Source organism: Pseudomonas sp. RIT-PI-r (assembly GCF_001297015.1).
In the GTDB taxonomy this organism is placed as follows: Bacteria; Pseudomonadota; Gammaproteobacteria; order Pseudomonadales; family Pseudomonadaceae; genus Aquipseudomonas.
The window spans coordinates 115,343-171,295 of the sequence record NZ_LIGE01000018.1 but is presented as its reverse complement, the minus strand read 5'-3'; the positions used below and the strand labels follow the sequence as shown (position 1 = coordinate 171,295).

Sequence of the window (55,953 nt, the reverse complement as noted above, 5' to 3'; positions counted from 1 at the left end):
CGTCAGCGGATCATTCTCCTGACCGCAATGCGCACCGACCACCTGCACCTGCACATCCGGCAAGACAATGCTCGGCAAACCCGGACGCTGCGGACCGATCAGCACCGCGAGGTCAAAGTCTTCGTTCTTCAGCTTGCTGAGATTTTCCATCGACTCGGCGTAGCTGAATTCCATCTGATAATCGGGAAACACCTCGATCAGGCGTCCGATCATTCGCCGGTTGAAGTCAGTCGACAACGTGTTGTTCAACGCAACCTTCAACGTGCGCTGGCCCGGCACTTTCAGCGCCTCGACCTTTTCTTCCATCTGTCGCGTGGCAATCAGCACTTTGTCCATATACGGCGTCAACTCAGAGCCTTGCGGCGTCAGCGTCAGCCCTTTGTTGGAACGACGAAACAAGCGGAAACCGAACTGCTCTTCGACCTTGTTCAACTGCGCGGCCAACGCCTGCACAGTCAGGCACGAATGCTCGGCTGCGGCCGACAACGAGCCGGTCTGCACGATGCGCATGAGGTTGCGTAAGGTTCTGCTATCCATGGGTAATGCCCTCTAAAGTGGGCTGGGTATTGTTGGTTACGAGACTGCCGATCCGGCGGCCATATGCTGGGTATATTCCTGTACCTGAGCATAGTTGTCGCGGGTTTAGTAGCGAATCGATGTCCCCGCCGATGGCTGGAGGCTGACACAGGATCGGGGTTTTTGGTGACGTGGGGGTGATGAAGGTCAAAAAAAGTGCGTGGTTTTGGTGCGTGGGGGTGATTTTTCACGGGGAAATGGCTGACAACGTTAGTGGTTTTGGCCTGCGAAATACGTGGATGCGTCCTAGGCGAACTTGCGACCGAGCTGATAGCGGCGACTTGTTAAAGCAGATGAAGTGGCAGCGTCGAGACATCGAGTCTCTGTGGCTACAGTTCTGAGTGAGGTAAGCGAAGTGATTGCATCACAAGAAGCGGCCGATATGGAGTGCCAAGTTGGCAACAGGCTTCACGACGTTATTGAAATCCAAGAGCAGCCGTCCATTGCACGAATTCCTACGGACAAGACTGCCCAAGCCATGTTGGAAGCACGAACTATTCGGCAGCGGTTCGATTCGGTCGACGAAATGCTCAAATCCGGTCATATCCGAATCCCAATCAATGGGTAATGTGGTAACCAGTAATACGCTTACGGAGTTTTTTTATCGATTTATTCGTATATGTACTAGTATCAAAGCAAGACAAATCTGGAGAGGCTCAATGACTACCTCATCCCCAGCCCTCACCCCACGCGAACAACTAGACGCCCCCGAAGCCGGTCGCGTCGCGCTGAAGTTCTTCTTTAACCTCATGGAGCGCTGGGGCTGCAGCGCCGAGCAGCAACGCACACTACTCGGCGGCGTTGGCAACACCACGTTCTATAAATACAAACACCTGCCGAACATACGTCTGCCTAACGACACCCTTGAGCGCATCTCCTACCTGATGGGCATTCACAAGGCGTTGAGCATCATCTTCAGCAACAGCCGCGAGCGTGCTTACACGTGGGTCAGCAGCCCAAACACGGCGCCGCCGTTCAATGGGCGAACGGCGCTGGATTACATGCTCGCCGGACGCGTAGTCGATATCGCCGATGTACGCCGCTACCTCGATGGGGTGCGCGGTTGAAGGCGCTCGATTTGGTTGTTGTGGCCTGGCCGCGAGCCTATCGGATCGTCAACAGCAGCTTCCCGCCGATTGCGCTGTTCGAAGACGTGCTCGATCCCGAAGACCTGGAAGTTGCCTACGCGCTGGAAGCGCTGACCAACGATCGGCTGATCGAACAGGCCGGGATTCTCGCCCGAGTGCGACCCGAAGATCGACTCTCTGGCCCCGGCTCGACTCCGGTGATGGCTGCGTTCACCCACATCGGCAAACGCAGTCGTTTCTGCGACGGCACCTTCGGCGTTTACTACGCTGCGAGCAGTCAGGCTGCTGCCATCGCCGAGACCTGTTATCACCAGGAACGTTTTCTTGCGGCGACCCAAGAAGCGGACCTTGAATTGACCATGCGGACTTACGTTAATCGGGTGATGAAACCGTTACACGACATTCGCCACGATCACCCCGAACTGCATAATCCGAATCCTGAGGCTTACGGGCCGTCTCAGCTATTCGCCCGGCAACTGCGCGAAACCGAGGCGTGGGGACTGCTCTACAACAGCGTTCGCCTGCCGGGCCATGAATGTGTAGCCGCGTTTCGACCTCCAGCGGTATCGATTCCGAAGCAGGGCAAGCATTTGCGCTATGTGTGGAGTGCGAGTCAGCAGAAAATTTCGTTTGTGCTTGAGATCAGTCAGGTCTGAAACGCAAAAAACCTCGCATCAGCGAGGGCCTGACACCGGCGTTTACATCAACGGCTTGTCCGGCGGCGCATCCATCACTTTCACTACATCATCGATCAGCGCTTTGCTCAATTCCTGCAAATACTGCGAGGCATAAGCGTGAAGATCAGGATCGCGCGAGACAGAAGTGTCCGCAGTGAGTAGTCGAGAGATGTGAAGCAAGTGTGAGGCGTGGGAAAGGGCGGCGATTACCGGCACACCACGGTTGGTGCGGAACATCGCTTGATTGGAGTGGAAGGAAAAGTGGGTGAGGCCAAGGGTTTTCAGATCTTGAGAATGGGTCATTTCGCTTCACCTGCCGTTCGAGATGGGCGGTGTGAAGTGACCGATGTTGCTGACGGATCAATGGCTTTCATTTGTTAACTCCCTGTATCAAATGAGAGCTGCCAATTCGTTATCAGACGAATGGGTGGCAGCTATGCGCGGGCTGATAAACCGGAGATACAGGAACCCGGCAGACCCGAAGGTCTCCCACGCACAGCCGCCATTGCACAGTAATGCAGACGCAAAAAATGCGCCAGCAAACGTGAGTTGGGGCGCTGGTGCGCCTGTATCTTACCCGGGTTATCAGGCCCGGTCGCTGAATCGGCAGCGACGGGTTTGACGGTAGCTTGGGGAGTAGCAGGCGCGCAATCGTGGCCAGTAATGGCTTTGCCTGGCTTCTCGTTACAGCAGATTTCTCAGGATTTCGCGCCATGCGTTTTGTCGGTCACGACTTGTCCTTGGCATTTTCCAAGCAACAAAACGAGGACATCAGCGATGGTCGATGAACTGGAGCAATTCCAGCAGGACTTACTGGAGTCTGTACGTCAGATGAAGGCCGGTGAGGCCGCGCGCGTAACGCAGATGCCGCTCTCTGCGGCGGAGGAACAAAGCGTCGAGGCATCAAGCACTCTTGGACTGGGAAACCAGGTTGCCATTGACTCCGCCGGTTCAGTGAGCTGAGAAACACTGCTCATGCAATTACGCTTTTTTATGGGCACACCATAATTATTGCCAGTTCATAATTTGGCATAAAAGCGGAAATTCGGGCATTTTGGGCAAAAGCCGTGCTTTGGGGGAGAAGGGCGTCTGGCGATTAGATCGACGAGTGGGAGGAGGGGCGCTATTTCTACTGAAGCTGAAATGCAGCTAAAAATATAAACACCCAGAAACAACAAAGCCCCTGCATTTCTGCAGGGGCTTCGTTTTGTATGGTGCCGGCACCAGGAGTCGAACCCGGGACCTACTGATTACAAGTCAGTTGCTCTACCAACTGAGCTATACCGGCGTGTGGGCGACGATTATAGCGACTGGATAATTTCTGTAAACCCCTGAATTCAGACTATTTTTGCATGTCTGCAAATCAGGCCCTGCGCAGCACATTTCGCAGCGTTTGCACGGCCTTCACAGTGCGGCTGTTTTGCAGGGCAAACAACTGCGCTTCGGCCTGTTCGGCGCGGTGCAGGGCGTCGGCGAGTTGTTGCGCGGTGTCGAGTTCGCTGGGGCTCAGTGGGTGGGCGAGGGCGTGGCCCTTGCAGAGCTGGAAGTTGTCGAGGTTGCACGGCGGGATGTCGAACGCGGGTTTGAGGTTGTGGTGTTCGTCGGCGAGGAACCAGGTGTTGAGGCCGTCGAACAGGATCGACTGGTAGCCGGCGTCGGTGACCAGGTGTTCCCAGGTATGGTCGCGTTGCCATGGGGTTTCAATGACGATGATCCACGGGCGGAAGCGGCTGAGGTCCATGCCGCGCAGGACGGTTTCTTCGTGGCCTTCGACGTCGATTTTGAGGAAGTGGATCGGGCGGTCGGCGGCGTATTGTTCGCAGATCGAGGTCAGCGTGCGGGCTTTGACGGTGAGGCTGCGCACGTCCATGCCGAGGTCTTTGCGTTGTTGGGCGACGGCGGGGTCGGCGGTGGAGAGGCCGGTGCCGGGAATGCCATAGAAGGTCATTTCGCCGGGCTGGTCGCTGGCGACGCACTGTACGGTCGCGTCGCGTGGTCGCGCTTGGCACAGTGCGTCGTAGTAATTTTGCATCGGTTCGACGTTTACGCCGTGCCAGCCGTGATCGTAGAAGGCTCTGGTAACCGAGTCGTGGCTCGGGTCGTTGGCGCCGACATCGATGTAGAAGCCGTGCTCGAACTGTTTGAGTGCGCGCCACAGGCGGACGTCTTCAAAATTCTGTGCGTAAGAAATGAACGTCACGGTCGCTTCCTGTCGGTCAGATTTTTCTTGTTTGAATGTGCGCTGCCGGCACGCTGTGACCCTGTATAGCAAGGGTGGCAAGCCGCTGCAATTATTCGCTGGGTGCTGCTGATTTTCGGCGGTTATGTCGTTTTGATTGGCGGCTTATGCACAACTGAGTGGCCCGACTTCGCGCTTAGGCCGCTTTTTGTGGACGCGTTCTCATTTTGTTCGCAAATCCCTGTTTTATTGGTTTTTTCTTTATGTGAACAAAAAATGACCAGTGCTTTTTCAGCGCCGAAACAGGCGTGGATATTGGATCCGAGTAAAATCCATCAACAGAGTTATCCACAGGCTGACGGTGGTTTATTCGCGTTCGGCCAACAATAGGAAATTGCGTGGCGTCAGAGCTGATTCGCAAAAAGTGCCGAGACGTACGACGTATCCCTGTTCGGCGAGGAAAAGTGCCCGATCAAGGTTCAGCCAAAGCTCCAATGGTCGTCGGAATAATCCGCGCAGCAGTTCCAGGTTGCGCACTTCGGCCAATCGTTGCCATCCCGCCGCTTCCAGTGCCGCCCAATCCCGTGTGCCGACTGTGGATAACTCTTTGAGGTCGGCCAGATCGCGGCAGTAATCGGCGAACGGTTTATCCAGCCAGGCGCTGGGCAACGAAGGTGAGGGCAAGTACTCATCGACGCCGCGCACTTGTCGTTGCAGCAGGTCGAAGGCGAGGCGACGGGCCATCGATGTGTCACGCTGACGTCGGACGCGTGCACCGGCGGTAACGGTTTCGCTCATCGGCAGCGCCAGGTCTTCCAGCGAGAGCTGTAGGAGCGATAACAGTCCGGCGTGGGACAAGGCCTGATATTCGCTGCCACTTATGCGGTTGTAGCAGCAAGGCGCGACCGCCATTTGCTGGCAACCTGTGGCGCTGGCCAGTTGCATTAACCGCACATGCAGATCGCCACACGCGTGGAGGGCGACGGGCGTGTGGTTCGCGCTCAATACCGCAGAGGTGTTCGTCGCCAGTACGTCCTGCTCCACATGCAAAGCATGCAAGTGATGACGCTGACTCAACGCCTGTCCGCTGGCGACCAACAGAGGATCGTATTCAACGCAAGTCAGTTGCTGCCCCGATCCCAACAAGCGCCGCCCCAAATGCCCCTTGCCCGAACACCAATCCAGCCAATGCGTCGGCTGCGAGGCAAAGGACAAGCGACTGGCAAACGCCTCGATCTGCTGCCACTTGCGCCCCGGTACATCGACATTCAACCGATGCCCCGCAGCTTCCAGCGTCTGCCCCGGCAACTCACCCACCGCGCTCAACTCAGCCGACAACGCCGCCAATGAAGCAAACGGCTCCGGCGCATCAGCAAGGTCAGCAGGTTGGTTGTGAGCGTTTTCCGCGTCTTCCAGCGACCGCCCGCGTAGCCACAAGGCCAGCTCCGGGTAGGACGCTTCCCAGGCAAGCGAAAGATGTGTGAACGGTCGAGGTTTCCACAGTGCCTGATGCTCAATCAAGAAAGCATCCAACGCCGTGAAGCGGGCGAGTAAGTCCTCGCCCGTCAGCACGTAGGAAGTATCAACGCCCTTGACAGGCATCGACGCGCAGCCAGCGCTCCAGCAGCTTGAAGCCGCGGACCAGCACGTAAGCCATCAGCAGATAGAACACACCTGCCGCGAAGAAGATCTCCACCGGCAGATAGGTGCGGGCGATGATCGTACGGGCCATCCCGGTCAGTTCCAGCAACGTCACGGTGCTGGCCAGCGCACTGGCCTTGAGCATCAGGATCACTTCGTTGCTGTAGGCCGGCAGACCGATGCGCGCGGCACGCGGCAGGATGATGTAGAACATCGCTTTCGGCTTGGACATGCCCAACGCACGCGCCGCTTCGATTTCCCCCGGCGGAATCGCCTGGATTGCGCCGCGCAGGATCTCGGCGATGTACGCCGCCGTGTGCAGGGTCATGGTCACCGTCGCGCACCAGAACGGATCGCGCAGGTACGGCCACAATGCGCTTTGACGCACAGCGTCGAATTGCGCGAGGCCGTAGTAAACCAGGAACAACTGAACCAGCAACGGCGTGCCACGGAAAAAGAAGATGTAGGCGTAAGGCAGCGAACGCACGTACCAGAGCTTGGAGGAGCGGGCGATGCCCAGCGGAATCGCCAGCAGCAGACCGGCAATCACGGCGATGGCGACCAGTTCCAGGGTCAGGGTCGCGCCCTGCGCCAGTTTCGGCAGCCACTTGATGATGACTTCCCAGTTCATTAAGCGCTCCTCGCAAAGCCGCGAGCGGCGCGTTTTTCCAGGAAGTGCATGCCGGTCATCGCCAGCACGGTCAGGCCCAGGTACATGATCGCGGCGACCATATAGAAGGTGAACGGTTGTTTCGATACGGTCACGCCGATCTGTGCGTGGCGCATGATTTCTTCCAGGCCAATCACCGAGACCAGCGCGGTGTCTTTCATCAGGATCATGAACAGATTGCCCAAGCCTGGCAGGGCGATACGCCACATCTGCGGCATGATCAACCGGGTGAAGATCCGCCATTTCGACAGGCCCAGGGCCTGGCCGGCCTCACGGTGGCCTTTGGGAATGGCGAGGATCGCGCCGCGAAATACTTCCGTGGCGTAAGCGCCGAAACACAGGCCGAGGGCGATCACACCGGCGGCGAAGGCGTTGAGTTGCAGGTCGGGGTTGCCGAAGTACTCACCGAGGGCGCGCATCAGGTTGACCGTACCGAAGTAGATCAACAGCACCCAGAGCAATTCCGGAACGCCACGTACGAGGGTCGAATAAGTGCCGCCAAGCCATTGCAGCGGCTTGTACGGGGAAGTCTTGGCCAAGGCGCCGAGCAGACCGAGCACCAGTCCCAGGCACAGGGCCGTAAGGGCCAGTTGGACGGTCATCAGCGCGCCGGCAGCGAGCGCCGGGCCGAATCCGTAGAGGTCGATAATCATGGAATTCTGTTCAAATTGCGGCAGGCAAAGTCGGGAGCCGGCGCCGTTGCATCACGGCGCCAGTCCCACAGGTCAGGATCAGTAGATGCTGAACGGGAAGTACTTGTCGTTGATCTTCTTGTAGGTACCGTCAGCGACGATTTCCTTCAGGGCAGCGTTCAACTTCTCGCGCAGTGGGTCGCCTTTACGCACAGCGATGCCGATCTTGTCGCTTTCGACAACCGGGTCGCCTTTGAACTCGTAGTTCTTGCCGGCGTCGCTTTTCAGCCAGTCATAGTTGGCGTACTTGTCGGCGAGGATTGCGTCGACACGACCGGACGTCAGGTCGAGGTAGGCGTTTTCCTGGGTGTCGTAGAGGCTGACCTTGATGTCATCGGCGTAGGTGTCTTCCAGCCAGGTGCCGGCCAGGGTCGCACGCTGGGTACCGATGGTCTTGCCCTTGAGCGAGTCCTTGTCGGTTTTGAAGTCGACGTTTTTCGGGGCGATGAACTGCAGCTTGTTCGAGTAGTACGGGTCGGTGAAGTCGACCGCGCCTTTGCGCTCGTCGGTGATCGACAGCGAGGAGATCAGGAAGTCGAACTTCTTCGCGTTCAGGGCCGGAATGATGCCGTCCCAGTCGGAAGTGACCACGGTGCACTCGACCTTCATCTTCGCGCAGAGGGCGTCGCCGATGTCTTTGTCGAAGCCGACCACGTTGCCGCTGGCGTCTTTGTTGTTGAACGGCGGGTAGGCCGCTTCGATGCCCATCTTCAGGGTTTCAGCCATGGCACCGGCGCTGAACGCGAGGGTGACGGCGGCGGCCAGGAAGACCTTCTTGAAATTCTGCATGCATGTTGCTCCGTTAGCGGTTGCTGGACATGAATTGTTTGCAGCGCGCCGAAAGCGGGTTTTCGAACACCTGCTGAGGCGATCCTTGCTCTTCTATAAGGCCTTGGTGAAGGAACACCACTTCGCTGGAGACCTGACGGGCGAAGCCCATTTCGTGGGTCACGAGCAGCATGGTGCGGCCTTCTTCGGCCAATGCGCGGATGACACTAAGTACTTCCTGAACCATTTCCGGGTCAAGCGCCGAGGTGGGCTCGTCGAACAGGATCACCTTCGGTTGCATCGCCAGCGTGCGGGCGATTGCCGCGCGTTGTTGCTGGCCACCGGACAATTGCGCCGGGTAAGCGTGGCGCTTGTCGGCGATACCGACCTTGGCCAGCAGCGCTTCGGCGACTTCGATCGCTTCAGCCTTGCTCTGGCCGAGCACGCGGCGCGGTGCCTCGATGATGTTGTCGAGGATGCTCATGTGCGGCCACAGATTAAAGTTTTGAAATACAAAACCAATCTCGGAGCGCAGGCGGTTGATCTGTTTGCCGTCGGCGGCAACCAGTTCGCCATTCTTGGCAGCCTTGAGCTTGAGTTCTTCACCGGCCACCAGGATCTGGCCCTGATGCGGGTTTTCCAGCAGGTTGATGCAACGCAGGAACGTGGACTTGCCGGAACCGGAGGAACCGAGGATCGAGATCACATCGCCGTCGCGGGCGGTCAGCGAGATGCCTTTGAGCACCTCAAGCTGTCCGTAGCGTTTGTGCAAGTTGCGGATTTCAAGCGCGGGCGTGGCCTCAGCCATGTGCGTTCCTCATATATGTTGCGCTCCAGCTGTTGGATGGCCGTCCTGGCGAGGCGGCCAAGCTAGCATAGCGTTTCAATGGCAGCCAACAGCGCTACGAGCGGTAAACGGGTGGCATGTGGCAGGTTGTCGCATCGGCGCAGCAGACTGTCGCCCCATCAACAACCGAACGGGTGTTTGATCATGTAAACCCGCGGGTGTCGCGTAAAAAAAGGCGCGATGTTGCCAGCTTTGGCGGGGTGTTGGAAGCGCTATCCGGCCGAACGTACACGATTCGCCCTTTTATTGTGCGCCCCACACTTTTTCAGTGTGTTTCTGGTGCGCGCATTCGTCCTGAAAGTGAGTCGCAGGGTAACGCTCTGGCGAATAGCCATTAATCTCAAGGACTTGCGATGACCGTCCGGTCGCGTGCAAGACCCCAGCCCAGAACGTTTTGAAATATTTTGGCGCAATTATTGCGTGCAGAATAAGGAACGCCCCGTTGGATTCTTTTTACGAGAAGGAAATACCAGACGGGCCGGACGCAATCGCTTTCCTCGCAAAGGTAGTTTCGATGAGCAGTACCCCAAGCTCCAATGGCCTCGAACAGGGGCTCAAACCGCGTCATGTGACCATGTTGTCGATCGCCGGTGTCATCGGCGCCGGTCTGTTCGTTGGCTCCGGCCACGCCATCGCTGCCGCCGGCCCTGCCGTGCTGTTGGCTTATGCCGCCGCCGGTACCCTGGTGGTGTTGGTGATGCGCATGCTCGGCGAAATGGCTGTTGCCTCGCCGGACACCGGTTCGTTCTCGACTTACGCCGACCGTGCCATCGGACACTGGGCTGGCTTCACCATTGGCTGGCTGTACTGGTGGTTCTGGGTATTGGTGATTCCACTGGAAGCCAATGCCGCCGCCACCATCCTGCACGCGTGGTTCCCGGGTGTGGATATCTGGGCCTTTGCCTTGGTCATCACCATGCTGCTGACCATCACCAATCTGTTCAGCGTAAAGAATTACGGCGAATTCGAATTCTGGTTTGCCCTGATCAAAGTGTTGGCGATCATTGGCTTCATCGCCCTCGGTCTGGCCGCGATTTTCGGCTTCCTGCCGAACAGCCAGGTCAGCGGCGTGTCGCACCTGTTCGACAGCGGCGGCTTCCTGCCAAACGGCATGGGCGCGGTGCTGGGTGCAATCCTGACCACCATGTTCTCCTTCATGGGTACCGAAATCGTCACCATTGCGGCTGCGGAATCGAAGAACCCGGGCAAGCAAATCTCCAAGGCCACCAACTCGGTGATCTGGCGGATCGGTTTGTTCTACCTCGTCTCGATCTTCATCGTTGTCGCCTTGGTGCCATGGAACGATCCTACGCTGGCCAACCTCGGTTCCTACCAGACCGTGCTTGAGCGCATGGGCATCCCGAACGCGAAAATGATTGTCGACATCGTGGTTCTTGTCGCGGTGACCAGCTGCCTGAACTCGGCGCTGTACACCTCGTCGCGCATGCTCTTTTCCCTCGGCAAGCGTGGCGATGCTCCGGCCATGTCGACCCGCACCAACAAAAGCGGCACGCCTTACTGGGCGGTCATGCTGTCGACTGGCGCGGCGTTCCTGTGCACCTTCGCCAACTACGTGGCACCGGCTGCGGTGTTCGAATTCCTCCTGGCGAGCTCCGGCGCCATCGCCCTGCTGGTGTACCTGGTGATCGCCTTCTCGCAACTGCGCATGCGTAAACAGCGTATGGCCCGTGGTGAGAAGATCGTCTTCAGCATGTGGCTGTTCCCGGGCCTGACCTACGCGGTGATCATTTTCATCATCGCGGCCCTGACCATCATGCTGTTCCAGGAAGCGCATCGCGTTGAGATCCTCGCGACTGGCCTGCTGAGTCTGATGGTGGTGGCGACCGGTCTGCTGGTGGCACGCCGACGTCGTCAGGAAAAGCTCAGTGTTGCCTTGGCACGGTAATTCAATCCGCTTTTCTGGACGTGAGGCCAGGCGACCGCGATCAGAGATGATCGCGGTCGTTTTCATTGGGCATTCCTCAAATCGATCCAGGCATGCTTTGATGGACACAGTGATGGCGAGATAGTAGCCTTCTCCGGAAATGTGTATCCCGGTGTTACGGGTGCATTGGAGTTTCAGGACACGGATTGTTCGTCACGCCCCCGCCTTGCAGCCAAAGCCGTCGACCCTTTCCAGCCTGCTCCTCATCGTGCGCGTCAGCCTCGGTGCATTTTCTGTTGCCGACTTTTCAAGAGCGGCACGCAGTAGAAGCTGAGTCGAATTGGCCCGGCCATTCAGCGACCCCCATCAGGGCATCAAGGAGAGACATGCATGGCGTTTACATCGGTTGTATTCAAAAACCCTAATACCGGTGCGATGAAAGAAGCGCCGATCGGCTTTTCGTGGACTGTGTTTTTCTTCAGTTTCCTGCCGCCGCTGTTCCGTGGTGACATCAAATGGGCCGCGATCATGTTTGTCCTGGCCTGCATGACCTTCGGCTTCAGCAATATCGTATTCATGTTCATCTACAACAAACTGTACGTACGTGACTTGATCGGCGCCGGTTACAAGGCTCAATCCATTGCCAGTGGCGACCTGAATTACGTCAGCTCGAAAATCGGTATGGAGATCCCGCGGCTGGAAGCAGCGGCAATCTGATAGCGAAAATCCGGCTTAAAAAAACGGGCGCAATCATCACTGATTGCGCCCGTTTTTTTTGCGCCCGGAATTAACGCCAGGCGTTATTCGGCTTTCGCTTCGCTGTCGTCTACCGATTTACTGTAAGTATCCAGCGCTATCCCGAAATCGGTGATGAACTGTGGCTCGCTCAGCCAGGCCTGGGCCTCTTCGATCGTTACGCCTTCGGCCCACATGCGGTAGTCGATCAACATGTCGGCGGCCAGGTGGGTGGCGGCCATGCCTTCGTTTTCAGCGTTTTCCATATCGAGCAGGTCAGGATGATCGACGATGATGAATGCCAGTTCCCGCAGTAGCGTCAGCAGCATTTCGTTGCGGCTGATGGCTTCGGCGTCGCGCATTTTGCTGAACATCGCCAAGGTGTATTCCGGGATCGGCTCGGCGAGGTGATCGAGGTCTTCGTCCTGCTCCAGCGGCTTGCGGCCGACCATACGGATTTGCTTGGCTTTGGCCTTGGCGCGCTTGGCGCGTTTCTGTTGCTTGTTCAGGGATGCCATGGGAACTCAGTTCTTCTGTTGGGTTTGCGCGGCGATCGCGTCGGACGCCGCCACATAGTCGGCCTGGAAGGCCGGGGATTCGATCCACGCCAGCGCGCCGGCCTCGTCGGTTTCCTGTGACCACTGACGATACTCGATCAGCGCGGCGAGGATGAAGTCCATCGCGCCCTCTTCGCCTTCCTGTTCATAGACCAGTTCCAGCAGTGGATCTTCGAGGAACGCAGTGCACAGGGCCTGCTGGCTGATCTTCTCGGCGTCGATCATCTTTTTGAAAAGCTCGGTGAGGTCCACCGACTCGAAGTCGATACGATCATCGTTCGGGTCCGGCTCAACCGGGGCTTCGGCGCGTTTGGTGCGGTTCTGCTTGGCCTTGGCTTTGGCCCGGGTGGCGCGTTTTTGCTGCTTGTTGGCGGAGGCCATGATGTGTTCCGTCGTGCGTTGAGAGAGGCTCAGCTGCGCGGGACTTGCCGCCCGGGTGTGTCGGGGGCCAGTGTGCCGGTTTGCAGCCAGGTCAGAGCGATGGGCCATAGTGTGGCTTGGTATGCGCTGCGAAAAAAGGCGAAATGTCCGACTTGTTGTTCGCCGATGTCCTGTGGGGTGATGCGCAGGTGGGTTTTTCGCGCGATGCTGAAGTAGCCGAGCAGGCGTTCGATGGCGGCAATCGTGCCGTACGGATCATCACTGATGCTGATGGCCAGGGTCTGCGCGCTGACGTTGGCGAAGGGCAGGGCGCCGGCTCCTTTCAGCAATGCGCGACCGCTGGGGCGCCGTTCGTAACGCGCGGCAGGGGTGCTCCAGTCGCGCACGACGCCGATTGGCGTGTCCTCCAGCCAGCCGAAACGTTTGCCGGGAAAATAACCACAGAGCAGCGTCATCAATGGCATCAGCAGATGCCATTTGCCGAACATCCGCCAGCGATGTTCGGGGGCGTAATCGCGCCAGTAGGCGAATTGTGCGCCGACAGTGACCAGCCGTCGGATATCTCGCCCGGACTCTGCCAACCCCGCCGCACAACCACCGAAACTGTGACCGACCACATCAATCGGCTGGCCGGGAAACGCCCGTTGCGCGCGTTTGAGCATCGCTTCGAAATCCAGGGCGCCCCAGTCTGTCCACGAAGCGTCCAGCCCTCTGATTGAGCCGTGTCGTGATTCGCCAATGCCGCGATAGTCATAGGTGATCACGTCAAAGCCATTGGCGAACAGATATGCTGCGAATCGCGAGTAGTGACGGCAGCGCACAGATGTCGCCGCGTTGATGATGACCACCGGACGCTGGGTATCGTGCAGCGAATGGCACCAGGTGAAACCACCCAAGGCAAAACCGTCGGCGGCGGCTTCCTTGAACGGTTTTCCTTGCGCGGCCGTCAGAGTTGCTGATCTTGACGGCATATCCTGCATAGCGGGCGTGTCCTGACAACTCATTGCACTCGACCTTGACGGTTAAGCTGCCAACGATAGCCGCAGTGCCGCCCCGCAACAAACCGCAGAATTCATTCAGTGGATTCAGTCAGCAGGCGTTCCTCGATCAAGGCCTGTTCGCGATTGAGCTCTGCGCGTAATTCTTCCTCACTTGGCAAGATCGTTTTGTAGCTGCTGGCGAACAGTTGTTCGTTGCCCTTGAGCATCGAGTAGCGCGCCACCGACTCACTGCTCTCCGCGCAAAGAATGATCCCGACGGTCGGCTGATCGCCCTCGCTGCGCTTGAGTTCGTCGTACATGCGCACATACATGTCCATCTGCCCGACATCGCGGGCGCTGAGCTTGCCGCGTTTAAGGTCAATGATCACAAAGCATTTGAGCAGGTAGTTGTAGAACACCAGATCGATGTACAGATCGACGCCGTCGGTACTGATGCGTTGTTGCCGAGCGACGAAGGAAAAGCCTTTGCCCAGTTCAAGGAGAAAACCCTGCAGGTGGTCGATGAGGGCTTGTTCCAGACCACTTTCCCTGACCTTGCCCGCTGACGGCAGGCCGAGAAACTCGAGCATGACCGGGTCGCGAATGAACTCGCGCGGGCTGCATTTCAGCGCTTCGATATTGGTGGTGGCTTCTTCGATCACATCGGCTTTGTCTCGACTCATGAGCAGCCGCTCGTAGTAGAGCGTCAGGATCTGTCGATCGAGGGCGCGGCTTGACCAGTTCAGGTTGGCGCATTCATCCATATACCAATGGCGTGCTTTTTCGCTTTCGACCCGCAGTAGCCGGCGATAGTGGGTCCAGCTCAATTCAGGACGCAGTGCGTCTCGAATTGGAAATTTTTGATAAAACAGGCGCATCTTCCACAAATTGGTTTCATCAAAGCCTTTCCCGAACTGCCCAGTCAGATCCTTCGCCAGCAGGCCAATCAGCTGTTTGCCATAGCCAGCACGCTGGGCACCATTCTGCTCAAATTCGACGATATGCCTGCCGATCTGCCAGCAGGTCTGCACTTGAATCGTATCAACCGCTCGCAGCACTTTTTGCCGCGCCTGACGAATCAATTCGCCTAGCTCCCCCAGCAATGAATCAATTTTCGGGTCTTGCGTATCAGCAGGTTTCAGCTGGTTCATCGGGACTTCCGCGTCATTGGGAACAGACGTAAAAGCATGCCAACCGTCGCCGTTTGCGTATGTCGGGACAGACGGCAAAGTTCGCAGGAAGCAGCGATGGGTGTTGCAGGACGTTGCCGATGAAAGACGCAATTGACGGTATTGGTCTGTAGTCCATTTCGTACACCCGCCAACTTCCAATCAATCTAAAACCCCACCCGATATGCAAAATCTAACAGGCGTAACGGTTGGGCTCTGCCAGAGCCCGGGATGTTGGCAGCGGTGCGGCGCGCAATCTGGTGTTTCATTGGGATGGCGAGCAATAGCGATATTGCAGTCACAGCGGTTCTGGACAGGGTCTTGCTGCCAGTCGATTACGCCAACACTCTCTGAATGCGGCCTTTGCTTATCGCTTTGTGCGCTTGCCTTTGGAGGTGGCCAATGGCTCCTGCACCTTGCAATAAATCCAAAGCCCGAACAGCCCCATCAGCACCATGAACACGGTGCCGATGCTTTGCTTGAGGAACTCTGCCTTGAACTGTCGAGGTTGCAGGGCCAGGGTGTAGGTGCTGCGAGGGCCGCGATTATTGGTGGTGATGGAGCCGGTGATCCAGCTGTCGACCAGCATCCAGATCGATGCGCCGATGGCGAAGGCCATCAGTACGACAACGAGCAGGGTCAGCCAGTAAGTCACGCGGCTTGGCCGATACGGCGGCGGATGGGGCAGTGGCACGCGGGTTCGTTTCTGGTTCATTGCAGGATTAGCCCTCTTCCGCTAGGGAAGCACAGGTTCCTCGCGCGAGTCAGCCAGTTTCAACCGTACATTCGATGGTCCTGTGGCGAGGTGCGCGCATTCGGCAATCACTCGCAGTATCTGCATCACCGCCGGTGACAGGGTCGTACCCAAGCAGATGCGCAGGCCGGTGGATGGCTGCCCATCGGCGAAAAAGATCCCACTGCCGGCCACATGACAACCGCGCTCACCGGCCAGGCGTTCGAGTGCCGACATGTCCGTATGTGCGGGCAGCTTGATCCAGTGGATGAACCCTCCGCGCGGCGGCACGTAGACGGTTGCACAGGGGAAGTCGTTGCGTACCAGCGTTTCGACATGGTTCGTCAGCGACGACAATTGCGACCTCAGCCGTGCGCAATGCTCCTCCATGTAGCCGCGGCCTATGAATTCGTTCAGGACATTTTGCGCGAGGCTCGAAACTGCCAGATTGCGCGAGAACATTTGCGCAAGAATCGCCTCGCGGTATTTCCCGGCGACGCACCAGCCGACGCGGTAACCCGGCGCGACCGTTTTCGAAAATGATGAGCAGTAAATCGTCTGCCCGCTGCTGTCGTAGCTTTTGATCGCACGCGGACGTTCTCCTTCAGGCACCAGATCAAAGAAAATATCGTCTTCGATGATCGGCACATCCGCTTCGCGGGCAATCTGCGAAAGCCGTGCCCGGGTCTCATCGGGCATGATGAAGCCGCGGGGATTCTGCAGGGTGGGATTGAGAAAAATCACTGAGACTTTTTTCTGCTTCAGGGCTTCTTCGAGGTGATCGACGTCGATGCCCAGTGTGCCGTGGGTGCGAATCGGCAGGGCACGCATGCCCAGCCGTTCGATGGTCTGCAGGATGCCGTAGTAGGTCGGTGTTTCGATGGCCACTGTCGAGCCTTTCGTCGCGACGGCTTCGAGTGCCAGTTCAAGCGCGACGGTGTCGCCCGAGGTCACGAGGATATCGTCTGGCCCGCAAACGACACCGCGCGTCAGCATCAGCCCGGCAATGCGCCGACGTAAGGCTGGAAGGCCGGGCGGTGCCACCAGACCGGTCAGAGAGTTGTCGGCCTTGCCGGCCATCACCGAAAGGCATTTGTTCAATAGCACGTGCGGCGTCAGATCGCTGTGCAGCACCGCAGAACTCAATGACGCCGTGGTGCGCGAGGCTGCTTGGGAGAGCATCGCGACCACGGCATGGTTGACGTTGACAGTGACGCTGGAGAGGTCGAAACCGCTGGCCGGTTTGGCCCGACCGGCCGCGGAAACGAAATAGCCGACGCGCGCGATGGTGGAAACGTAGGCATCGGCTTCCAGGTCAGCCAACGCGCGCTGGACGGTGGTGATGCTGGTTTCGAACATTCGGGCCAGAGACCGGATCGACGGCAGCTTGGATTCGGCTGCCCATTCACCACTTTCGATCTGACGAATAATCCAGTCCTTGACGATTCGCCAGCGCTTGTCCGGTAGATCAAACCTGTCCATAAGTTCTCTTGGTCATTCCTGGAAACAATTCAGAGAAAATAGAGTAAAACCATCCCCGTTGCAGCAACAATGACGATGTTCAGCGCAACCAGGCCAAAAGCGAATCGAATCAGTCCGTTTTCTTCATGTCGGTTGGCACCTGCCAGCCCGGTGATCAGCGACAGAATCGATAAAGACCCAAGCGCACCATGCCCGGCCGCACTGTTGACCATCGCGGCCAGCCATGGGCCGTGCTCACTGGTCAATGCCGCAATCGACGGCATGACGAGGGTGTTGCCGCCCACGTTGGAGCCGGTGACATAACCGGCAATACCCGCCAGCAGTGCGATCGTCGGCGCCAGGGAAATTCCCGACAACGATTGCAGTGTGCGCTGTGCTTCGACCAGAAATCCGGCGTTGACCATCACCTGCGACAGCAGCAGAAACAGGAAAATCGTCGTGACCGGAAACTTTGCCCGGTTAAACAGTGCGCGCCATGGGAAGCCCGTCGCCGTGGCTTGCCTGACGGCCATCAGCAGAGTGACGATCAGCAGCGCCAGGCCAGGGGACGCCAAAGGCTTCCACGAAACATGCTCGCCTTTGACGATCCACAGTGCATCCCATCCCGACAGTACAAACAGCCCGCGCGAGGCGACAATAACGCCCAGCAAGGCCAGATACGGCCATGCCGCGCTCGGCCAGCGCACCAGCTTTTTGCGCTGCGCGAAGGAAATGCCCAGGCCGATGCAGGCAACGGCGAGGCCGGCCAGCACGCCGGAAACTTCCGGCCCGATCCACAGGTTGATGGAAAACAGCACGGCGATGAACAGCGCGGTGACCACCATCAGCCCGAGCCACGGTGCCACGGTGCGGATACCGGCTTGCCACAGAGCGATGGCGGCCAGGCAGAGGAACACCGGGGCGCTGATCAGAGCCGAATGGCTACCAAGTGTTTCCGCAGGCAAGTGCGCCAGCAACGCACCGATCACCGTCGCCAGGCCCAACGTGCCCCACGGCATGATGACCATCCCGGCGAGGGCGATTTTCATCCCCGACTGACGGGTGAACAGGCCCATCAACAGCGGCACTGTCGCAATCAGCGAGACGCCAAAACCGGTCATCGCTTCAAGCAGCGGCGCGAGGCCGAGGACGATGAAGATGACTTGTGCCGGCGGAGTCCAGCCGAGTTCCTTGACCCAGGCGCCGATGGCCTGAGGTGCACCGCCGCGTTCGACCAATATGACGAACGCCAGTCCCGGCACGATTACGCACGCGGTGCTGAGAAACAGGATCGTGGTGTCCTGGAAAATAGCCGTGGTGATTGCTGCCGACACCGGTCCGGCAGCCCCCAGTGCCCATAACAGGAACACCAGCGCCACGCCCGCCAGTGCGGCTTGTACCGGTGGCCGGCGGACGATGAGTATCAGCGCGATCACCAGACCGATCGGCGACAATTGCAACAAGAGCGAAGTCATACACAGTTTCCCTTAACTTAATCGTGAGTCTGCCCGCTGTACTCGGTCGCCCGCATGGACGCACGCTCACAAAAAGTCTGATACCACTCGGTCAGGCGCTGCTGCGCGGAAAAATCCGACAACTCGCGAAAGGCGATCCAGTCGAGTGCCGTCGCCAAGGCAATGTGGCCGATGGTGATCGGGCCATTGAGGTCGACGTGCTCTTCGATGAAGCGGTAGGCCTCTTTGAGTTTGTAGGCCTGGCCCTCGGCGTAGGCCGGATAGCGCAAGGCTTGCGGACGACGCTCGACTTCCCAGCGCAGCTTGATGCCGACGTCGCACATGCCCTGCGCCAATGCCTGCAGACGCAACGCCTTGTAGCGCTCGGGGCCGCTTGGCGGGATGAATTTCGAACCTCGGCTCAGGTCGTCGAGGTATTCACAAATCACGATGGAGTCGAAGAGTGCCGTCTCGTCGGGGAGGATCAGCACCGGGACCTTGCCCAAGGGATTGGCGTTGTAGATGACTGCGTTTGGCGAGGTCGGGCTGGTCTCGTGGTGAATTACCTCAAGGTCCGCAGCGATCCCGAGTTCATGAGCGAGCACCAGCACCTTGCGGGCGTAAGGCGAATGCGTCTGGTAGAAAAGTTTCATGCTGGGGTACCTGCCTCAAGGATTGCGGTGGCCGCGCGATGCGCGTCCATGAACAGACGCGAAGGCGCGCCGGCCGAGGTGACGTAGTGGTTGTAGTAGCAGGAGCCTTCGGCAAGCGGGCCGAGTACCCAGATGTTGCGTACCGGCTCACCCAGGCTCGACCTGGGATGGCAGGCAGCGTCGACATCAATGCCGTCGATGCCGGGTTCGTCGGTGCGCGGGCGGATGAAACCGAGGCGGGCCAGATCGCGTACCGGCGCGCAATCGCTGTTGCTCACCCCGCTGCCCTGGACATAGCCGGCGACCCGGCGGTAATGCGCAGTCGCAGGTTGCGTGCCTGGCTTGAGAAACGTCAGCAGACCGGCGTCACACAGTGCGAGCAGGTCGGCGTGACGCTCTTTCTGCGGGCCGGCGACGAGGCGGTTGATCGCCTTGTGCCAACGGCCATAGAACTGGCGGTGCGAGGCGTCGGTCAGCCCGTCAAAATCAACGGCTTGACGCAGCCGGTCACGCAGGTCGCGCCAGACTTCAATGGCTGCCTTGATTGCCGATTCACCGCGCCCAAGCCGCGCCTCGTGCAAGTCGGCTTCGAGCGCGTGATAGATCCACGAGTGGTAGTTGTGCGGGGTCACGCTGTCGGGCAGCGCATGCCAGATCAGTGCTTGCGGATTGATCGACCCGACACTCTCTTCGTATTCACGCAGCCGCGCTTCGCAAGCGGCTATGCCCGCGCTTCCAGGGACGCTGACCTCCCTGAGGCGGTCGAGTACCTGGTGATGCTGTTCGGGTATTGCTTTGGCGTGCAGGACGGCGACAGCGGCGGCACGCATCTCCAGCAGCATGATCGGCAAAATGTCTTGCTCGAAATCCAGCTGGCGGTTCTTTGCATGCGCACGCAGGTCTTCGATGCGCGCACTCGTCAGCAGTACCGCCTGATGCCGGGCAAAATCGATCAGGCCGTTGGGTCGGGTGCGAAACGGCAGACCGTCGCGTGATTGAATGTAGATCACCGGCTCCTGGCCAGAAGGGTGATACACGTGACTGGCGTCTGCCATCGGCTTGTACTTGCCGCCCCTGCCGGCGGTCAGTGCCGCCAGTGTATCCATTGCGCCAAGCCCGAGGCCTTCGATCAGCACGGTTTCGCCGGGCTTGATGCTGGCGAGGCTGTGTGGCAACGGATAGACGTCTTCGATGCGCTCAGGATCGGCCGGACGTACACGGCCTGTATGGCCGACTGTCAGGATCAGTCGATCGACGGTCGCCGACGTACCTGAGGTCGTGCGCAACACGTATTGATGGCCCTCAAGGGCCTCCACCGCCGTAACGGCCTGATGGTGCAGGTGCACACTGACCCAGTGCGGCGCCGTCGCGAAAATTTGCTCGAAGGCGTCCGCCAGATAAGCGCCGAGCAAATGCCTCGGCAGGAAATCCTGCGGCTCGACGTCTCGTCCCTCTTGGGCCAGCAGGCCACTCTCGGGATCGACCTTGATGCGCTGCTGCAGGCACCAGGCGAGGAAGTCCGGACCTGGCCGTTCTCGTGCATCCTGAAGATTTCCCAGCGCTGGCACATCGGGAAACACGCCCAGTTGTCCGGCAACGGTATTGAGCAGCAGGTAATCGGGTTGATCCGGCCAGTGCGCACCGCTGCCGAGTACATTGGGATCAAAAATGTCGATGATCAGCGGCTGATCCGGGCGCTCTTCGGCGAGGCTCAGCAGGCGTTCGAAAATCGACAGCCCGCGCGATCCACAGCCGACCAGGCCGATATGCAGAGGAGCCTTCACCATCTGCGCTCCTCCCCGAAAAAGGATGGAATCGCGACAGCCGAGCCTTCTTTGACCGCGATGTCATGAATCATCCGGCCAATCGCCAGATCGAGAATGCCCATGCCGAACGGCGAATAGATCAACGGTTTGTCGCGAGCGACATGCAGGTCGCCGCGAATCAGCTGCGCAACGGTGCCGGTGACGAAATCACGGTGACCGTATTTCTGTTCAGCCAGGTGTGGCGAGGTATTGGCTTTCAGACAGTGGGTGATGTCATCGAAATAGTTGTAACTTTCCTCGATGATTTCCGCGCCGATATCCCGTAGCGAGATGTTCAGCACAATCTGGCCCGCGCGGAATGTGCCTTTGCCGTTGACGTAGGGTTCGCCGGCGCTGGTGGCGAAAACCACAACGTCAGCGCTCAGTGCCTCTTCCAGCGAAACCTGCTGTACATCCGGCAAACCGAGTTGTTCGCCGAATGTCGCCAGCGCCTGGGCTGATTCGGCGTTGAGATCGTGAATTTCCACGCGGTCGAACGACCAGTCATCGCTGAAGAACGTCTCGAGGATATTGCGTGCAATCACGCCGCCGCCAATGATCGAAAGCCGCGGCGCGCGCTTGTTCCGGCCGTTCAGCCACCAGGCTCCGAGCACTGCAGACGCGGCGGTTCTGACGGCGCTGATCAGCGCACCTTCGAGCAGCGCGTACGGATATCCGGTGTCTGGATCATTGAGGATCAGCACCGCAGACGCGCGCGGGATACCTGACTTGATATTGTCCGGATAACTGGCGATCCACTTGATTCCGGAGACTGATTGATCGCCCTCGCCGTCGATGATCGCAGCCGGCAAGGCAATGATCCGGTTCGCCGGCTGCGCCGCAAAGCGCAGGAAATAACTGTCGGGGTTAACGGTTTCGCCACGTTCGTGGGTCAGGTACGTCTGGGCAACGATCTCGATGGCTTCCTGACGAAGCTCGTCGAGAATGCTTTTGATGGCTGCGCCTGGAATGACGTGGAATGGTCGAAGCGATGATTGTGTGGTCATGAGGGATTACGCCGAAAGTGCCAGAGCGATTTCTGGGAAGAGGGGGTGCAGTGCGGTAGCGCCGATGCGTTGGGTGACCCAGTCGTCGGAGTAGATGGTTTCGAGGTAGCGCTCACCCATGTCCGGTGAGATCGCCACCACCACATCGTCGGGGCGGATGTGGTGCGCCCATTGCTGAACACCGGCGAGGACCGTGCCGGTGGAACCACCGAAAAGCAGGCCGTAACGTTGTGCCAGCCAACGGCAGACCTTGATCGTCTGCTCCTCCGGGATGGACAGGAAATCGTGGATGCCGGCAGGCTCGAAGATTTCCGGACGACGACTGGTGCCAAGCCCCGGAATATGGCGCGTACCGCCAGGCAAGCCGAATGTGACCGAGCCGACGGTGTCGACGGCGATGACTTTGGTGTGCGGGCGATGTTCGGCGAAGTAGTTCTTGCAGCCCATCAGCGTGCCGGTCGTGCCAGCGCCGACGAAGAGGTAGTCCACGTGGGGAAACTTGTGGGCAATCGACTTGGCTGTGGCCTGGTAGTGCGCCAGAGGGTTGATCGGGTTCTTGTATTGATTGAGCCAGATGTAGTCGGCGTTGTCGGCGACCAGTTGCTCGATCAGACGAATCCGCGAATTCAGGTACCCGCCGTTTTCGTCGCGCTGATCAACCATGAGCATCTCGGCACCGAGGGCGTGCATCAGCTTTCTGTTCGGCGCAGAAATATTCGGATCGATCACGCAGACGAACTTGTAGCCCTTGGCGGCGCACACCATGGCCAGCGCCACGCCGAGGTTGCCTGATGAAGATTCGATCAGACGGGTATTGCGGTTGATCAATCCGCGACCTTCCAGGTCGGTAATGATCGCATGAGCGGTTTTGAGCTTGATGGATCCGGCAGGATTCAGTCCTTCGATCTTCAATTGAATCCTTGCGCTGCAAAGATCCTCGATCTGCACATAACTATCTTCATTGATAAGTTGTTTGATCATACGTCGTCCGTTTCGCTCGTTTATGCCGGGCGCAATCAGTCGCCAGCATCAGTCCTGGGGTGTTTGAAAAGCAGTCGTTGCCGTTCGCCCGTTGGGGTGGTTTTTGGATTTTTTAGCTGGACGGGAGGTGACCTTGCGGTGGACGCCGATCTATTAAAAAAATCATGTTTTGCGTTCTGGTGTCGGGAAGACATCCAGAGGGTGGTGGCGCGCAAGGTAGAGCCAGAAATGGTTCGCCAGGGCTGAGCAAATACTGGCGATTTTCCTGGCGCAGTGAGAGATACAGATTTTCGGTTTTTTCCAGTACACCCGATGGCGATGGGGTCTGAAGAGGGGAGGGCGTGGCGGGGGATTGGAGCGGATGATCAAATCGCAGGCATAAAAAAACCCTGAATCTTGCGATTCAGGGTTTTCGGTATCGGAATGATTAACGGGAAGCTTGTTTTTGGGATTGGAATGCCTGGATCAAAGTGGCGGTGGAAAGTACCAGCCGTAAAGGGTTGCTCGTTGAAGGTACAAACCCCAGTTTGCCTCGATAGAAATCGGCAGCGCCCTGGTCTTTTGCGTCAACGACAACAAATGCTACCCCTGACTGCTTGGATACCGTATGCACGCGACGGAAGAAGTCAGACATGAGCCGCAGGCCAAGCCCCTTTCCCTGAGCGCTCCTATCTACTGCCAACCGGCTCAATAGGACTGCCGGCATTGGGTATCGAGGCATCTTCTTTTTTTGTTCTTCGCTAAGTTCATTGAGCGCTGTAGAAGCATTCGCCAACGTGTAATAACCCAGCAAAACACCCTCTTCGATATACATGAATGTGCGTGAAAGATTGCGTTTTTCGTCTTGTCCTGCATGTTGGGCAATGTACGCGTTCAGATCTTGGTGGATCTTGCAATCGAACGCAGTGCGATCAATCAACTTGTCGAAGTCGCAGGTAATGAAATCCATTGAAAGCCCTTAGCGCAAGGCAATCAGATTGCGAAGTGCTTCAGTGGGCTCTGGTGGGCTATCCAGCAGTTGGTAGGCCGTATCGGCATCGAGAACTGTAATGCTCACGACATCAAAGTCAGCTGCCTTCTCTTCATGAGCAACAGAGCGAACAGCCAGCGCAGCGACTACCTTTCGGAGTTCGGCAAGCTCACGCTCGATGTTGGACAAGTGCGGGGCACGTGCTGAATGAGTCTTTACCGATCCGGCCTGACTAAGTGCGCTGCTTGCAAGGCTTTTCGTGGCATGCCGCTCAACCACAACGTCCGCATTCAGCAGAGCAGCCGAAATCCTCCCGTCTTTGCCACGGACGAAAATCGATGTCTTTTTGCTGGCAGCGAGCCGCGCAGGTTTTTGATGAGCCGGTTTGTTCACGATGCATACCTCTGTGTACCTTTACGCTATCACAACTCTCTTGAAATCTGCGCCTCAGTCTTGATTGCAAAAAATAACTGCTATTGGACGGCGTAAGCTTGGCTGTAACACGGCGTATTAAATCGCAGGCATAAAAAAACCCTGAATCTTGCGATTCAGGGTTTTCGGTATTTGGTGCCCAGAGACGGAATCGAACCGCCGACACGGGGATTTTCAATCCCCTGCTCTACCGACTGAGCTATCTGGGCAACGGGGCGCATTAAAAGGGTTTTTCGGATTTACGTCAACGACTTTTTTAAAATTTCTTAAATTAATTCCGTCGCTTACGATCCGACCCCCGATTTTGCAGGGTTTACTCTGCAGGTGGAACGTAGCCTTCGGCTTGCGCGTATTCCTCGCCGGAGAAGTACTTGTCCATTTCGCCCTGAAGAAATTTGCGATCTTCGGCGTTCATCATGTTCAGACGCTTTTCGTTGATCAGCAGGGTCTGGTGTTTCTGCCAGTCGGCCCAGGCCTTGGCGGAGACGTGTTCGAAAATGTCCTGACCTTTGGCGCCCGGGTACGGAGGGCGTTCCAGGCCTGGCAGTTCTTCTTTGTACTTGCGGCACATTACGGTGCGGGTCATGGCGACTCTCCTGCATTCAAGACGGCGGCCGCGCGCTCGAGCAAGGTTTTGACCGGGGCGGCGAGGCCCAGGCGCGGCGGGGTGGCGAGGTTATACCAGAGCCAGTCGGCCTCGGCCACGTGATGGGCGGCCTCCTGTACCTGAACCAGCCAGGGTTCGATGGACAGCTGGAAATGGCTGAACGTGTGGACAAGACTCGGCAACGCCTGCTGCTCGCCCATGGTCAGCGCGTGCTGATCGGCAAGATGCTGCAGGTCGCCGAGGTCGTCGAGTTCCGGCAGGCTCCACAAACCGCCCCACAAACCGCTGGAGGGGCGACGGTAAAGCAGAATCGCACCGTCGCCGTTGGCCAGCATCGGCATCAGCGTGCGTTTCTGCGGGATGGCTTTGCGCGGCTTGGGGATCGGGTAGCGCGTCTCCAGGCCGAGCATATGCGCCTCGCAACCACGCTCCAGCGGACACAGCAGGCAACTCGGCTTGCTGCGCGTGCAGAGCGTGGCGCCAAGATCCATCATCGCCTGGGTGTAGGCGTTGACCCGATCATGCGGCGTGAAGCGCTCTGCATTGGCCCACAGCTGTTTGGCGACCTTCGGCTCGCCGGGGTAGCCCTCTTGCGCAGTAAAGCGCGCCAAAACGCGTTTGACGTTGCCGTCGAGGATTGGCGCACGCAGGCCCATGCTGATGCTGGCGATGGCGCCGGCAGTGGACAGACCAATGCCCGGCAGATCCGTAAGCTTTTCGACGTCACGGGGAAACTCGCCGCCGTACTGGCTGACGACGATCTTCGCGGTCTTCTGCAAATTGCGCGCACGGGTGTAGTAACCCAGGCCGGTCCACAGGTGCAGCACTTCGTCTTCCGGCGCTTCGGCCAGCGCTTCGACCGTCGGCAGTGCGGCCATGAAGCGGTCGAAGTAATTGAGCACGGTGCTGACCTGAGTCTGCTGCAACATGATCTCCGACACCCACACCCGGTACGGGTTGATGTCCTGCTGCCAAGGCAAATCGTGGCGGCCGTGGAGGTCGAACCAATCCAGCACCGCCGTGGAAAACTGCTCCGCTCTCATCGCTTGAACAGCCCCTTCAATGCGTTTTTCAATTCCGGGCTGACCTTGTCACCGAGTTTCTCGTCGATTTTTTCACTGAGCTTGTCGCCGGCGAGTTTGGTCGCGACTTGACCGAGGCGATCATTGTCGACGCGGCAAGCCTTGGCGCCCAGCTCCAGTGGACCACGGCAGCGCAGCGGCCACTCGACGCCGACGAACTTATCGCCGACCTGACACGCCGGGTCGGGCATGGCGCTGGTGTCGCCTTCGACAATGATGCCGACGCGATAGTCCATGCCGAGCACGCGCAGGTCGATGTCGCCATCACCGTTGACGGTCATGCCGGGGATGCGCACTTTCAGGTCCGGGTTGCTGGCGACGCCGTTGCGCAAGGTGAGGTTGCCTTTCAGCTCCTGGAACGGTGTGTCCTTGCCGCGTGGCTCGCCGCTGAGGGTTTTCCGGTTGAGCGTGGCGATGCCTTTGCACAGTTGCTGTTCAAGGTTGGCGTTGAGCAGCACGCCGTTGTTGATCACGAAACTGGCGTTGCCGTTGAGGGTGTCGATCAGCGCTTGCTGGCTATTGCCGCTGCTGGTCACGTTGCTGGTGAGGGTCACCAAGCCTTTGACCGGCGGGTTTTTGCCTTGGGTTTCGAGGATTTTTTCCGCCGGCACACGGGTGAGCTTGGTCTGCAAATTCAGCACCGGCGCGCTTGGGCGCACATCGAGAGTGCCCTTGGCCTCGAAACCACCGTTGTACAGCTCACCGCTCAGGTTGGTCAGGGTCAGCAGGCCGCCCTGGCCGGTGGCTTTCAATGCGGCGTTCTGGATCGGCAGCTTGTCGAGGGTCAACTGGCCGAAGGTCAGGTCGGCATCAACATCGAGTTTGGCCAGGCGCTCGACCGGCAACAAGCGCTCGGTGCTCCAGGCGGTTTTGCTCGGTTTGTCCGGCAGCGGTGTGGAGCCGGCGCCCGCCATGGCATCGGCCTCGGTGCTGGCCACTTCGGCCTGACGCACTTGCGTGGCATTCGCTGCTTTTTCCGACTTCGGCGGCAGGTAGCGGTCGACGTTGAACGTGTCAGCCTTGAGCACCGCACGCAGCGATTGTTTGGCGAAATCTTCGACGGCGATGCGACCGCTGAAGCTACTGTCGTCGAGTTTCAGGTTGATGTTGTCGAAGGCGATGCTGCTTGGCGTGGCGGCAACGCGGCTGACCAGTTCGACTTTGCTCAGGCTGCCGTCGCCCATGGCCGGGAGTTTCTGGCCGATGCTGTCGACGAACTTCGCCAGATCGAACTGGGCGATGGAGATGCCGCCGCTGATCTGCGGGGTTTTGTCGAGGTCGTTGGCTTTCAGTTCGCCCAAGGCGCGCAACTGATTGGCAGAGATCTTGATGCCGGTCCATTCGGCGATGTTTGCCGCTTTATCCAGCAATAATTGGCCTTGAGCCGAGAAGGTCATGGTCTTGCCTTGCAGCGGATCGCCTGCCAGTTCGCCGGAAAGCTTCATGTCTTCGAGCTTGTAGCGCTGCAGGGCGCGCTCGATGCGCAGCTCGCCTGTGAGCTCGGTGCGCACGCGCAGCACCGGCTGGTTGGTGCCGAGAAACGCGGTGGCTTTCACCGGAATATTGGTCGAATCGTGTACCGGGCCGGTGCTCAACTGGATGCTTTCGGCGCTGAACTGCTTGCCGGTCTGCTCGTCGTTGTATTCAACGCGGGCGTTGTTGACGGTCAGGCTGTCGATGTCGAGGCGGATCGGCTGTGGCGGGTTTTCCACCGCAACAGGGGCTTCGCTGGCCGGTTGGCCCGGCGTAGCGGCTGGTGGCGTTGCACCCGCCGGGACGGGCACCTTGCCGATGTCTTCCCAGTTGCCATGACCGTCCTTGTCGCGGTTCAGGCGCAGGTTCAGGCCTTCGACGCGCACGTCGCTCATCTGCACCTCGCGGCGCAACAGCGGCAGCACGCGCACGGACAGGCCGAGCATCTGCAGATCGGCGAACGGTTCGGCAGGTTTGACCAGGGTGGCAACGCTGGCTTCGTGCAATTCCAGGCCCAGCCACGGGAACAGGCTCCAGCCGATATCGCCATTGAGCGTCAGCTCGATGTGGGCCTTGTCGCGGGCTATCTGGCGGATCTCGTCTTTGTAATCGTTGGGATCGAAGAGGTGGGTCAGGGCAAAACCTGCCGCCACAATGATCAGCAACAGCCCGAGAAGTACCAGACCCAGGATTTTGCCGAACGCTTTCATGGGCGAGTCCTTGTAGTTAGTCGAATTCGTAATTTAGCCGGGGAGTATAGCGCTGCAACGGCCCGGTTCGGTGTGGCGTCATGTCGTCAGGACTTCCAGCGGCACCTGTAACCGGGCGGCGATTGCCTGAGCTTCAAGGTGCCCGGCGGGTGCCCGCAGGCGCAGTTCTGCCCCCGCTTGCGACGCCATTTTCCGCGCTTGGTTCACCATCCGCTCGGCAACCCCACGGCGACGAGTAACTTTTCGTACACACAAATGGGACAGGTACCAGACGTCGCGGTGCCTTTGCAGGCACGCGGCGCCGAGCAGACGGTCGTTGAAACGTCCGGCAATAAAACTTCCTTCCGCCAACGCACTTTCGATCAGATCGACGTCCCCGGAAAACGGCGAAAACAGCCATTCGGGTGCATCACGATAGATCTTCTGCAGATCCTGCTGATCCTGATAACTGGCGTCTTCAAGCGTTTGAACGATAACCGGCATGGTAACCCCGTAAAAAATGCACCCGGTGTAGGAGCTGCCGAAGGCTGCGATCTTTTGATCCTGTTTTTGCAAAACAACGTCAAAAGATCGCAGCCTTCGGCAGCTCCTACACAGGTGTAGAGAACAGATGACCTAAAAAAGGTGATATCAGTTTGGTTTTTCTGTCACGTGCAAATGGTAACCTTCGCCCGTTCGTCCGTCCTTCTGCGACTTAACGTCGCGCCTTCAAGGAGCTTCACCTTAAAAAACGGTCATGCCTGCGTGCATAAGTCCGAGGGTGAACAGTGGCTGGCGAACCATACTAATAATTGGGGGATACACAATGAGCACGAGCATCACGGCGGACGGCCTCAAAGCCGATCAGCCCGCGTTCCTGTCCAAGGAACGCATCATCGCCAAACCCGGTTTCAACCGTTGGCTGGTTCCACCGGCCGCTCTGGCCATCCACCTGTGCATCGGCATGGCCTACGGCTTCTCGGTGTTCTGGTTGCCGCTGTCCAAGGCGCTGGGCGTTACTGCTCCAATGGCTTGTGCACCGGACATGAGCTTCATCGCACAGGTATTTTCGTCGAACTGCGACTGGCCGATCTCGATGCTCGGCTGGATCTACACGCTGTTCTTCATCTTCCTCGGCTGCTCGGCAGCGATCTGGGGTGGCTGGCTGGAACACGCCGGGCCACGCAAGGCCGGCGTTGTATCGGCTCTGTGCTGGTGTGGCGGTCTGCTGATCTCGGCGCTGGGTATCTATACCCATCAGATCTGGCTGATGTGGATCGGCTCCGGCGTGATCGGCGGTATCGGTCTGGGGCTGGGCTATATCTCGCCCGTATCGACCCTGATCAAGTGGTTCCCGGACAAGCGCGGCATGGCCACCGGCATGGCAATCATGGGCTTCGGTGGCGGCGCAATGGTCGGTGCACCGCTGGCGACCGCACTGATGAGCCACTTCGGCTCGGCTGAAGGTGTTGGCGTCTGGCAGAGCTTCGTGGCCATGGCGGCGATCTACTTTGTGTTCATGATCGGTGGCGCACTGGCCTACCGCGTGCCGCCAACCGGCTGGAAACCGGAAGGCTGGACCGCTCCGGCGAAGAAAGCCGCGAACGCAATGATCACCAACCGCCACGTGCACGTGAATGTGGCGTGGAAAACCCCGCAATTCCGTCTGGTCTGGCTGGTGCTGTGCCTGAACGTTTCTGCCGGTATCGGCATCCTTGGCATGGCTTCGCCACTGCTGCAGGAAGTGTTCGGCGGCAAGCTGCTGGGTGTTGATGTGCCGTTCGGTCAACTGGACGCCGGGCAACTGGCTTCGATTGCCGCGATCGCTGCCGGTTTCACCGGTCTGCTGAGCCTGTTCAACATCGGTGGCCGCTTCTTCTGGGCCTCGTTCTCGGACTACCTGGGGCGCAAAAACACCTACTTCGTATTCTTCGCCCTGGGTTTTGCCTTGTACGCGCTGATTCCGAACATGGGTCATTTGGGCAACGTTGCACTGTTCGTGGCGGCGTTCTGCATCATTCTGTCGATGTACGGCGGCGGTTTTGCCACTGTTCCGGCGTACCTGGCTGACCTGTTCGGTACGCAGATGGTTGGTGCGATCCACGGTCGTCTGCTGACGGCTTGGGCTGCGGCTGGCGTGCTCGGTCCGGTGTTGGTGAACTACCTGCGTGAATATCAGCTGAGCATCGGCGTTGAACGCGCTGCCGCTTACGACATCACCTTGTACATCCTCGCCGGCCTGCTGGTGTTGGGCTTCCTGTGCAACCTGATGGTGCGTCCGGTGGCCGACAAGTACTTCATGACCGACTCTGAACTGGCGGCCGAACAGGCGCTGGGCCACGACAAGGGTGCTGACGCCAGCACCGTTCTGGAGTGGAAAGCCGCGCCGGGCAGCAAGCCGCTGGCGATCGCTGCGTGGCTAGTGGTGGGTATTCCGTTGGCGTGGGGTGTGTGGGTGACCCTGCAGAAGACGGCGGTACTGTTTCACTAAGTTCGTTTCTGCCTGATCGTTCCCACGCTCTGCGTGGGAATGCCTCCCGTGACGCTCTGCGTCACATTCGAAGCGGACGCAGAGCGTCCGGGGCTGCACTCCCACGCAGAGCGTGGGAGCGATCATCGCCCTTTATGGCTTGTATGGACATGTCTACCCGCGACAGCCGGGGGTTCTATCCGTCAGCCATCTCACCTCTCGTGTTTCTGTTTCGGCCCCGCGTGCCTATAATGGCTGCCTTTTTCGCCCAATGATTTTGCGGAGCTGGTGATGGCCGAACGTAAGGCTTCTGTCGAGCGCGACACTCTGGAAACCCAGATCAAAGCCTCGATCAACCTTGATGGCACCGGAAAGGCCCGATTCGATATCGGTGTTCCTTTTCTTGAGCACATGCTGGATCAGATCGCCCGTCATGGGTTGATCGACCTGGATATTGAATGCAAGGGCGATCTGCATATCGACGACCACCATACGGTGGAAGACGTCGGTATCACCCTCGGCCAGGCATTTGCCAAAGCCATTGGCGACAAAAAAGGCATCCGTCGCTACGGTCATGCCTACGTGCCGCTCGATGAAGCGCTGTCGCGCGTGGTGATCGACTTCTCCGGTCGTCCAGGCCTGCAGATGCACGTGCCGTACACCCGCGCCACCGTCGGCGGCTTCGACGTTGACCTGTTCCAGGAATTCTTCCAGGGCTTCGTCAACCACGCACTGGTCAGCCTGCACATCGACAACCTGCGTGGCACCAACACCCACCACCAGATCGAAACCGTGTTCAAGGCTTTCGGCCGCGCGCTGCGCATGGCCGTCGAGCTGGATGAGCGCATGGCCGGGCAAATGCCATCGACCAAAGGCGTTCTGTAATGCAGACGGTTGCAGTTATCGATTACGGCATGGGTAACCTGCACTCGGTGGCCAAGGCCCTCGAGCACGTCGGCGCCGGCAAGGTGCTGATCACCAGCGATGCTGCGGTGATTCGCGAAGCTGACCGCGTGGTGTTCCCCGGCGTTGGCGCGATTCGCGATTGCATGGCGGAGATCCGTCGCCTCGGTTTCGACTCGCTGGTGCGTGAAGTCAGCCAGGATCGTCCGTTTCTTGGCATCTGTGTCGGCATGCAAGCCTTGCTCGACACCAGCGAAGAGAACGATGGCGTCGATTGCATCGGCCTGTTCCCTGGCGCGGTGAAGTTCTTCGGCAAAGACCTGCATGAAGACGGCGAACACCTGAAAGTCCCGCACATGGGCTGGAACGAAGTGAAGCAGAAAGTCAGCCACCCGCTGTGGCATGACATTCCGGACATGGCGCGTTTCTACTTCGTGCACAGCTACTACATCGCTGCCGCCAACGCGCGGCAGGTGGTCGGTGGCGGTCATTACGGCGTCGATTTCGCTGCGGCGCTGGCCGATGGTTCGCGTTTCGCCGTGCAGTTCCATCCGGAGAAGAGCCATACCCATGGCCTGCAATTGCTGCAGAACTTCGCCGCGTGGGACGGTCGCTGGTAAATGGCTGCCAAGAAATCCAAACCGCCGATCCTGACCCTCACTCCCGAACAGGAGAACGAGGCCAATCGCAAGATTCAGCGGTTCATGGAAGACCGTTTCGAACTGGACCTGGGTTCGTTCGAAGCGGCGGAAATTCTTGAGCTGTTTACCCGCGAAATTGCTCCGCACTATTACAACAGGGCGATTTTCGATGTGCAGACCCACCTCAAAGAGCGGTTTGAAAGCATCGAAAGCGACCTGTGGGCGCTCGAGAAAAACTGATTTCCGAGCCAAGCTGAACATTCAAATTTGAAGGTTTGCCAGATGCTGATTATTCCCGCTATCGATCTTAAAGACGGTGCCTGCGTACGTCTGCGCCAGGGCCGCATGGAAGATTCCACAGTGTTCTCCGATGACCCGGTGAGCATGGCTGCCAAGTGGGTGGAGGGCGGTTGCCGCCGTCTGCATCTGGTCGATCTGAACGGTGCTTTCGAAGGCCAGCCAGTCAACGGCGAAGTGGTCACCGCGATCGCCAAGCGCTACCCGACCCTGCCGATCCAGATCGGTGGCGGCATCCGTTCGCTGGAAACCATCGAGCACTACGTCAAGGCTGGCGTGAGCTACGTGATCATCGGCACCAAAGCCGTGAAAGATCCTGCGTTCGTCGCTGAAGCCTGCCGCGCGTTCCCGGGCAAGATCATCGTCGGTCTGGACGCCAAAGACGGTTTCGTCGCCACCGATGGCTGGGCGGAAATCAGCACCGTGCAGGTCATCGACCTGGCCAAGCAGTTTGAAGCCGACGGCGTGTCCTCGATCGTTTATACCGACATCGCCAAAGACGGCATGATGCAGGGCTGCAACGTGCCGTTCACCGCTGCACTGGCTGCTGCCACGAAGATCCCGGTGATCGCGTCCGGCGGCATCCACAATCTGGGTGACATCAAATCGCTGCTCGACGCCAAGGCGCCGGGCATCATCGGCGCCATTACCGGCCGGGCGATCTACGAAGGCACCCTCGACGTCGCCGAAGCGCAAGCTTTCTGCGATTCGTACCAAGGCTGAGGACTGACCATGGCGCTGGCCAAACGCATCATCCCTTGCCTGGACGTGGACAACGGCCGGGTCGTCAAAGGTGTGAAGTTCGAAAACATCCGCGACGCCGGTGACCCGGTGGAAATCGCCCGTCGCTATGACGAGCAGGGTGCCGACGAGATTACCTTTCTCGACATCACAGCCAGCGTCGATGGCCGCGACACCACGCTGCATACCGTCGAGCGCATGGCCAGCCAGGTGTTCATCCCGCTGACCGTCGGCGGTGGCGTGCGTACCGTGCAGGACATTCGCAATCTGCTGAATGCGGGTGCGGACAAGGTGTCGATCAACACTGCGGCCGTGTTCAATCCGGAATTCGTTGGCGAAGCCGCGCAGCATTTCGGCTCGCAGTGCATCGTCGTCGCCATCGATGCCAAAAAGGTTTCCGGCCCGGGCGAAACCCCGCGCTGGGAAATCTTCACCCACGGCGGGCGCAAGCCAACCGGCCTCGACGCGGTCGAATGGGCGAAGAAAATGGAAAGCCTCGGTGCCGGCGAGATCCTGCTGACCAGCATGGATCAGGACGGTATGAAAAACGGCTTCGACCTCGGCGTGACCCGTGCGATCAGCGATGCGCTGGGCATTCCGGTGATCGCTTCCGGTGGCGTTGGCAACTTGCAACACTTGGCTGACGGCATTCTCGAAGGTCACGCCAGTGCTGTATTGGCGGCGAGTATTTTCCACTTTGGCGAATACACCGTGCAGGAAGCCAAGGCCTATATGGCCAAACGCGGCATCGTGATGCGCTAAGCGTCAAAATCGATACAGGCCAGTGGACACCATGGCGCACCCAAGGCACTCTTGGGCACGCCATGGATTTCGGTAGCCCAACATGATCAAACGCCTGCTTCTAGTTCTCGCCAGCGCCTCGATGTTGCTCATCAACACGGCCCGAGCCGAAACCAGTCCCGACACCGATCTGGTGCTCCTCACCGAAAACTTCCCGCCGTACAACATGGCGAAGAACGGCAAAAATTTCGCCCAGGGCGAAAACATCAACGGCATCGCCACCGATATCGTTCGCGAGATGTTTCAGCGTGCCGGCATCACTTACAGCCTGACCCTGCGATTCCCTTGGGAGCGTGTCTACAAACTCGCACTGGAGAATCCCGGTTACGGCGCCTTCGTGATGGCGCGCCTGCCGGATCGCGAAAAACTCTTCAAATGGGTCGGCCCGATCGGCCCGGACGACTGGATCATGTTGGCCAGGGCCGACAGCAAGATCACTCTCGAAACCCTCAACGATGCACGCAAGTACAAGATCGGCGCCTACAAGGGCGATGCGATTGCCGAGACGTTGGCCAAGCAAGGCCTGAAGCCGCTGGTTGTCCTGCGTGATCAGGACAATGCGAAAAAGCTGGTCAACGGCCAGATCGAGCTGTGGGCCACCGGGGATCCTGCCGGGCGTTATCTGGCGCGGCAGGATGGAGTCACCGGTCTCAAGACCGTACTGCGTTTCAACAGCGCCGAGCTTTACCTGGCGCTGAACAAAGACGTATCTGACACCGTCGTTGCCAAGCTGCAGGCAGCGCTGGATCAGATGCGCAAGGACGGTGTTGTCGACGAAATCATGTCGCGCTATCTGTAGCGGTTGGTAGCTCCGACTCAGGGTATGCAGCGCCGACTGGCTCAGCTTTGCCATGGCCAGCCTTGCGCTCCCGTTGGTACAGAAACACGAGGCCGGTGGGGCACATCAAGGGGCGTTATTTTTGAGCGCCTCCCATTCCCGGGTGTACTCCTTCAACTCTGAGCGCTGATGGTTGGTATCGACGGCGTAAACGCAGAGCTTTAAGGGGAAGTTGCTTTCCGGGCGTAGCCAATTGGATGTCACACGGCGATAACCCTGTGAATCTTCACAGCTGGTTGTTTCAACAGGGCCGGCTTTTACCTCATACCGGTCAATGCCCTCGTTCTTCCGTTCCGGCCACAGAATCATGGCTCTGTTTATTTCTGTATTGAAGGAAAAGTCCACTGTTGGGGAGGGGGTTGGGCCGGCAGCAATCAGATAGCTGGGGACAGTGACAGCGTTTCGATAAGTACCTTTGGGTAATATCTCGTTGGTACTGTCTGTACCAATAATACAAAGGTTATTAAGTCCGGTTTTCGGTCCCATTGGCACATTTAACTGAACAGGGGTGATGCCAGCATTGATCGGTTGGCTGTAGTCTTTCGGATTTTCGCATTCGAGTGGGTCATAAGTGCGTTTGGTCCGGATAAAACGGGTGCTGGCGGTTACTTCAAAGTTCCATGTAGGGTAAACGTATTGATACTCTGGGGTTACTATGATTTTTGCATGCGTTGCCAGTTCGGAAGGTAGTTTGAAGGAGGCTACCGGGAATAACTCACACGCGTCCGGGTTGGTATTGAGTTTTCCATCGCTAAAGCAACTGTTGAAAACCGAGGTTGGACTAGCGTAATTGCCACTCGGCATCTGGCCGTATCCCGGCAGCGGTGTCAGTTGCTTTGCCATCGTACCCAGCACGGCATAGACCTCGTTGCTCGTTCGGTCAATTACAGGGCTGCCCGAGCTTCCGGGTGCAGCATCTTTGCATTGGTTGCTGACACTATGTCGCCAAACCCAAGGCGTCTCGAAAATTGCCGAGGAAGGCCTGTGGGTGCAGGCAGAAATTCGTAATGGAACTCCGTTAGGGCCATGCACAATCAGAACGTCGCTATCTTCAGTCGGTGGTTGCTGGGCTAGTTTCAAGGGCTTGATGCCTTGTGTCAGGAGTTCGGCTTGTGACACGCCAAGCTCCAAAAGAGCCAGATCGACACCCTGAATGCTGCTCCAGGATACCTTTTTCAGAGGGAAGGTCTTGTGAGCATCAGGTGTGTCAATGAAATGGTTGAAGGTAATGGTGCCTTCGATGGGGTCGTCTGTTCGCATGACACCATTTTCTTTGCCCACGCAGTGTGCGCTAGTGAGTGCATAGGCGGGATCGGACGCTCGAGAGCTGTTTGTATCGATTAGGAAAGCGGTGCAAAAACCGTGAGCGGGGCTCTCGTACTTGCCGATTCCCGTCCAGTAGTTATAGGTGCCATCTTTGTTGTTCAGGTATTGCGAGGGTGAAAGGTTTTCAACCCCTCTGCCATAATCAATAGGATTGGAATTAGCAGGAAGTGAGAATGCAGCGAGTAATAAAAAGCTTGGATAGATGTTATTTAAATTCATGGCCAGTCCTTGGCTAATTACCTGAGTGTAGACTGGCGGAGAATAAATTAGTTTGGGTTTTTGTGGTTTTCTAAGGTGTTGCTATTTGTTGGGTGTGTAGGGGATTTGTAAAGAAGTTCGTTGGTTAATAGACAGGTTAACGGTAAATGCCATTTGTCCCGTGTGCAGCCGTCGCCCTATTACTACGCACGCTGATCATCTGCTTGATGTCGATCCACTCGATGCCTTGAGCCTTCAGCTTCGGCAACTCTCGCTCCAGCACCGCCAACGTCTGCGGATACGGATGGCCGATCATCACCGCCGAGCCCTGCTTGTGCGCCAGGCTGATCGCCGTCTGCAACTGGGTGGAGATCGCCGCCTCGGTACGCTCGTCATCGAGAAAAACATCCCGCGAAACGCTCGCCAGATCGATCTTCTGCGCCTGCTGCGCCGCAACGGTTTGCGCACTGGTGCGGCTGTCGACGAAGAATTTGTGCCGGCGCTGCAATTCGCCCATCAACCACGCCATCGCCACCGGTTGCGCAGTCATGCGGCTGCCCATGTGGTTGTTGATGCCAGCGGTGTAGGGGACCATTTTGAACGCAGCGTCGAGGCGTTTTTGCAGCTCTTCGATCGGCAGTTCGGGGTGCCAGGCGTAGGGCCCGGTGGCCGGATCCATTGGCATGTGCAGGATGACGATCTTGCCGGCGCGATGCGCTTCGCGGGCAAATTCGGTAGCGTGCGGGGTGTCGGGCATGATCGCCGTGGTCACCGGGCCGGGCAGAGCCAGCACACGGCGATCCCGGGGCAGGTTCTGCCCCAGGTCATCGATGATCAGTGTCAGGTAGGCTTTGTGTGGCTTTGGGCTGACGGGCTCTGCGTGAGCAGCACCCGCCAGACAGCACAACAGAACGAAGACGAAACGCAAAGACATCCTCAACGGCCGGACGTGATGCTCAGGCCTTTGAGCAGGCTCAGGGCCTGGGCCAGTTGGTAATCGTCATCCTGCGGCATCGCTTTGGCCTTGGCGCTGGAACCGGTCGGTTTGTCGGCGCCGCCGTTGCCATTGCCCAAGTGACCTTGCAGATCGGCTTCCTTGAAGTAATCGCTGTCGGCCTCGCTGGTGATTTTGGCCTTGCGCACTTCGATGTCCGGGACGATGCCTTGCGCCTGAATCGAGCGGCCATTCGGCGTGAAGTACAGCGCGGTGGTGATCTTCAGCGCGCGGTCGTTGTTCAGCGGCAGAACGGTTTGTACCGAGCCTTTGCCGAAACTGGTGGTACCCATTACTACCGCGCGTTTCTGATCCTGCAGGGCACCGGCGACGATTTCCGACGCCGAGGCGCTGCCACCGTTGATCAGCACCACCATCGGCACCGCTTCGCTTTCGTCTTTGCCGGTGGCCGAGAAACGCAGCTCGGAGTTGGCGATCCGGCCTTTGGTGTAGACGATCAGGCCTTTGGTGATGAAGTGGTCAACCACTTCTACCGCTGCCTGCAGCACGCCACCCGGGTTGTTGCGCAGGTCGAGGATGATGCCGTTGAGTTTCTTGCCGTTGTCCTTGCGCAGCTTGGCCAGGGCTTTGGAAACTTCTTCGCCGGTCTTGACCTGGAACTGGGTGATGCGGATATACGCATAGCCGGTTTCCAGCAGTTGCGCCTTGACGCTCTTCACCTGAATCACGGCGCGTGCCAAGGTCACGTCGAACGGCGTGCCGCCGTCGCGCACCAGGGTCAGGGTGATTTTCTGGCCGATCTTGCCGCGCATCTTGTCGACGGCTTCGGTCATGGTCTGGCCGCGTGTTGGCGCACCGTTGATCTTGACGATGAAGTCGCCAGCCTGAATGCCGGCCTTCGACGCCGGGGTGTCATCGATTGGCGAGACCACTTTGATGAAGCCGTCTTCGGCGCCGACTTCGATACCCAGGCCGCCGAATTCACCGCTGGTGCTTTCCTGCAGCTCGGTGAAGTCTTCCGGGCCGAGGTAGGCCGAGTGCGGGTCGAGGTTGCTGAGCATGCCCTTGATCGCGTTTTCCAGCAGGGTCTTGTCGTCCACCGGCTCGACGTAAGCGGCTTTGATCCGGTCCATGACCTCGGCAAAGGTGCGCAACTCTTCCAGCGGCAACGGCGCCTTGGAGGTCGCGGCAGTGCCTGCCGGAGCGACGGCCGGGGCCGGTTGAGCGGCGAACGCCAGAGGCGCGCCGATCACCAGGGCGATCGTCAGGGCCAGCGAGGTAAGGCGGGACAAATGCAGCATGTCGAACGAACTCCTGAATTAGGCGGTGCGCTTATCCTTGCGCACGGCACCATTGCGCCGGATCACTCGGGTGACCCTGCTGACGAATTGCGAAATACAGCGCTGATGTGTCTTGACCGCCACTGTTACCGACAGTGGAGATCGACTCACCGGCTTTAACCACGTCCCCAGCCGACTTGAGCAGCGTCTGGTTGTGACCGTAAAGACTCAAAAAACCGTTGCCGTGATCAAGGATCACCAACAGCCCGGCACCGCGCAACCAGTCGGCGAAGACCACGCGACCGCCGTGTACGGCGTGCACCTGGCTGCCGGCGGAGGCGCTGATCATCACCCCGTCCCACTTGGTGCGGGCGTCGTCACCACGGCTTTCGCCGAAGCGCGCCAGCAGTCGACCATCAACCGGCCAAGGAAGTTTTCCCCGCGTTGCAGCAAAAGGGCCACCGAAGGTCTCGCCGCTGCTGGAGACCAGCGCGCCGGGAGTGGATCTGGCGGGTTTTCGTGGGGCGTCGCTGTTTTCAGCCTGCGCCTCACGCAAGCGCTTTTTTTCCGCTTCCTGCTGGGCGATCAGCGCTTTCTGCCGCGCTTCTTCTGCCTCACGGGCCTGGCGGGCCAGGGTTTCCTCAATGGTTTTAAGGACTTTAGACAGGTCTGCCTGATCCTGCTCACGGGCGGCAAGTTTCTGGTCGCGGGCTTTCACATCATCGTTGAGTTTGGCGAGGACTTGCTGGCGTTCCTTGCGGACATTCTCCAGCTCGTCGCGCTGGGTATCGAGGTTGCTTTTCTGTACCAGCAACTGCGCCTGCTGGGCGGCAATGTCTTTTTCGACATTGGCCAATTGGCGCAGGGTTTCGTTGAAGTTCTTCAACTGCTCCAGGCGGGCCTGGCTCAGATAATCGTAATAAGTGAGGGTGCGGGCGAATTTCTCTGGATTCTGCTGGTTGAGCAGCAGCTTGAGGTATTCCTGCCGACCGTTCTGATAGGCCGCTCGGGCCTGAATGGCGATCAGTCGCTGCTGTTCAGTGCGCGCGCTCTGGAGTTTTTTTTTCTCTGCATCGAGTCGCTGTAGCTCGGATTCGCTCTTCTGCAGTTCTTTCTGCAGTGCATCGACCTGCTTCTGCAGCTTGCCCAGCTCGGTTTCAGTGCCCTTGAGCTGTTTCTGTACGCCGGATTTTTCTTCCTGGACTTTGCTCAACAGCTTTTTCAGCTCGGCAATGTCCTGACGCGTAGCGTCCAACTGCTGTTGGGTTTGCGCGCGCTCGTCAGCGAAGGCCGGTTGGAGCAGGCAGGTCAGAGCGAGGGCGATCAGGACGCGGAGCATAGAGGCGGGCGGCACCAGGGTAAGGGACGGCCTAGTATGCCCGCCCGAGGCTGCAAAAAAAACGCCCAATTGGGGCTGTGTGATAACTGGCCTGAAAAACACCACAAACCTATGTAGGAGTGAGCCTGCTCGCGATGGCTTGCTCACGTTCAACAGAGTAGTTGACTGTCAGATGGCTATCGCGAGCAGGCTCACTCCTACAGGGTTTTGCGGTGTTTCGGCGATTGCGCTCAGACCAGAATCGAGGTGCCGGTCATTTCCGCCGGTTTTTCCAGACCCAGCAGCTTCAGCATGGTCGGTGCCACGTCCGCCAGCACGCCGCCTTCACGCACTTTCAGGTCGCGCTTGCCGACATAAATGAACGGCACCGGCTCGGTGGTGTGCGCGGTGTGCGCTTGCCCGGTGGATTCATCGGCCATTTGCTCGACGTTGCCGTGGTCAGCGGTAATCAGCGCTTCACCGCCAACCTTTTCCAGTGCGTCAACAATGCGACCGACGCAGGTGTCGAGGCACTCAACGGCTTTCACCGCCGCGTCGAACACGCCGCTGTGGCCAACCATGTCACCGTTGGCGTAGTTGACCACGATCACGTCGTAACGCTGGTTTTCGATAGCCTCGACGATGCGGTCGGTTACCTCCGGCGCGCTCATTTCCGGCTGCAAGTCGTAGGTAGCGACTTTCGGCGACGGGATCAGGATGCGTTCTTCGCCCGGGAACGGTTCTTCGCGACCGCCGGAGAAAAAGAAGGTCACGTGCGCGTATTTCTCGGTTTCAGCGATGCGCAGCTGGGTTTTGCCGTTCTTCGCCAGATAGTCGCCGAGAACGTTTTCCAGGCTGCCCGCAGCGAATGCCGACGGAGCCGGAATGCTTGCGGCGTATTGGGTCAGCATGACGAAACCGGCCAGTTTCGGCTGGCGTGCGCGTTCGAAATCCTTGAAGTCGTCTTCGACGAACACGCGAGTCAGCTCGCGGGCACGGTCGGCGCGGAAGTTCATGAACACCACGGCGTCGCCGTCTTCGATTTTTACCGGCTCACCAATGGTCGTGGCTTTGACGAATTCGTCGCTCTCGCCGCGAGCGTAAGCAGCGTCCAGACCTTCTTGGGCGGTGGCGGCGTTGAATTCGCTGTTGCCGTCGACGATCAGGTTGTACGCCTGAGCGACGCGATCCCAGCGGTTGTCACGGTCCATGGCGAAGTAACGGCCGATGATGCTGGCGATACGGCCCTTGCCGAGTGCCTGGAAAGTCGCGTCGAGAAGCTCGATCGACGACGCAGCGCTTTTCGGTGGGGTGTCGCGGCCATCGAGGAAGGCGTGCAGGTAGATTTTTTCGGCGCCACGCTTGAACGCCAGTTCGGCCATGGCGATCAGGTGATCCTGGTGGCTGTGCACGCCGCCATCGGAGAGCAGGCCCATGAAGTGCACGGCTTTGCCGGCAGCCACGGCTTTATCCACGGCAGCGCAGATGGTCGGGTTTTCAAAAAACTCGCCGTCGCGGATCGACTTGGTCACGCGCGTGAAGTCCTGATACACCACGCGACCGGCGCCGAGGTTCATGTGGCCGACTTCAGAATTGCCCATCTGGCCGTCCGGCAGGCCGACGTCCATGCCGCTGCCCGAGATCAAGCCGTTCGGCACGCTGGCCCAGAGGCGATCGAGAACAGGCTTCTTCGCCGCAAAAACGGCATTGGATTCGGGGCTGTCGCTGTGACCGAAGCCGTCGAGAATCATCAGGACCAAAGGTTTAGGCGTAGTCGTCATGGAATCCACTCGTGGCTAATAAAGAAGAGGGCGATGGAAAAGGGAGTTGGAGTTTAAAGCTAAGTTCCGACCGCGTCACCGCCGGACGGGGTTTGGCCGACCATAGTGGCTGTGTATACTGGCCGACATTTTAACGCCCTGGAACCTCCTTCGATGGTTGCTCACCTGATTGAATTTGCCACTAACCACTACATTCTTGTCGGTATCTTCGTCGTACTGCTGGCTCTGCTGCTGGCGCACACGATGCAGGGCGGCGGTAAAAGCCTGAGCACAGGCGAGCTGACCGCGTTGGTCAACAAAGATGCAGGCGTGGTGGTGGACATCCGTCCGGCCAAGGATTTCGCTGCTGGCCACATCGTTGGCGCGGTGAACATTCCCCAGGACAAACTGGCTGCGCGCACCGCCGAGCTGGAAAAGCACAAGGCCAAGACCATCATTCTGGTCGACGCCCTGGGCCAGACCGCCGGCACCCACGCCCGCGAACTGATGAAATCCGGCTTCACCGCCGCCAAGCTGTCCGGCGGGATCTCCAGCTGGAAAGGCGACAACCTGCCGCTGGTGAAGTGATATGAGCGAAGTCATCGTCTACTCCAGCGATTACTGCCCTTATTGCTCGCGAGCCAAGTACCTGCTCGAGAACAAAGGCGTGGCCTTCAAAGAGATCAAGGTCGATGGCAAGCCGCAGGTGCGCGCCGAAATGGCCCAGAAAGCCGGACGCACGTCCGTGCCGCAGATCTGGATCGGCAGCAAGCACATCGGCGGTTGTGACGATTTGTATGCCCTGGAGCGCGCCGGCAAGCTCGACGCGCTGCTCAAGGCCTGAACGGCTGCACCCACGTACAGCAATCCCTTAAAGACCCGAGATCAGAAAGGATCTGAGATGACTGACCAACAGAACACTGCAGCCAGCGAAGAAGAAACCGCACCGCAATTCTCCTTGCAGCGCATCTACGTACGCGACCTGTCCTTCGAAGCCCCGAAAAGCCCGGCGATCTTCCGCCAGCAGTGGGATCCGGCAGTCGCGCTGGATCTGAACACTCGTCAGAAAGCGCTGGAAGGCGATTTCTACGAAGTGGTGCTGACCCTGTCCGTTACCGTGAAAAACGGTGAAGAAGTGGCCTTCATCGCTGAAGTGCAGCAGGCCGGTATCTTCCTGATCAAGAACCTCGATGCGGCTTCGATGAGCCACACCCTGGGTGCGTTCTGCCCGAACATCCTGTTCCCGTACGCGCGCGAAACCCTGGACAGCCTGGTGACCCGTGGTTCGTTCCCGGCGCTGATGCTGGCCCCGGTGAACTTCGACGCCCTGTACGCGCAAGAGCTGCAGCGCATGCAGGAAAGCGGTGAGACGCCAACCGTTCAGTAAGACGGTTTAGCAACACCCCATGTGGGAGCGAGCCTGCTCGCGAAAGCGGTCTGTCAGACACATCAATGTTGCCTGACACTCCATATTCGCGAGCAGGCTCGCTCCCACATTTGTTTTGCGGTGTTACTTGAAGTCGTTCTGGCGCCAGGCTTCGTACACGGCGACCGCAACGGTGTTGGACAGGTTCAGGCTGCGGCAGCCTTCGCGCATCGGCAAACGCAGGCGCTGTTCCGCCGGCAGGGCATCGAGCACTTCTGGCGGCAGGCCACGACTTTCCGGGCCGAAGATGAACGCATCGCCCGGGACGAACGCGGCATCATGAAACGGTCGCGAGCCCTTGGTGGTGAACGCAAACACCCGAGGATTACCGATGCTCTCCAGGCAACTGGCCAAGTCGGCGTGACGTTGCAGCGTGGCATATTCGTGGTAGTCGAGACCGGCACGGCGCAAGCGCTTGTCGTCCATCTCGAAGCCCAGCGGTTCGATCAAATGCAGGTGGCAGCCGCTGTTGGCGCACAGCCTGATAACGTTGCCGGTATTCGGCGGAATTTCTGGTTGAAAAAGGATGACGTGAAACATGCACGGCTCCGAAGGTAAAGATGAGCGGCATTCTACGCCGCCTGTGGACAACCGTTCGAAACTATTGCCGCGAGTCATCGGTTCGCTGGCGATTGTCGGCTTGATGATCGGCTTGATGATCGGCCGCCTGACCACACCGGATCCGACCGTGCTGCAACAAGTCGAGGTGACGGATCAAGGGCTGGTGGTGTGGTTCAACAACGAACCCAAGCTGCACGGCGAAATTATTGACGGCACCGTGGCGCTGCTGTTTCAGGCCCAGGGATCGGCGCAAAAGGGCCAGCTCAAGCTCAACGGCAAAGACGTGAACTGGCGTACGCGAGCGAGTGATGGGGGGTTGTTGCTGACGGTGCTTGCAGCGCGACCGCTGCAAGGAGACTGGGCCGGCAGCAAAGTCGATGACCGCTGGCGGCTGGAGATCCATCTCCGTGAACAATAAAAGCGGGAGTCCCTGACCTGCCTGTATCAGGGTTCCCAAAACGGGGTGGACTTCGCGTATCGCGTCGGTCCGGTGTAAAGAGGGAACCCCCGGCCTGCCTGTACCAAGGATCCCAAAAGGGTGGACGCATCGCGTGGCGATCTGCGCCCGGTGTAAAGAGGGGAATCCCCGGCCTGCCTGTACCAAGGTCCCCGAAACGGGTGGTGAAACGAATCACCTGTGAGAGGTATTGCAGGGGGCGTGCCAGGTTTTATTTTTTTGAAACAAAAAAGCTGATGAGAAACGCGAAGGCCCCGGGATTCGGGGCTTTCGTGTTTGTTGCAGGGTGAGCTTTTAATGTTTTGAGGCGGTATTTGGAGAAACTCGCAGTGCCCGATCACGGGTCATCGTGCATTCATGCGGTGCACAGTGGCCTTAAAAACATCGCGAGCAGGCTCACTCCTACAGTGGAACGCATTCCAACTGTAGGAGTGAGCCTGCTCGCGATTGGATCTGACGTTCAGCGAAGAACGTGGGGCTTAACCCTCATCCCCCTCATCATCATCCCCACCATCAACCTTCATCCCCAATTCCTTGATCTTGCGCGTCAGGGTATTCCGCCCCCAGCCCAGCAACACCGCGGCATCACGCCGACGCCCGGCCGTGTGCTTCAGCGCCGTCTCGATCATGATCCGCTCAAACGCCGGCACCGCGCTGTCGAGCAAACTCGACTGACCACGCGCCAAGGCCTGGTCGGCCCACTGGCGCAGCGCCTGTTCCCAGTTGGTCACCGGTGCCGAATCTTGCGGCAGGTTGAGCAGTTCCGGTGGCAGGTCGCTGATGTGCACTTCGCGCCCGGACGCCATTACGGTGATCCAGCGGCAGGTATTCTCCAACTGACGTACGTTGCCGCCCCACGGCAGGTTCTTCAGGTATTCCTCGGTCTCGCTTTTCAGCAGCTTCGGCTCCACCGCCAATTCCTGCGCGGCGCGGCTGAGGAAGTGCTTGGCCAGGGTCGGGATATCTTCACGACGATCCGACAGGCGCGGGATGTGGATGCGGATCACGTTGAGGCGGTGGAACAAGTCCTCACGGAATTTGCCGGCGTGCACCAGGGTTTCCAGATTCTGGTGCGTCGCGGCGATGATGCGCACGTCGACCTTGACCGGCACATGCCCGCCAACGCGATAGAACTCGCCGTCGGCCAGAACCCGCAGCAAACGGGTTTGCGTATCCGCCGGCATGTCGCCGATTTCATCGAGAAACAGCGTGCCGCCATCAGCCTGTTCGAAGCGGCCACGACGCAGGTTGGCCGCGCCGGTGAACGCACCTTTCTCATGGCCGAACAGCTCGGATTCCATCAGGTCCTTGGGAATCGCCGCCATGTTCAGCGCGATGAACGGCGAAGCCGCGCGCGGGCTGTGGCGGTGCAGGGCGTGGGCAACCAGCTCTTTACCGGTACCGGATTCGCCGTTGATCAGCACGGTGATGTTGGAGTGGCTCAAGCGGCCAATGGCGCGAAACACTTCCTGCATCGCCGGCGCTTCGCCGATGATTTCCGGGGTGCGGGTCAGGGCCGGTACGACTTCCAGGCCTTGCTGTTCTTGCGCGTGCTGATTGGCGCGCTTGACCAGCGACACCGCTTCATCAACGTCGAACGGCTTCGGCAAATACTCGAACGCACCGCCCTGATACGAGGCGACAGCGCTGTCCAGATCGGAGTGAGCGGTCATGATGATGACCGGCAACCGTGGATGCTGCTCGCGAATCCGCGCCAGAAGGTCCAGACCACTGGCACCCGGCATGCGGATATCGGAAATGATCACGTCAGGCTGCTGACGGGCCAGGCGACTCATCACGCCATCAGCGCTGTCGAAGCTCTGGGTGGTCATACCTTCCTGCTGCAAGGCCTTTTCCAGAACCCAACGGATAGAACGGTCGTCATCGACGATCCACACGGTTTCACTACGGCTCATGTCGATGTGGCTCCTTGTTCCAGTGGCAGAAAGATCGAGAAGGTGGTGTGGCCTGGATGGCTGTCACACTCGATCAGACCCTGGTGCTGGCTGATGATGTTCTGGGTAATGGCCAGACCGAGCCCGGTACCGTCCGGGCGTCCGCTGACCATGGGAAAGAAAATGGTTTCCTGAAGTTCCGCCGGGATCCCCGGGCCGTTGTCGATGATCTCGATCTTGGTCACCAGACGATGGCGGACGTGGCCGATGGTGAACTGGCGCATGGTCCGGGTGCGCAGGCTGATGCGGCCCAGACGCAGCTCGTTCTGGCTGCTGATCGCCTGCATCGCGTTGCGCACGATGTTCAACACCGCCTGAATCATTTGTTCGCGGTCGATCAAGACGTCGGGAATGCTCGGGTCGTAATCGCGCACCAAGGTGATGCAGCCCTGACTTTCGGCTTCGACCAGTTGGCAGACGCGCTCGAGCACTTCGTGGACGTTGCACATCGCCAGCGACGGCAGTTTGTTCGAACCGAGCATGCGGTCGACCAGATTGCGCAGGCGGTCGGCCTCTTCAATGATCACGTTGGTGTAATCGCGCAGGCTGTCTTCCGGAAGCTCGCGGGCCAGCAATTGCGCAGCGCCGCGGATGCCGCCCAGTGGATTCTTGATCTCGTGGGCGAGGCCGCGCACCAGCATTTTGCTGGTTTCCTGCTTGGACAGCTGCGCCTCTTCCTTGGTGATCCGCAGCAAGCGGTCACGCGGATGAACCTCAAGCAGGAGCATGGTCGCGCCATTGCTGAGGATTGGCGTCACCGCGTAATCCACGGTCAAGGTCTGGCCGGTGAGGGCGGTGAGCATCGCTTCGCGCTTGGTAAACGGATGCGCCTGTTCTACCGCCTGGCGCAGGGAATTCAGCGCCTCGGTGGATTCGGTGAACAGCTCGCTGATGAACTGCCCATGGCTACGCTGCCCGCTGATGGCGAGCAGCATCTCCGCCGCCGGGTTCATGTACTCAAGGCGCAATTCGGCGTCGAGCAGAATGGTGGCGGTGGTCAGATTGTCGAGCAGCAAACGGTGGATTGCGTCGCTAATAGTCATCGGAGCCTCTTTTGGGGGCGGAGCGTGCGCAACAAGCAAGCGTCGGTATCGGGAAAATGCAAAAACCAAACCAAGGCTCTGAAAAGAAGCGTTCGACGCCTGAAACGGGCGTTTGACGCTCGTTTGCATGGCATTCGGCCAGCGCGAACGGGAAGTTTCGAACCAAAATGGGTTGGAATATGAGTACGGTGCAGCCTATTGCACCAATATAGTGCGCAAAGCTGAACGGCGTTAGAAGAAACGCAGGAAGGGGTTTTTCGGCTCAGGCGGTTTGTCTTTCAGTGGGCATTCCGGGCGTACGCCGTAATCGTCCTTGGTGCAGGGTTTGACCTGACGCTTCTGCGCAAGCGACATGCGCAGCATATGGAAGGGCTGGTTGGCCGTGCGTTCGACGGTACGGCCTTCGGTGTCAAGGATTTCCACGGAAAGGTTGTGGCTGCCACGATCGATATTGGTCAGCGGAAACACAGGACTGAGGCCGGGTTCGCCGGTGGCTTGGCCATCCAGCAACAGGCGATAACGGTGGCCGCGTTGCAGGCCGGGTTCGCTGGTAACGCTGACGATGATTTCGCCGGCGCTGCTGCGAATGGTTGCATCGGGTTCAGGCACCAGAATGCGCAGCATGTCGTAGTGGAAAGGCGGTTGTTCCACTGATTTTTTCGCCGTGGAGATCGGCGCAGCGGCGCTGGGGTTGGCCGACATGCGATTGCTGGTCGCTATGGGAACGCGCTTGGCGTTGCTGCGCGGCTGATCGGTGTAGACGCGATTGCCCTGCGCATCGGTATAGGTGAAGACCTCGGCTGAAGCTTGCAGCGACATCAGCGCCGACAGGACGAACAACCACGCGCGGATCATGGCTTGTGCACCCGCTGCACGCTGAGGGCCACTGGCGGACTCTGCTGGATGATCGTCTGCCCGTCGATCACCTGCACCGCTAGACGATGTTCACCACGATCAACGTTCACCAGTTGCAGGATCGGCACGTTGCTCGGCTGACCGTAGAGTTCGTCATCCAGAACCAGTCTTAATTGATGCGGCGGCTGCAGGCGCGGCTTGATCAGCACTTGGACAGTGAACGTGCCGTTGTTGGCGCGCAGGGCCTCTTCGCTGGGCAGGCCGGCGAGTTCGAGAATGTCGTAAGCGTTGCGCTGGGGTTCGCGGTTGTCGCTGACGGGCGCAGGGGGTGCGCTCGGTGCTTGCGGCTCGACACGATTGAGTGGCGGCAATTCCACCGGCTGCGCCTGCACGCCCTCCGGCGAATGATCGCTGTAGACCGTGTTGCCGTTGGCATCGGTGTACTTGTAGATCTGCGCGGCGGCGGGCAGGGCGATCAGCAGCAGAATGTAGAGAAAGGTGCGACCCATGAAATCGACCGGGATTGAAAGCGATGGGGTGCAGCATAGGACAGGTGCGGCGGTTGGCCCAACCCTGCACACATCCAGAGATCATTCAGACACCACGATTCCCCTGTAGGAGTGAGCCTGCTCGCGATGGCGTCGTGTCAGTCAGTATTGCCTTCAATGATCCACCGCTATCGCGAGCGGGCTCACTCCTACAGGGGATCTCGGTCGGCCATAATCCAGGCAATAAAAAAGGCCTCCCGAAGGAGGCCTCTTTTTGTCACGCCGCGTAGCGCAGCGCTACCGGATCAGCAGCTGTAGTACAGCTCATATTCCAGTGGGTGTACGAAGGTGCGTACCTTGATTTCTTCTTCCGATTTCAGCGCGATGTAAGCGTCGATGAAGTCGTCGGAGAATACGCCGCCCTTGGTCAGGAACGCGCGGCCCTTGTCCAGCTCTTCCAGGGCTTCTTTCAGGCTGCCGCAAACTTGTGGGATCTCTTTCGCCTCTTCCGGCGGCAGGTCGTACAGGTTTTTGTCAGCAGCGTCGCCTGGGTGGATCTTGTTCTGGATACCGTCCAGACCAGCCATCAGCAGTGCTGCGAAGGCCAGGTACGGGTTGGCAGCCGGATCCGGGAAGCGCGCTTCGATACGGCGGGCTTTCGGGCTCGACACGTAAGGAATACGGATCGAAGCGGAGCGGTTGCGAGCCGAGTAGGCCAGCATCACTGGAGCTTCGAAGCCTGGTACCAGACGCTTGTACGAGTTGGTCGCCGGGTTGGTGAAGCCGTTCAGGGCCTTACCGTGCTTGATGATGCCGCCGATGAAGTACAGAGCGGTATCGGACAGGCCGGCATAGCCTTCACCAGCGAAGGTGTTCTTGCCGTCTTTCCAGATCGACATGTGAACGTGCATGCCCGAACCGTTGTCGCCGTACAGTGGCTTCGGCATGAAGGTCGCGGTGCGGCCGTAAGCGTCAGCAACGTTGTGCACAACGTACTTCAGGGTTTGGGTTTCGTCGGCTTTCTTCACCAGGGTGTTGAACTTGACGCCGATTTCGTTCTGGCCGGCAGTCGCCACTTCGTGGTGGTGAACTTCGACGGTCAGGCCCATTTCTTCCAGTGCGTTGCACATGGAGGTACGGATTTCGTGGTCGTGGTCGAATGGTGGAACCGGGAAGTAGCCGCCTTTGACGCCTGGACGGTGACCCTTGTTGCCGCCTTCGATGTCCTGGTCGGACATCCACGAACCTTGCTCGGAGTAGATCTTGAACATCGAGCCGGAGATGTCCGACTTGAATTTCACCGAGTCGAAGATGAAGAATTCTGGCTCTGGACCGGCGAACACAGTGTCACCGATACCGGTGGCTTTCAGGTGTTCTTCGGCGCGCTTGGCGATCGCACGTGGGTCGCGGTCGTAGCCTTGCATGCTCGAAGGTTCGATGATGTCGCACACCAGGATCAGGGTGGCGTCTTCGGTGAACGGGTCGAGAACGGCAGTTTCGTCAACCGGCATCAGGATCATGTCGGAGGCTTCGATGCCTTTCCAGCCAGCGATGGAGGAGCCGTCGAACATTTTGCCGACTTCGAAGAAGTCGTCGTCCAAAGCATCGCGAGCCGGCATGGTCACGTGGTGCTGAGTACCTTTGGTGTCCGTGAAGCGCAGATCAATCCACTTGACGTCATGATCTTTGATGAGTTGAACCGTCTTCGACATATGTCCTCCGGGTGGCTTCGGGCTTGGTAGTGGATGCCCTTGAATTTGGTTGATGCCGGCGCGAATACTCTGCCAAGGCAACCTGCCTCACAAGGGAGCAAATTGCATGCCAGTGCCCCAGCATGGGTTTTTTGCCCCAAATTCACGCTTATTAAGGTGCTACGCGTCTGAAAGCGGAAAATCTCGCCCTCTAATGTAGCGTTATAAATCGAAAATGACCCGTTTTGGTGCATGCAAAACCTTCTGCACATTAACTGGTTAAACCTTGAGCAATTTCCGCTATAATCCGCGCCCCCCTTTTTCGGCTGGCCGTTCGCGCGCTGTTTTCATGAAACTAATCGTAAAAGTCTTCCCCGAGATCACCATCAAAAGCCGACCTGTCCGGACGAAATTCATCCGCCAGTTGGCCAAGAACATCCGCACCGTGCTCCGCGACCTGGACCCGGCCGTGGTGGTGAACGGTGTGTGGGACAATCTCGAGCTGGAAACCCGCGTAACCGACGCCAAAGCCTTGAAAGAGATGGGCGAGCGCCTGACCTGCATGCCGGGCATCGCGCACTTCCTGCAGATCGACGAGTACCCGCTGGGTGACTTCGACGACATCACCGAAAAGTGCAAACAGCACTACGGCGATGCACTGGCCGGGAAGATTTTCTCGGTACGCTGCAAGCGTGCCGGCAAGCACACGTTCAGCTCGATGGACGTCGAAAAATACGTCGGCAGCAAGCTGCGGCGTGAGTGCGGTGCCGCCGGTATCGACCTGAAAGCGCCGCAAATCGAAGTTCGTATCGAAGTTCGCGACAAACGGTTGTTCGTGATCCACAGCCAGCACAACGGCATCGGCGGCTACCCGCTCGGCGCCCTGGAGCAGACGCTGGTATTGATGTCCGGCGGCTTTGACTCGACCGTTGCGGCCTACCAGATCATTCGTCGCGGCCTGATGACGCACTTCTGCTTTTTCAATCTGGGCGGTCGTGCCCACGAATTGGGCGTGATGGAAGTCGCGCATTTCATCTGGAAGAAGTACGGCAGCTCGCAACGCGTGCTATTTGTCAGTGTTCCGTTCGAAGAAGTGTTGGGCGAAATTCTCGGCAAAGTCGATAACAGTCATATGGGCGTCGTATTGAAGCGTATGATGTTGCGCGCGGCTTCCAACATCGCCGACCGTCTGCAGATCGAGGCACTGGTCACCGGCGAGGCGATCTCCCAGGTGTCGAGCCAGACGCTGCCGAACCTGTCGGTGATCGACTGCGTGACCGACAAACTGGTCCTGCGTCCGCTGATCGTGGCGCACAAGCAGGACATCATCGACACGGCCAACGAGATCGGTACCGCCGATTTCGCCCGGCACATGCCGGAATACTGCGGGGTCATTTCGGTCAATCCGAAGACCGCCGCCAAACGCGGTCGCGTTGAGCACGAAGAGAAAGAATTCGACATGGCAGTCCTCGAGCGTGCGCTCGAAAACGCCAAACTGGTGCCGATCGATCGGGTGATCGACGAATTGGGCCAGGACGTACAGATTGAAGAAGTCAGCGAAGCACTGGCCGGCCAGATCGTGATCGACATCCGTCACCCGGATGCCGCCGAGGATGAGCCGCTGGAACTCGCTGGCGTAGAAGTACAGACGATGCCGTTCTACGCAGTGAACGCTCGTTTCAAGGAGCTGGATCCGACTCGCCAGTACCTGCTGTATTGCGACAAAGGCGTGATGAGTCGCCTGCATGCTCACCATTTGCTCAGTGAGGGGCATGCCAATGTGCGCGTTTATCGACCGAGCTAAGTGCCCGGGGCTGTTTGCCTGTGGCCTGCGTCACCGGCCCCCCGACACCGCCGTCAAGCTGTAACGGCCATGCCGGACACTACTGCTAATCGCTGCCAAGACTTGTCAGCAAACCGAATCCTCTGATCGAGATACACAAGTGATCGAAAATCTACGCAACATCGCCATCATTGCCCACGTTGACCATGGTAAAACCACCCTGGTAGACAAACTCCTGCGTCAATCCGGCACTCTGGAGCGCAACGAGCTCAACGACGAGCGCGTGATGGACTCCAACGACCAGGAAAAAGAGCGCGGTATTACCATTCTGGCGAAAAACACCGCCATCAACTGGAACGGCTACCACATCAACATCGTGGACACCCCGGGCCACGCCGACTTCGGCGGCGAAGTTGAACGCGTAATGTCGATGGTTGACTCCGTTCTGCTGCTGGTTGACGCTCAAGACGGCCCTATGCCGCAAACCCGTTTCGTGACCAAGAAGGCTTTCGAAGCCGGCCTGCGTCCAATCGTGGTGATCAACAAGGTTGACCGTCCAGGCGCGCGTCCGGACTGGGTTCTGGACCAGATCTTCGACCTGTTCGACAACCTCGGTGCTACCGAAGAACAACTGGACTTCCAGGTTGTTTACGCCTCGGCCCTGAACGGCATTGCCGGTCTGGATCACACCGCCATGGCGGAAGACATGACCCCGCTGTATCAAGCGGTAGTCGACCACGTTCCGCCTCCGGCTGTTGACCGTGACGGTGCGTTCCAGATGCAGATCTCCGCTCTGGACTACAACAGCTTCCTGGGTGTTATCGGCGTTGGCCGTATCGCTCGTGGCCGCGTCAAGCCAAACACCCCGGTTGTGGCGATCGGTGCCGACGGCAAGCGTCGCAACGGCCGTATCCTGAAACTGATGGGTCACCACGGTCTGCACCGCATCGACGTTGAAGAAGCTGCAGCAGGCGATATCGTTTGCATCAGCGGTATGGACTCGCTGTTCATCTCCGACACCCTGTGCCACCCGGACACTGTCGAGGCGATGAAGCCTCTGACCGTTGACGAGCCAACCGTTTCGATGACCTTCCAGGTAAACGACTCGCCATTCTGCGGTAAAGAAGGCAAGTTCGTGACGTCCCGTAACATCAAGGACCGTCTGGACAAAGAGCTGCTGTACAACGTTGCACTGCGCGTTGAAGAAGGCGACACCGCTGACAAGTTCAAGGTTTCCGGCCGTGGTGAGCTGCACCTCTCGGTACTGATCGAAACCATGCGTCGCGAAGGCTTCGAGCTGGCCCTGGGCCGTCCTGAAGTAATCATTCGTGAAGTGAACGGCGTTAAACAAGAACCGTTCGAAAACGTCACCATCGACATCCCTGAAGAAGCTCAGGGCAAGGTCATGGAAGAGATGGGTCTGCGTAAAGGCGACCTGAGCAACATGGTGCCGGATGGCAAGGGCCGTGTTCGTCTGGAATACAACATCCCTGCTCGCGGTCTGATCGGTTTCCGTAACCAGTTCCTGACCCTGACCAACGGTGCTGGCATCCTGACCTCGATCTTCGATCGTTACGACACCGTCAAGTCGGGCCACATGTCCGGCCGTCAGAACGGCGTTCTGGTTTCGGTTGAAACCGGCAAGGCACTGACCTACTCGCTGGAAACCCTGCAGGCTCGTGGCAAGCTGTTCGTAGAACACGGCCAGGAGATCTACAACGGTCAAATCGTTGGTCAGAACAGCCGCGACAACGACCTGGGTGTAAACCCGACCAAAGGCAAGAAGCTCGACAACATGCGTGCTTCGGGTAAAGACGAAACCATCGCTCTGGTACCACCTGTTCGCTTCACCCTGGAACAGGCTCTGGAATACATCCAGGAAGACGAGCTGTGCGAAGTCACTCCTAAGTCCATCCGTCTTCGCAAGAAGATCCTGGACGAAAGCGAGCGTACCCGCGCTGCCAAGAAAGCCAAGAACTGAGTCTTTAGTTCAGGCTGAATGAAAACGCCCCCGGTCGCGAGACCGGGGGCGTTTTTGTTTGTCTGGGGAAAGTTTGTTAGTTCTGAAGAGCCCCTCACCCTAGCCCTCTCCCGGAGGGAGAGGGGACTGAATGGGGGATGCTCAGGGGATACATCGACTTGAAAGAATTCTGCTGAATCCAAAATCGATTTGGTGGGGCTCAACCGAATCCATAATCGCCTGGGTGTTTCAGGTCGATGTATGGCGCCAGACACCTTGGTCGGCTCCCTCTCCCTCCGGGAGAGGGCTGGGCGGGCGGCGTTCCTATGAGGGTAAGCGTTTAAAACTTCTCGATCGCGCGGAAATTCTGCTCGCGCACCACTTCCTTCGGCTTATAAGCGCAATACCCCGGACGCGGGCCGATCTTCGGGTGATTGCGGCAGGTATCCGGGCGCTTGTCATAAATGGTGCACAGGCGGCTCTTACGATCCAGGTAGTAGCAATCGTTGTTGCTCATGCGCTGCAGGGTGAAGATGCCGGACTTCTGATTGAAGCGCTCGACCAGGCCTTCCTTCTGCAAACGCTTGGCGATGTTCTTCGGCGGGTCACCCAGTTCGAACTCGTCGACCACACCGATGCGCACCAGATCCTTGATCTTCACCTCAACCGGCAGCGTGCAGCAGCTGGATATGCAGGAACCGCACATCGGGGCCGAATATTTCGCCCACGTATCGAGACGATCGATCTCGGCGGCGGCAATCAGGTTGGGCTTCATCATCGGGAGTTACCAGGCGTGTGTGCATCAGGGCGCGCGATCATACCGGGACTGGTGGATTTTTGAACAACCTTTCGCCAGATTTTTTCTGCATACAGGCACATTGCCGGACAATTCGGCACGGCCCCTGCATTCATTAGCTCACTCGCCAAGGTAATGCCGGGCTATCTCACAGTCTCAGGAAATACTGCCGAACCAGAGCCCTCACCGTCGGTCAGACCGTCTAGGCTCAGACAATTCCCGCTCGCTCGAGGTCCTATTGATGACTCAAGAACCACTAGTTCGCGAAGCAGAGGTGGCCGCATTCCGCGACGCCGTCCTGACCAAACTCACCTACGCGGTGGGTAAAGACCCCGATCACGCGTTCGACCATGACTGGTTCGAAGCCATCGCCCTCGCGGCGCGTGATCACATGGTCGAGCACTGGATGGACCACACCCGGCAGATCTACCGCAAAGGTCAGAAACGGGTGTACTACCTCTCACTGGAATTTCTTATCGGCCGTTTGCTCTACGACAGCCTGAGCAATCTTGGCCTGCTCGATGTGGCCCGCGAAGCGCTGACTGAACTCGGTGTCGATCTGGAGCGCATCCGTCTGCTGGAACCTGACGCAGCGCTCGGCAACGGCGGCCTCGGGCGTCTGGCGGCGTGCTTCATGGAAAGCATGTCGACCCTCGGCATTGCCGGCCACGGTTACGGCATTCGTTATGAGCACGGCTTGTTCCGTCAGGCCATCGTCGACGGCTGGCAGCAGGAGCAGACCGAGCACTGGCTGGATTTCGGCAACCCGTGGGAATTCGAACGGCCAGAAGTGGTTTACACCATCGGCTTCGGCGGCAGCGTCGAGACGGTCACCGACGTTTCCGGGAAATCCAAGCAAGTCTGGTCGCCAGCGGAAACCGTCCGCGCGATTGCCTACGACACGCCCGTGGTCGGCTGGCGTGGGGCGAGCGGCAACACCTTGCGTCTGTGGCGTGCCCGCGCCATGGAAGATTTGCACCTGGAACGCTTCAACGCCGGTGACCACTTGGGCGCCGTCGCCGAGGTTGCTCGCGCCGAAAGTATCTCCCGCGTGCTTTACCCGGCGGACAGCACCGAAGCAGGGCAAGAGCTGCGCCTGCGCCAGGAATACTTCTTTGTCGCTGCTTCCTTGCAGGATTTGCTGCGCCGTCACCGCAACATGCACACCTCGGTGCTGACGCTGGGCGATCACGCGGCGATCCAGCTCAACGACCCCCA

Annotated in this window: 55 protein-coding genes, 2 tRNA genes and 1 pseudogene (2 of these 58 only partly in view); 19 read left to right on the top strand and 39 right to left on the bottom strand. The window is 58.7% G+C overall.

Annotated elements, in window-relative coordinates; all coding sequences use genetic code 11:
• Window positions 1-537: the 5' portion of a LysR family transcriptional regulator gene (locus AK821_RS06625; protein ID WP_064388950.1), read on the bottom strand. Its footprint begins 390 nt before the window's first position; the window shows 537 of its 927 coding nt (coding positions 1-537); its start codon is at window positions 535-537; its stop codon lies beyond the left edge, outside the window.
• Window positions 538-1,235: 698 nt separating this feature from the next.
• Here AK821_RS06625 and AK821_RS06610 point away from each other — a divergent pair.
• Entirely contained in the window at window positions 1,236-1,643 is a 408-nt protein-coding gene (locus AK821_RS06610; protein WP_064388947.1) for an MbcA/ParS/Xre antitoxin family protein, read from the top strand.
• Window positions 1,644-1,654: 11 nt separating this feature from the next.
• On the top strand, window positions 1,655-2,320 hold the full coding sequence (locus tag AK821_RS06605) for an RES family NAD+ phosphorylase (protein ID WP_082355418.1): 666 nt from the start codon (window positions 1,655-1,657) through the stop codon (window positions 2,318-2,320).
• A 42-nt stretch (window positions 2,321-2,362) separates the two neighbouring features.
• On the opposite strand, the gene AK821_RS06600 is transcribed toward AK821_RS06605, so the two are convergent.
• Entirely contained in the window at window positions 2,363-2,644 is a 282-nt protein-coding gene (locus AK821_RS06600; RefSeq protein ID WP_064388945.1) for a DUF3077 domain-containing protein, read from the bottom strand.
• Window positions 2,645-3,118: 474 nt separating this feature from the next.
• Here AK821_RS06600 and AK821_RS31345 point away from each other — a divergent pair.
• Window positions 3,119-3,229 (top strand): annotated as a pseudogene (locus AK821_RS31345) (helix-turn-helix domain-containing protein); the annotation flags it as partial.
• A gap of 324 nt (window positions 3,230-3,553) precedes the next feature.
• Here AK821_RS31345 and AK821_RS06590 read toward each other — a convergent pair.
• The 7 genes from AK821_RS06590 to AK821_RS06560 all read right to left on the bottom strand — a co-directional run bounded on the left by AK821_RS06590 (window position 3,554) and on the right by AK821_RS06560 (window position 9,099).
• Window positions 3,554-3,629: transfer RNA gene (locus AK821_RS06590), tRNA-Thr, on the bottom strand.
• A gap of 75 nt (window positions 3,630-3,704) precedes the next feature.
• Window positions 3,705-4,541 carry an FkbM family methyltransferase gene (locus tag AK821_RS06585; RefSeq protein ID WP_064388943.1) on the bottom strand — a complete coding sequence of 279 codons (837 nt, stop codon included), beginning with the start codon at window positions 4,539-4,541 and terminating at the stop codon, window positions 3,705-3,707.
• A gap of 345 nt (window positions 4,542-4,886) precedes the next feature.
• Window positions 4,887-6,122 carry a methyltransferase gene (locus tag AK821_RS06580; protein ID WP_064388942.1) on the bottom strand — a complete coding sequence of 412 codons (1,236 nt, stop codon included), beginning with the start codon at window positions 6,120-6,122 and terminating at the stop codon, window positions 4,887-4,889.
• Window positions 6,103-6,792, bottom strand: a complete 690-nt coding sequence (locus AK821_RS06575) for an ABC transporter permease (protein ID WP_064388941.1) — start codon at window positions 6,790-6,792, stop codon at window positions 6,103-6,105. Before AK821_RS06575 ends, AK821_RS06580 begins: the two co-directional genes overlap by 20 nt.
• On the bottom strand, window positions 6,792-7,484 hold the full coding sequence (locus AK821_RS06570) for an ABC transporter permease (protein ID WP_034153034.1): 693 nt from the start codon (window positions 7,482-7,484) through the stop codon (window positions 6,792-6,794). Before AK821_RS06570 ends, AK821_RS06575 begins: the two co-directional genes overlap by 1 nt.
• 78 nt (window positions 7,485-7,562) lie before the next feature.
• On the bottom strand, window positions 7,563-8,312 hold the full coding sequence (locus AK821_RS06565) for an ABC transporter substrate-binding protein (RefSeq protein ID WP_008080539.1): 750 nt from the start codon (window positions 8,310-8,312) through the stop codon (window positions 7,563-7,565).
• A 13-nt stretch (window positions 8,313-8,325) separates the two neighbouring features.
• Window positions 8,326-9,099 (bottom strand): ABC transporter ATP-binding protein, encoded by a 774-nt coding sequence (locus tag AK821_RS06560; RefSeq protein ID WP_007909167.1) that lies wholly within the window; start codon window positions 9,097-9,099, stop codon window positions 8,326-8,328.
• Window positions 9,100-9,652: 553 nt separating this feature from the next.
• Here AK821_RS06560 and gabP point away from each other — a divergent pair.
• A complete protein-coding gene (gene gabP / locus AK821_RS06555) occupies window positions 9,653-11,044 on the top strand; it encodes a GABA permease (protein ID WP_064388940.1) in 1,392 nt (463 codons plus the stop codon).
• A 369-nt stretch (window positions 11,045-11,413) separates the two neighbouring features.
• Window positions 11,414-11,740, top strand: coding sequence for a hypothetical protein (locus AK821_RS06550; protein WP_064388939.1), 327 nt, complete (start codon window positions 11,414-11,416; stop codon window positions 11,738-11,740).
• A gap of 83 nt (window positions 11,741-11,823) precedes the next feature.
• On the opposite strand, the gene AK821_RS06545 is transcribed toward AK821_RS06550, so the two are convergent.
• The 18 genes from AK821_RS06545 to AK821_RS06460 all read right to left on the bottom strand — a co-directional run bounded on the left by AK821_RS06545 (window position 11,824) and on the right by AK821_RS06460 (window position 28,696).
• Entirely contained in the window at window positions 11,824-12,276 is a 453-nt protein-coding gene (locus tag AK821_RS06545) for a hypothetical protein (RefSeq protein WP_064388938.1), read from the bottom strand.
• A 6-nt stretch (window positions 12,277-12,282) separates the two neighbouring features.
• Entirely contained in the window at window positions 12,283-12,696 is a 414-nt protein-coding gene (locus tag AK821_RS06540) for a hypothetical protein (protein WP_064388937.1), read from the bottom strand.
• 29 nt (window positions 12,697-12,725) lie between these two features.
• A complete protein-coding gene (locus tag AK821_RS06535; protein WP_064388936.1) occupies window positions 12,726-13,700 on the bottom strand; it encodes an alpha/beta hydrolase family protein in 975 nt (324 codons plus the stop codon).
• Window positions 13,701-13,768: 68 nt separating this feature from the next.
• Window positions 13,769-14,827: a PDDEXK nuclease domain-containing protein gene (locus AK821_RS06530; protein WP_064388935.1), complete on the bottom strand. Its 1,059-nt coding sequence runs from the start codon at window positions 14,825-14,827 to the stop codon at window positions 13,769-13,771.
• 385 nt (window positions 14,828-15,212) lie between these two features.
• Window positions 15,213-15,560 (bottom strand): hypothetical protein, encoded by a 348-nt coding sequence (locus AK821_RS06525; RefSeq protein ID WP_064388934.1) that lies wholly within the window; start codon window positions 15,558-15,560, stop codon window positions 15,213-15,215.
• Between the two features lie 21 nt (window positions 15,561-15,581).
• Window positions 15,582-17,060: an aminotransferase-like domain-containing protein gene (locus AK821_RS06520; RefSeq protein ID WP_064388933.1), complete on the bottom strand. Its 1,479-nt coding sequence runs from the start codon at window positions 17,058-17,060 to the stop codon at window positions 15,582-15,584.
• 29 nt (window positions 17,061-17,089) lie between these two features.
• A complete protein-coding gene (locus tag AK821_RS06515; RefSeq protein WP_064388932.1) occupies window positions 17,090-18,514 on the bottom strand; it encodes an L-lactate permease in 1,425 nt (474 codons plus the stop codon).
• Between the two features lie 17 nt (window positions 18,515-18,531).
• Window positions 18,532-19,146, bottom strand: coding sequence for a glutathione S-transferase family protein (locus AK821_RS06510; protein WP_064388931.1), 615 nt, complete (start codon window positions 19,144-19,146; stop codon window positions 18,532-18,534).
• A complete protein-coding gene (locus tag AK821_RS06505; RefSeq protein WP_064388930.1) occupies window positions 19,143-20,933 on the bottom strand; it encodes an FAD/NAD(P)-binding protein in 1,791 nt (596 codons plus the stop codon). The genes AK821_RS06510 and AK821_RS06505 overlap by 4 nt, the downstream gene beginning before the upstream one ends.
• Window positions 20,927-21,958 (bottom strand): 2,3-diaminopropionate biosynthesis protein SbnB, encoded by a 1,032-nt coding sequence (gene sbnB / locus AK821_RS31340; RefSeq protein WP_064388929.1) that lies wholly within the window; start codon window positions 21,956-21,958, stop codon window positions 20,927-20,929. Before sbnB ends, AK821_RS06505 begins: the two co-directional genes overlap by 7 nt.
• Window positions 21,959-21,964: 6 nt before the next feature.
• Window positions 21,965-22,939: a 2,3-diaminopropionate biosynthesis protein SbnA gene (gene sbnA / locus AK821_RS31335; RefSeq protein ID WP_371920130.1), complete on the bottom strand. Its 975-nt coding sequence runs from the start codon at window positions 22,937-22,939 to the stop codon at window positions 21,965-21,967.
• A gap of 427 nt (window positions 22,940-23,366) precedes the next feature.
• Window positions 23,367-23,888: a GNAT family N-acetyltransferase gene (locus AK821_RS06490; RefSeq protein WP_064388928.1), complete on the bottom strand. Its 522-nt coding sequence runs from the start codon at window positions 23,886-23,888 to the stop codon at window positions 23,367-23,369.
• A 9-nt stretch (window positions 23,889-23,897) separates the two neighbouring features.
• Complete coding sequence (locus tag AK821_RS06485) at window positions 23,898-24,302, bottom strand: hypothetical protein (RefSeq protein WP_064388927.1); 405 nt, start codon at window positions 24,300-24,302, stop codon at window positions 23,898-23,900.
• A gap of 172 nt (window positions 24,303-24,474) precedes the next feature.
• Window positions 24,475-24,550 (bottom strand) — tRNA-Phe (locus tag AK821_RS06480).
• Window positions 24,551-24,654: 104 nt separating this feature from the next.
• The gene (locus AK821_RS06475) at window positions 24,655-24,927 is read right to left on the bottom strand and encodes an oxidative damage protection protein (protein ID WP_064388926.1); all 273 of its coding nucleotides are present in this window, start codon (window positions 24,925-24,927) and stop codon (window positions 24,655-24,657) included.
• Window positions 24,924-25,991 (bottom strand): A/G-specific adenine glycosylase, encoded by a 1,068-nt coding sequence (gene mutY / locus AK821_RS06470; protein ID WP_064388925.1) that lies wholly within the window; start codon window positions 25,989-25,991, stop codon window positions 24,924-24,926. Before mutY ends, AK821_RS06475 begins: the two co-directional genes overlap by 4 nt.
• Entirely contained in the window at window positions 25,988-28,213 is a 2,226-nt protein-coding gene (locus AK821_RS06465; protein ID WP_064388924.1) for an AsmA family protein, read from the bottom strand. The genes mutY and AK821_RS06465 overlap by 4 nt, the downstream gene beginning before the upstream one ends.
• Window positions 28,214-28,291: 78 nt before the next feature.
• Window positions 28,292-28,696: an acetyl-CoA sensor PanZ family protein gene (locus AK821_RS06460; RefSeq protein WP_064389085.1), complete on the bottom strand. Its 405-nt coding sequence runs from the start codon at window positions 28,694-28,696 to the stop codon at window positions 28,292-28,294.
• A gap of 322 nt (window positions 28,697-29,018) precedes the next feature.
• On the opposite strand from AK821_RS06460, the gene AK821_RS06455 reads away from it, so the two are divergent.
• The 7 genes from AK821_RS06455 (at window position 29,019) to AK821_RS06425 (ending at window position 34,844) form a co-directional block, all read left to right on the top strand.
• Window positions 29,019-30,683 carry an OFA family MFS transporter gene (locus AK821_RS06455; RefSeq protein WP_064388923.1) on the top strand — a complete coding sequence of 555 codons (1,665 nt, stop codon included), beginning with the start codon at window positions 29,019-29,021 and terminating at the stop codon, window positions 30,681-30,683.
• Window positions 30,684-30,953: 270 nt separating this feature from the next.
• Window positions 30,954-31,547: an imidazoleglycerol-phosphate dehydratase HisB gene (gene hisB, locus AK821_RS06450; protein WP_007909204.1), complete on the top strand. Its 594-nt coding sequence runs from the start codon at window positions 30,954-30,956 to the stop codon at window positions 31,545-31,547.
• Window positions 31,547-32,185 (top strand): imidazole glycerol phosphate synthase subunit HisH, encoded by a 639-nt coding sequence (gene hisH, locus AK821_RS06445; RefSeq protein ID WP_007909206.1) that lies wholly within the window; start codon window positions 31,547-31,549, stop codon window positions 32,183-32,185. The genes hisB and hisH overlap by 1 nt, the downstream gene beginning before the upstream one ends.
• Window positions 32,186-32,446 (top strand): DUF2164 domain-containing protein, encoded by a 261-nt coding sequence (locus AK821_RS06440; protein WP_003220751.1) that lies wholly within the window; start codon window positions 32,186-32,188, stop codon window positions 32,444-32,446.
• Between the two features lie 42 nt (window positions 32,447-32,488).
• Entirely contained in the window at window positions 32,489-33,226 is a 738-nt protein-coding gene (hisA, locus tag AK821_RS06435) for a 1-(5-phosphoribosyl)-5-[(5-phosphoribosylamino)methylideneamino]imidazole-4-carboxamide isomerase (protein WP_003220753.1), read from the top strand.
• A gap of 9 nt (window positions 33,227-33,235) precedes the next feature.
• Window positions 33,236-34,006 carry an imidazole glycerol phosphate synthase subunit HisF gene (hisF, locus tag AK821_RS06430; protein WP_064388922.1) on the top strand — a complete coding sequence of 257 codons (771 nt, stop codon included), beginning with the start codon at window positions 33,236-33,238 and terminating at the stop codon, window positions 34,004-34,006.
• Between the two features lie 82 nt (window positions 34,007-34,088).
• The gene (locus AK821_RS06425; RefSeq protein ID WP_064388921.1) at window positions 34,089-34,844 is read left to right on the top strand and encodes a substrate-binding periplasmic protein; all 756 of its coding nucleotides are present in this window, start codon (window positions 34,089-34,091) and stop codon (window positions 34,842-34,844) included.
• Between the two features lie 105 nt (window positions 34,845-34,949).
• Here AK821_RS06425 and AK821_RS06420 read toward each other — a convergent pair whose 3' ends face one another.
• The 5 genes from AK821_RS06420 to gpmI form a co-directional block, all read right to left on the bottom strand.
• Window positions 34,950-36,428, bottom strand: a complete 1,479-nt coding sequence (locus AK821_RS06420) for a trypsin-like peptidase domain-containing protein (RefSeq protein WP_082355415.1) — start codon at window positions 36,426-36,428, stop codon at window positions 34,950-34,952.
• 136 nt (window positions 36,429-36,564) lie between these two features.
• On the bottom strand, window positions 36,565-37,341 hold the full coding sequence (locus tag AK821_RS06415; protein ID WP_064388919.1) for a divergent polysaccharide deacetylase family protein: 777 nt from the start codon (window positions 37,339-37,341) through the stop codon (window positions 36,565-36,567).
• A 2-nt stretch (window positions 37,342-37,343) separates the two neighbouring features.
• Window positions 37,344-38,663: a S41 family peptidase gene (locus AK821_RS06410; RefSeq protein WP_064388918.1), complete on the bottom strand. Its 1,320-nt coding sequence runs from the start codon at window positions 38,661-38,663 to the stop codon at window positions 37,344-37,346.
• Window positions 38,664-38,694: 31 nt separating this feature from the next.
• Window positions 38,695-39,981 (bottom strand): murein hydrolase activator EnvC family protein, encoded by a 1,287-nt coding sequence (locus tag AK821_RS06405; protein WP_064388917.1) that lies wholly within the window; start codon window positions 39,979-39,981, stop codon window positions 38,695-38,697.
• Window positions 39,982-40,211: 230 nt separating this feature from the next.
• Complete coding sequence (gene gpmI / locus AK821_RS06400) at window positions 40,212-41,741, bottom strand: 2,3-bisphosphoglycerate-independent phosphoglycerate mutase (RefSeq protein WP_064388916.1); 1,530 nt, start codon at window positions 41,739-41,741, stop codon at window positions 40,212-40,214.
• Between the two features lie 153 nt (window positions 41,742-41,894).
• Between gpmI and AK821_RS06395 the strand changes: the two genes are divergently transcribed.
• From AK821_RS06395 to secB, 3 genes are read left to right on the top strand one after another with little or no spacing between them, the layout of a single operon-like run.
• Window positions 41,895-42,308 (top strand): rhodanese-like domain-containing protein, encoded by a 414-nt coding sequence (locus AK821_RS06395; RefSeq protein WP_064388915.1) that lies wholly within the window; start codon window positions 41,895-41,897, stop codon window positions 42,306-42,308.
• Window position 42,309: 1 nt separating this feature from the next.
• Window positions 42,310-42,564 carry a glutaredoxin 3 gene (gene grxC / locus AK821_RS06390; RefSeq protein ID WP_008080561.1) on the top strand — a complete coding sequence of 85 codons (255 nt, stop codon included), beginning with the start codon at window positions 42,310-42,312 and terminating at the stop codon, window positions 42,562-42,564.
• A gap of 57 nt (window positions 42,565-42,621) precedes the next feature.
• The gene (secB, locus tag AK821_RS06385; protein ID WP_007909233.1) at window positions 42,622-43,107 is read left to right on the top strand and encodes a protein-export chaperone SecB; all 486 of its coding nucleotides are present in this window, start codon (window positions 42,622-42,624) and stop codon (window positions 43,105-43,107) included.
• Between the two features lie 123 nt (window positions 43,108-43,230).
• Here secB and AK821_RS06380 read toward each other — a convergent pair whose 3' ends face one another.
• A complete protein-coding gene (locus tag AK821_RS06380) occupies window positions 43,231-43,686 on the bottom strand; it encodes a tRNA (cytidine(34)-2'-O)-methyltransferase (protein ID WP_064388914.1) in 456 nt (151 codons plus the stop codon).
• Between AK821_RS06380 and AK821_RS06375 the strand changes: the two genes are divergently transcribed.
• Window positions 43,685-44,125, top strand: coding sequence for a hypothetical protein (locus AK821_RS06375; RefSeq protein ID WP_064388913.1), 441 nt, complete (start codon window positions 43,685-43,687; stop codon window positions 44,123-44,125). The two genes, AK821_RS06380 and AK821_RS06375, sit on opposite strands and share 2 nt — an antisense overlap.
• 518 nt (window positions 44,126-44,643) lie before the next feature.
• Here AK821_RS06375 and ntrC read toward each other — a convergent pair.
• The 5 genes from ntrC to glnA form a co-directional block, all read right to left on the bottom strand.
• Window positions 44,644-46,080, bottom strand: coding sequence for a nitrogen regulation protein NR(I) (ntrC, locus tag AK821_RS06370; RefSeq protein ID WP_007909238.1), 1,437 nt, complete (start codon window positions 46,078-46,080; stop codon window positions 44,644-44,646).
• Window positions 46,077-47,162: a nitrogen regulation protein NR(II) gene (gene glnL / locus AK821_RS06365; protein ID WP_007909240.1), complete on the bottom strand. Its 1,086-nt coding sequence runs from the start codon at window positions 47,160-47,162 to the stop codon at window positions 46,077-46,079. The genes ntrC and glnL overlap by 4 nt, the downstream gene beginning before the upstream one ends.
• Before the next feature lie 231 nt (window positions 47,163-47,393).
• A complete protein-coding gene (locus tag AK821_RS06360) occupies window positions 47,394-48,017 on the bottom strand; it encodes a DUF4124 domain-containing protein (RefSeq protein ID WP_064388912.1) in 624 nt (207 codons plus the stop codon).
• A complete protein-coding gene (locus AK821_RS06355) occupies window positions 48,014-48,526 on the bottom strand; it encodes a DUF4124 domain-containing protein (RefSeq protein ID WP_064388911.1) in 513 nt (170 codons plus the stop codon). The genes AK821_RS06360 and AK821_RS06355 overlap by 4 nt, the downstream gene beginning before the upstream one ends.
• A 284-nt stretch (window positions 48,527-48,810) precedes the next feature.
• Window positions 48,811-50,217: a type I glutamate--ammonia ligase gene (glnA, locus tag AK821_RS06350; protein WP_008080570.1), complete on the bottom strand. Its 1,407-nt coding sequence runs from the start codon at window positions 50,215-50,217 to the stop codon at window positions 48,811-48,813.
• 328 nt (window positions 50,218-50,545) lie between these two features.
• Here glnA and thiI point away from each other — a divergent pair, with 328 nt between their 5' ends.
• Both thiI and typA read left to right on the top strand, forming a co-directional pair.
• The gene (thiI, locus tag AK821_RS06345) at window positions 50,546-52,000 is read left to right on the top strand and encodes a tRNA uracil 4-sulfurtransferase ThiI (RefSeq protein ID WP_064388910.1); all 1,455 of its coding nucleotides are present in this window, start codon (window positions 50,546-50,548) and stop codon (window positions 51,998-52,000) included.
• Window positions 52,001-52,139: 139 nt separating this feature from the next.
• Window positions 52,140-53,960, top strand: coding sequence for a translational GTPase TypA (typA, locus tag AK821_RS06340; RefSeq protein WP_064388909.1), 1,821 nt, complete (start codon window positions 52,140-52,142; stop codon window positions 53,958-53,960).
• A 319-nt stretch (window positions 53,961-54,279) separates the two neighbouring features.
• Here the strand turns inward: typA and AK821_RS06335 are convergent, their stop codons facing one another.
• A complete protein-coding gene (locus AK821_RS06335) occupies window positions 54,280-54,717 on the bottom strand; it encodes a YkgJ family cysteine cluster protein (RefSeq protein WP_008080573.1) in 438 nt (145 codons plus the stop codon).
• A 259-nt stretch (window positions 54,718-54,976) separates the two neighbouring features.
• Between AK821_RS06335 and AK821_RS06330 the strand changes: the two genes are divergently transcribed.
• A protein-coding gene (locus tag AK821_RS06330) for a glycogen/starch/alpha-glucan phosphorylase (protein ID WP_064388908.1) crosses the window boundary here: on the top strand, window positions 54,977-55,953 show its 5' portion. It continues 1,474 nt past the right edge of the window; 977 of the gene's 2,451 nt are visible here — the first part of the coding sequence; it begins with the start codon at window positions 54,977-54,979; its stop codon lies off the right edge, out of view.

What these genes read in the sequence shown, in the direction of transcription:
- AK821_RS06610 (WP_064388947.1), top strand. Translation starts at nt 1,236, where the DNA reads ATGACTACCTCATCCCCAGCCCTCACCCCACGCGAACAACTAGACGCC.
- AK821_RS06600 (WP_064388945.1), bottom strand. Translation starts at nt 2,644, where the DNA reads ATGACCCATTCTCAAGATCTGAAAACCCTTGGCCTCACCCACTTTTCC.
- AK821_RS06580 (WP_064388942.1), bottom strand. Translation starts at nt 6,122, where the DNA reads ATGCCTGTCAAGGGCGTTGATACTTCCTACGTGCTGACGGGCGAGGAC.
- AK821_RS06575 (WP_064388941.1), bottom strand. Translation starts at nt 6,792, where the DNA reads ATGAACTGGGAAGTCATCATCAAGTGGCTGCCGAAACTGGCGCAGGGC.
- AK821_RS06570 (WP_034153034.1), bottom strand. Translation starts at nt 7,484, where the DNA reads ATGATTATCGACCTCTACGGATTCGGCCCGGCGCTCGCTGCCGGCGCG.
- AK821_RS06565 (WP_008080539.1), bottom strand. Translation starts at nt 8,312, where the DNA reads ATGCAGAATTTCAAGAAGGTCTTCCTGGCCGCCGCCGTCACCCTCGCG.
- AK821_RS06560 (WP_007909167.1), bottom strand. Translation starts at nt 9,099, where the DNA reads ATGGCTGAGGCCACGCCCGCGCTTGAAATCCGCAACTTGCACAAACGC.
- gabP (WP_064388940.1), top strand. Translation starts at nt 9,653, where the DNA reads ATGAGCAGTACCCCAAGCTCCAATGGCCTCGAACAGGGGCTCAAACCG.
- AK821_RS06550 (WP_064388939.1), top strand. Translation starts at nt 11,414, where the DNA reads ATGGCGTTTACATCGGTTGTATTCAAAAACCCTAATACCGGTGCGATG.
- AK821_RS06545 (WP_064388938.1), bottom strand. Translation starts at nt 12,276, where the DNA reads ATGGCATCCCTGAACAAGCAACAGAAACGCGCCAAGCGCGCCAAGGCC.
- AK821_RS06540 (WP_064388937.1), bottom strand. Translation starts at nt 12,696, where the DNA reads ATGGCCTCCGCCAACAAGCAGCAAAAACGCGCCACCCGGGCCAAAGCC.
- AK821_RS06535 (WP_064388936.1), bottom strand. Translation starts at nt 13,700, where the DNA reads ATGAGTTGTCAGGACACGCCCGCTATGCAGGATATGCCGTCAAGATCA.
- AK821_RS06530 (WP_064388935.1), bottom strand. Translation starts at nt 14,827, where the DNA reads ATGAACCAGCTGAAACCTGCTGATACGCAAGACCCGAAAATTGATTCA.
- AK821_RS06525 (WP_064388934.1), bottom strand. Translation starts at nt 15,560, where the DNA reads ATGAACCAGAAACGAACCCGCGTGCCACTGCCCCATCCGCCGCCGTAT.
- AK821_RS06520 (WP_064388933.1), bottom strand. Translation starts at nt 17,060, where the DNA reads ATGGACAGGTTTGATCTACCGGACAAGCGCTGGCGAATCGTCAAGGAC.
- AK821_RS06515 (WP_064388932.1), bottom strand. Translation starts at nt 18,514, where the DNA reads ATGACTTCGCTCTTGTTGCAATTGTCGCCGATCGGTCTGGTGATCGCG.
- AK821_RS06510 (WP_064388931.1), bottom strand. Translation starts at nt 19,146, where the DNA reads ATGAAACTTTTCTACCAGACGCATTCGCCTTACGCCCGCAAGGTGCTG.
- AK821_RS06505 (WP_064388930.1), bottom strand. Translation starts at nt 20,933, where the DNA reads ATGGTGAAGGCTCCTCTGCATATCGGCCTGGTCGGCTGTGGATCGCGC.
- sbnB (WP_064388929.1), bottom strand. Translation starts at nt 21,958, where the DNA reads ATGACCACACAATCATCGCTTCGACCATTCCACGTCATTCCAGGCGCA.
- sbnA (WP_371920130.1), bottom strand. Translation starts at nt 22,939, where the DNA reads ATGATCAAACAACTTATCAATGAAGATAGTTATGTGCAGATCGAGGAT.
- AK821_RS06490 (WP_064388928.1), bottom strand. Translation starts at nt 23,888, where the DNA reads ATGGATTTCATTACCTGCGACTTCGACAAGTTGATTGATCGCACTGCG.
- AK821_RS06475 (WP_064388926.1), bottom strand. Translation starts at nt 24,927, where the DNA reads ATGACCCGCACCGTAATGTGCCGCAAGTACAAAGAAGAACTGCCAGGC.
- mutY (WP_064388925.1), bottom strand. Translation starts at nt 25,991, where the DNA reads ATGAGAGCGGAGCAGTTTTCCACGGCGGTGCTGGATTGGTTCGACCTC.
- AK821_RS06465 (WP_064388924.1), bottom strand. Translation starts at nt 28,213, where the DNA reads ATGAAAGCGTTCGGCAAAATCCTGGGTCTGGTACTTCTCGGGCTGTTG.
- AK821_RS06460 (WP_064389085.1), bottom strand. Translation starts at nt 28,696, where the DNA reads ATGCCGGTTATCGTTCAAACGCTTGAAGACGCCAGTTATCAGGATCAG.
- AK821_RS06455 (WP_064388923.1), top strand. Translation starts at nt 29,019, where the DNA reads ATGAGCACGAGCATCACGGCGGACGGCCTCAAAGCCGATCAGCCCGCG.
- hisB (WP_007909204.1), top strand. Translation starts at nt 30,954, where the DNA reads ATGGCCGAACGTAAGGCTTCTGTCGAGCGCGACACTCTGGAAACCCAG.
- hisH (WP_007909206.1), top strand. Translation starts at nt 31,547, where the DNA reads ATGCAGACGGTTGCAGTTATCGATTACGGCATGGGTAACCTGCACTCG.
- AK821_RS06440 (WP_003220751.1), top strand. Translation starts at nt 32,186, where the DNA reads ATGGCTGCCAAGAAATCCAAACCGCCGATCCTGACCCTCACTCCCGAA.
- hisA (WP_003220753.1), top strand. Translation starts at nt 32,489, where the DNA reads ATGCTGATTATTCCCGCTATCGATCTTAAAGACGGTGCCTGCGTACGT.
- hisF (WP_064388922.1), top strand. Translation starts at nt 33,236, where the DNA reads ATGGCGCTGGCCAAACGCATCATCCCTTGCCTGGACGTGGACAACGGC.
- AK821_RS06425 (WP_064388921.1), top strand. Translation starts at nt 34,089, where the DNA reads ATGATCAAACGCCTGCTTCTAGTTCTCGCCAGCGCCTCGATGTTGCTC.
- AK821_RS06420 (WP_082355415.1), bottom strand. Translation starts at nt 36,428, where the DNA reads ATGAATTTAAATAACATCTATCCAAGCTTTTTATTACTCGCTGCATTC.
- AK821_RS06415 (WP_064388919.1), bottom strand. Translation starts at nt 37,341, where the DNA reads ATGTCTTTGCGTTTCGTCTTCGTTCTGTTGTGCTGTCTGGCGGGTGCT.
- AK821_RS06410 (WP_064388918.1), bottom strand. Translation starts at nt 38,663, where the DNA reads ATGCTGCATTTGTCCCGCCTTACCTCGCTGGCCCTGACGATCGCCCTG.
- AK821_RS06405 (WP_064388917.1), bottom strand. Translation starts at nt 39,981, where the DNA reads ATGCTCCGCGTCCTGATCGCCCTCGCTCTGACCTGCCTGCTCCAACCG.
- gpmI (WP_064388916.1), bottom strand. Translation starts at nt 41,741, where the DNA reads ATGACGACTACGCCTAAACCTTTGGTCCTGATGATTCTCGACGGCTTC.
- AK821_RS06395 (WP_064388915.1), top strand. Translation starts at nt 41,895, where the DNA reads ATGGTTGCTCACCTGATTGAATTTGCCACTAACCACTACATTCTTGTC.
- grxC (WP_008080561.1), top strand. Translation starts at nt 42,310, where the DNA reads ATGAGCGAAGTCATCGTCTACTCCAGCGATTACTGCCCTTATTGCTCG.
- secB (WP_007909233.1), top strand. Translation starts at nt 42,622, where the DNA reads ATGACTGACCAACAGAACACTGCAGCCAGCGAAGAAGAAACCGCACCG.
- AK821_RS06375 (WP_064388913.1), top strand. Translation starts at nt 43,685, where the DNA reads ATGCACGGCTCCGAAGGTAAAGATGAGCGGCATTCTACGCCGCCTGTG.
- AK821_RS06380 (WP_064388914.1), bottom strand. Translation starts at nt 43,686, where the DNA reads ATGTTTCACGTCATCCTTTTTCAACCAGAAATTCCGCCGAATACCGGC.
- ntrC (WP_007909238.1), bottom strand. Translation starts at nt 46,080, where the DNA reads ATGAGCCGTAGTGAAACCGTGTGGATCGTCGATGACGACCGTTCTATC.
- glnL (WP_007909240.1), bottom strand. Translation starts at nt 47,162, where the DNA reads ATGACTATTAGCGACGCAATCCACCGTTTGCTGCTCGACAATCTGACC.
- AK821_RS06360 (WP_064388912.1), bottom strand. Translation starts at nt 48,017, where the DNA reads ATGATCCGCGCGTGGTTGTTCGTCCTGTCGGCGCTGATGTCGCTGCAA.
- AK821_RS06355 (WP_064388911.1), bottom strand. Translation starts at nt 48,526, where the DNA reads ATGGGTCGCACCTTTCTCTACATTCTGCTGCTGATCGCCCTGCCCGCC.
- glnA (WP_008080570.1), bottom strand. Translation starts at nt 50,217, where the DNA reads ATGTCGAAGACGGTTCAACTCATCAAAGATCATGACGTCAAGTGGATT.
- thiI (WP_064388910.1), top strand. Translation starts at nt 50,546, where the DNA reads ATGAAACTAATCGTAAAAGTCTTCCCCGAGATCACCATCAAAAGCCGA.
- AK821_RS06335 (WP_008080573.1), bottom strand. Translation starts at nt 54,717, where the DNA reads ATGATGAAGCCCAACCTGATTGCCGCCGCCGAGATCGATCGTCTCGAT.